Below are 56,006 nucleotides of genomic sequence, written 5' to 3'. Positions count from 1 at the left end.
CTGCGAACCACGATCTGGCGTCGGCGTGGGGGAACAGGGCCGGCAGCTTGTCGTGGAAGGCCATGTCCTGGGCCAGGATGGCGGTGACCGGGGCGGCCATGGTCTTTTCCAGGTTGCCGGGCGCCAAGGCCGGGCGCAGCTTTTCCTTGGCGGCCGCCGATCGGACGAACACCACCCTGAGCGGCTGGCAATTGGCCGAGGTCGGCCCCATCCGCGCCAGATCCCAGGCGCGCCGAAGCTGGTCGTCGGTGACCGCCTGGTCCCGCCAGCGATTGTGGGTTCGGCCGTTCAGGAACATCTGGTTCAGCAGGTCGGTGTCGGCCGGGGTAGTCATCGGCAAGCTCCTGTCGTACAAAGGGAAGTGTCGGTCGCCTTTCAATGTAGGGGCAGGGGCGGGTCGAGGGTAGAGGGTGATGCGGGTTCGGGCTTTGACATGGGCGCTGGCGGCGCTGCTAATGGTTGCGACAAGCGCGGCCGGGGCTGCGGATTCGGCGGTGGTCTTCACCTACCACCGCTTCGGCGACAGTCGATTCCCCAACGCCAACACCCGGCTGGATCAGCTGGAAGCGCATATCGCCGAGCTGAAGAACGGCGGCTACCGGGTGCTGCCGCTGCCCGACATCGTCGATGCCCTGACCAATGGCCGGCCGCTGCCCGACAAGGCGGTGGCGCTGACCATCGACGACGCCTGGTACACCGTCTGGGAACATGCCTGGCCCCGCCTGCAGGAGGCCGGTCTGCCGTTCACGGTGTTCGTCGTCACCGACGAAACCGATCGTGGCGGCACCGATTACATGGGGTGGGACCGCCTGCGCGAGATGGTGGCCTCGGGCCTGGTCACCATCGGCAGCCAAGGCGCCGGCCATCCCCATCTGCCGGCGCTGTCAGCCGCCAGCGTTGCCGAGGATTTGGCGCGATCCAAGGCTCGTTTCGTAACCGAACTGGGGAAGGCGCCGGATCTGTTCGCCTGGCCCTATGGCGAGATGAGCCTGGAGGCGGCGGCCGTCATCCGCCAGGCCGGCTTCAAGGCCGCTTTCGGCCAGCATTCCGGACCGCTGTGGGCCAAGGCCGACCGCTGGTTCCTGCCGCGCTTTCCGCTGAACGAGACCTATGGCGAGCCGGACCGCTTTCGCCTGGCCGCCCGCTCGCTGCCGCTTCCGGCCGTCGATGTCAGCCCGGCCGACCCCAAGCTGACGGTCAACCCGCCCCCGTTCGGCTTCACCCTCGAAGGCGACGTGCCCGGTCTCGACCATCTGGCCTGCTACACCTCGCATGATGGCCGCGCCGCGACCGAACGCCTGGGCGAGCGCATCGAGGTGCGCATGAGCAAGCCGATCCCGCAAGGCCGGGGCCGCCTGAACTGCACGGCGCCGTCTCTGGATGGCCGCTGGCGCTGGTTCGGCTGGCAATTCACGGTGCCATAGGGCGAAGCCTAAATCGGCATTAGAATACCGAATTACCCTTTACCGATCCCCTGGCGCGAGTTATGATGGCGCTATGATCGGAACCCTTTATATCAGCCACGCCACCATGGACCTCTCGCCCGAGGATTTGGCCAAGATTCTGCGGGTGTCGGTGGCCAACAATCCCAAACGCGGCATCACCGGCGTATTGATGTATCACGAAGGGATGTTCCTGCAATATTTGGAAGGGCCCGAGGCCCAGGTGGCCGAAACCCTGGCGGTGATCAAGGACGACCCCCGTCATCGCAACATGTTCGTGCTGATCAACGACCAGATCGCCGAGCGGCATTTCCCCGATTGGGCCATGGCCCTGGCCGATCCGACCCTGATGCCGCCCAAGGACCAGGATTTGTGTCGACGGCTGCATGACGCGGTGTCCGACCATGTCACCGGCGTCCTGAAACGCCAGTTGCAAAGCCTGGTCTCCAACTTTCACCGCATCGCCGACAACCGGCCGCGCTGAACCCGGCTTATTCGACCGGCGGCGGGACGTTCAGGCCGCCACAGCTGCACTTATAAAGCATCTCGGCTTCGATCTTCGAAAGATCCATGTTGTGGACCATCTGGCGACCGCAATGGGCGCAGAAATAGTCGTGGCCGCCGCGCCCGACGGTGGAAATCCCGGTGTCGAAGATATTGCGGCCGTTCACTTCATAGGGGGCCACCGGCAACATCATGATCTCAGCCATTGTCATTATCCTATCGATATGAATTACCAGCCGGCGGCGGCGCCGTCCGAACGGGGATCGGCGGCCCCTTCGATGGTGCCGCCGGCATGGCGCAACAAGGCCCCGGCCTGACCCAGCGCCGGGTCGAACGGGGCGACTTCGGTGATCTGGTGACCGGCGGCGGCAAGGGCCTCGACCACCTCGGGCGAAAAGCGGGCTTCCAGCTTCAAATCGCTGGCGATTCGTCCGTCCAGGCCGCGGCCCAGGGCGAAGCGCGGCGCCGAGACCGCTTCTTGCAGGTCCTGGCCCAGCAAGATGGCGCGGGTGAAGATCTGCGACACCACCTGCGGCTGGGCGTCGCCGCCCATGCATCCCCACACCAGGGACCGACCGTCCTTCAGGCGGGCCAGCGCCGGAGCCAGGGTGTGCAGCGGCTTGCGCCGGGGCTCCAGGGCGTTGCGGTGGGCCGGGTCCAGGGCGAAGGAACTGGCCCGGTTGTGCCACACGATGCCGGTGGACGGTGACACCACCCCCGAGCCGAAGGCGTGGAACAGGCTTTGGATATAGCTGACGGCGCGGCCCTGGCCGTCGATCACGCCGATCCAGGCGGTATCGGCGTCCTGGGCCGGGTGCGGCCAGTGGGCGGCGCGGGCCGGATCGATCTCGCCGGCCATGCGGTCCAGCAGGTGATCGGTCAGATAGGTGGTGGCATGCACCGACATGCGGTGCGGATCGGTCAGGTGGGCGTTGCGCACTCGATAGGCCAGCTTGGTCGCCTCGGCCAGGCCATGCACCCAGGCGAAACTGTCGGGCTGGCTGATGCCCAGACGCTGGAACACCCCCAGCAGGATCAGCGTCGCCAGCCCTTGCGTCGGCGGCGCGGTGGTGAAAACGGTGCCGGCCGGCAGGCCCAGCGACAGCGGCCGGCGGCGCATGCCGCGATGGCGGGCCAGGTCCTCGGCCTTCAAAGGCGATCCGGCGGCCTTCAGATCCTCGGCCAGGGCGCGGGCGATGTCGCCGCGATAGAAATCGTCCAGCCCCACCTCGGCCAGGCGCTCGAAGGTCTCGGCCAGGCGGGGCTGGGTGTGGATGGCGCCGACCGGCAAGGGTTTATTACGGTTCAGGAACGTCGCCGAAAACCCCGGGGATTTGCGCAAGACCGACAGGTTCCGCGCCAACGAATCAACCTGGTGGCGGGTGACGGCAAAGCCGTCGCGGGCCAGGTGGACGGCATCCTCGAACAGGCGGTCCAGGCCCATGCCGCCGCCCCAATGGGCCGACACGTCGAGCGCCAGCTGCCAGCCCGACACCGCGCCGGCCACCGTCGCCGCCGCCAGGGGTCCGCGCACCGGCACCGCCTTCAGGCGATGGCCGCGATAAAGATCGGCATCGACCTTGCCGCCGGCGGCACCCGACCCGTCGATCGAGACCGGCGGCTTGCCCGGTTCGGCGATCAGCCAAAAGCCGTCGCCGCCCAATCCGTTCATGTGCGGATAGACCACGGCCGAGGCGGCGGCGGCGGCGATGGCGGCTTCGATGGCGTTACCGCCCTCGCGCAGGATGGCAAGGCCGGCCTGGGCGGCCAAGTGGTGCGGTGCCACCACCATGCCGCGCCGGGACATGGGCGTATTGAGCATTCAGAAGGAATCCGCTCTGCGGGTGTTCGGCGGACCAATATTGCGTCAACCATTCTGTCCCGTCCAGAGCTTGCCATTACGGGGCCATTCGTGGCACACCGGGCCATGACCGCGACCACCCTGACCCTGACCTGGGACCAACTGCACCGCGACGCGGTGGCGCTGGCCGAAATGCTGCGCGCCAAGGGCCCGTTCGCCGGAATCTTCGCCGTCACCCGCGGCGGCATGATCCCGGCGGCGATCATCGCCACCGAGCTGGATCTGCGTCTGATCGAGACGGTGTGCGTGTCCAGCTATGACGACCGCGCCCAGGGCGAACTGGACGTGCTGAAGGCCGCCTCGGGCGACGGGACCGGCTGGCTGGTCATCGACGATCTGGTCGATAGCGGCGCCACCGCACGCGCCATCCGCGCCATGCTGCCCGGTGCGCATCTGGCGGCCATCTACGCCAAGCCGGCCGGGGCCGACACCCTGGATACCGCACTGACGGCGCTGCCCCAATCGACCTGGGTGGTGTTTCCATGGGAAGCCCGGCCGGCCCAGGCTTGATTGCCGAAGGCCCGCCGGCCATAATCGGCATCCGAGTACCAATTTAAGCCGAGGCCGGTCATGTCCCTGTACGTCCGCCAGCACCGCGTCGCCTGGGGCGATTGCGATCCCGCCGGCATCCTTTATACCCCCCGGGTCTTCGACTATTGCAACGAGACGCTGGAAGGGTGGTATCGCGATATCCTGGGCTCGGCATGGATGCAGATGATCGCCACGGGCACCGGCTCGCCGATGGTGCATGTCGAATGCGACTTCATCCGCCCGATGGCCCCCGACCTTGAACTGACGGTGTCGGTGCGCATCGAACGCCTGGGCAGCGCCTCGATCACCTTCCTGATCGACGGCCATGGACCAACCGGAGACCAGCATTTCGCCGCCAAATACGTGGTGTGCATCACCGATTTCAAGCAGGCCAAGGCCATCCCCATTCCCGATGCCCTGCGCGAGCGGGCCGAGGCCTATGAGCGGACGACGCGCCAACCCTAACGAGCGGGTGACGGGCTTATTATTTTCCTCTAATGTGCGGCCATGACCATCCGCCTTGCCATTCTGTCCGACCTGCATGTGGAAAAAGGCCCGTGGACCATGCCGCCGATCGAGGCCGATCTGGTGGTGCTGGCCGGGGATATCGGCTGGGGCGTCGAGGGTGCCTTGTGGATCGCCGACCATCTGCGGGCCCGCCCGGCGGTCTATGTCGCCGGCAACCGCGAATATTGGCACCATGTCGCCGGCGCCGACCCCATCGCCGAACTGCGCCGCGTCACCGGCCGGGTTCCGGGATTACGCTTCCTGCAAGATGAAGTGGCCGAATTTCCCATCGATGGCCGCACCTTGCGGGTGCTGGGCTGCACCCTGTGGACCGATTACGCCCTGACCGGCGACGCTGCCGGGACGATGGAAAAGGCGCAGGCCAGCATGCCGGACTACAAGAATGGCCGCGGTGCCCATGGCGCGACGCTAACCGCTGCGCAGGTGCTGGCGTGGAACCAAGCCTCGGCGGCCTTTCTGCGGGCCGAACTGGCCCGGCCCCATGCCGGCCCGACCCTGGTGGTCACCCACCATCTGCCGTCGGCCCGGGGCCTGAAGGCGCCGCGCCCCGATCACGTGCCGACCACCTGCTCGGTATCGGGGCTAGACGACATCATCGCCGCGCACGGCCCGGATCTGTGGGTGCACGGCCATTCCCATTGGGATTGCGATTATTTCGAAGGCCCCACCCGCATCGTCAGCCGCCAGCGCGGCGCCCCCGAGAACGAGAACTTCCGGCCGCTGATCCTCGAGCTGTGACGGATCAGTCGTTGGCCGCCTTCAGGACGGCGCGGGCTTCGTGCTCGTCGATCTGGTGCATGTCGCCCAGATGGATTTCCCAATTGGCGACGAATTCGGCCACCGCCAGGGTCAGGCACTCGTCCAGGCTCTTGTCGGTTTCCGCCGCGAGCTTTTCCAGGCGTTCCTTCAACTCGGTGGGAATGGTGACCGCCAGGGTTTCCATGATCGTCCTCGAAAATGCCGGCTTAAAGAATGCCAAGGGCCGCAAGTTTACCCCCTTCCGTCCCGGCGTGCCAGGGGGTAGAACCGCGTCATGGCCAACGACAAGCGCCCGCGCCCGCCGACCCTGACCCTTGATCCGTCCGACCGGCTGGTGTCCAGCGCCGACGGACCCGCCGCCGCGCCGCCGCCGCCGCGCCAGCCGGCCGCGCCCAGGCGCGCCCGCAAGTCGGGCGGCGGGGGTGGCCAAGGGCGCGGGCCGAAGCGATCCTGGCTCAAGCGGCTGGTGCTGTGGGGGGTGACGGCGGCGATCTGGGTCGGGGTCGGGGTCGCCGGCCTGGTGGCGTGGTACGCCATGGATCTGCCCGACATCGACGGCATGACCACCACCACCCGCCGTCCGGCGGTGGTGTTCCAATCGACCAACGGCGAGACCTTCGCCACGTTCGGCGACGTCTATGGCCGGCCGCTGGAACTGGCGGAAATGGCGCCCACCATCGCCCAGGCGGTGATCGCCACCGAGGATCGCCGCTTCTATCGCCATTTCGGCCTGGATGTCTGGGGTCTGGCGCGCGCCACCGTCACCAATATCCGGGCCGGCCGGGTGGTGCAGGGCGGATCGACCATCACCCAGCAATTGGCCAAGAACCTGTTCCTGACGCCCGACCGCACGCTGAAGCGCAAGGTCCAGGAATTGCTGATGGCCCTGTGGCTGGAGCGGCGCTTCACCAAGGAGCAGATCCTGACCATCTACCTGAACCGGGTCTATCTCGGTTCGGGGACCTTCGGGGTCGATGCCGCCGCCAAGCGGTATTTCGACGTCTCGGCCAGCCGGCTGGACCTTTACCAATCGGCGGTACTGGCCGGGCTGTTGAAGGCGCCCAGCCGCTATTCCCCGCTGAACGACCCCGAGGCCAGCCACAAACGAACCCTGGACGTGCTGTCCAACATGGTCGAGGCCGGCTTCATCGATCGGCGCGACGCCGATCTGGCCGCCCTGACCGGCGCGGCGCGTGCGGTCAAGCGGCCGGTGCCGGCCGGACGCTATTTCGCCGATTGGGTGATGAGCCACCTGTCCGAGATGGGCGACGTGCAAGGGCGTGACATCGTGGTCCACACCACCTTGGATCTGGGCCTGCAAAGGAAGGCCGAGGCCGATTTGAAGGCCATGCTGGATGGTCCCGGCGCCAAGGCCGCCGCCACCCAGGGTGCGGTGGTGGTGATGGCCCCCGACGGCGCGGTGCGCGCCCTGGTGGGCGGGCGCGACTATGACGACAGTCAGTTCAACCGCGCCACCCAGGCGCAGCGCCAGCCGGGCTCGTCGTTCAAGCCGTTCGTCTATCTGGCGGCGATGGAACAGGGCCTGACGCCGTCGGACACCTTCGACGATGCCCCCATCAAGCTGGGCAATTGGAAGCCCGGCAATTACAACGGCAAGTTCGAGGGGCCGGTGACCTTGCGCCGGGCCTTCGCGCAAAGCACCAACACCGTCGCCGTCCGCCTGATCGAAGAGGTCGGCCCCGGCCGGGTGGTCAATCTGGCGCACAAACTGGGCATCGTTTCGGAACTGGGACGAGAGGCGTCGCTGGCGCTGGGCACCAGCGAGACCAATCTGTTGGAACTGACCACCGCCTATTCCGCCTTTGCCAATGGCGGTTACGGCGTGCAGGCCTTCGGGGTCGAGGCGGTCACCGATCCCGACGGCAAGGTGCTGTGGAGCCGTCAGGGCGAGGGCTTCGGCAAGGTGATCTCGGATCAGGCGCTTTTGCACATGCAGGAGATGATGAGCGCGGTCCTGAGCGAGGGCACCGGCAAGGGGGCGCGTCTGGACCGGCCGGCCGCCGGCAAGACCGGCACCACCCAGGATTATCGCGATGCCTGGTTCATGGGCTTCACCGCCGATTATGTCGCAGGCGTGTGGCTGGGCAACGACGACCAGCGCCACGAGATGAAGAAGGTCACCGGCGGCGGCCTGCCCGCGACCTTGTGGAAAAGCGTCATGACAGCCGCCCATCGCGGCCTGCCGGCCCGCCCGCTGGCGGTGCCCGAACCAATCCCCTCGGCCGCGGCCAGTACCGAAGGCACCGCCGGAGAATGGCCGAATGCCACCTCGGGGTCTGGTCCGATCCGGGCCATCGGCAACGCCATCGATGATCTGTTGAACAGTATCTTCGGTCGCTAACCCGCTGATCCGCCCCCGATTCTGACCATCGACACCGCCTTGGGTTCGGGTCTAAACTGCCGGGCAAGGGATCGCACCCGATCATCAGGGGTGGAGGCTGGGCATGGCGGAAGATGGTGGATTGGAAATGTTGCTCGACCGGGTACCCCCCGACGTCGTGCGCAGCTTCACCGAGGAACAGCGGGCCGCCCTTTACCAGGCCATCAAGCCGGCCAGCTGGCGTCGGCACCCCATCAACATCCGCCTGACCTTCCCGCTGTTTTCCAACCGCTACTTCATCACCGTGGTCGGCGGCATGGAAAAGCGCTCGGGCGAGCGGGTCAGCCGCGAGATGCGCATGTTTCCCTTGCGCACGGCCGGCAATGTGCTGTTCCTTCTCGGCCTGGGCGGCGCCTTCTATGTGGCGGCCGTCCTGGGTATCTTCATGTTTTCCAACCTGATCGAGTTCTGATCCGCCAACTCCGGGAATTCACATGACCTCTGCATGCCCCTGCGGCTCGGGCCGCGGCTTCGACGATTGCTGCGCCCCCTTGCTGGCCGGCCAACCCGCCCCCAGCCCCGAAGCCCTGATGCGCTCGCGCTACAGCGCCTTCGTCAAGGGTGACGTCGCCTACCTTGGCACCACCCTGGCCCCCGAGGCGCTGGTCGATTACGATTCCAAGGAAACCGAGGCGCTGGTCGAGGCGGCCCGCTGGCAGGGTCTGGAAATCCGCTCGAGCGGCATCGACGAAACCGGCGAGAAGGGCCATGTCGAGTTCGTCGCCCGCTATACCGCCGGCGGCAAGCCCTATGTTCATCATGAGCTGGGCTCGTTTCGAATCGTCGAGGGCCGCTGGCTCTATGTCGATGGTGTGATGAACCCGCGCCCGCCCCAGCGGGTGGTCGCCAACAAGGTCGGCCGCAACGATCCTTGTCCGTGCGGTTCGGGTCAGAAATTCAAGAAGTGCTGCGGCGCCTAACTCCCAGCCTTCAATCCCGGTCGGGCATGGTCCGGTAAAGCTGGAAGCCGCGCCCCTCGAACACCGGCTGCAGGTGGTCGGGGTCGGGATTGGCGGCGCCCGGCCGGGTATAAAGGATGTAGACGAAGTCATAGCGGCCCGGCCAGGCGTCCCAGAAACGGGCGGCGCCCGGCACCGGCCCGTCGATCGAGGCCAACATCTGGCTGACGGTGGGCGGGTCGCCGTCGTCGCGATCGACCAGATCGGCGAATTCGGGACGGATCGCCAGCACCTGCTTGCCCGGCACCGCGAAGATGGTCGAGACCAGCGCGTCGCGATCGATCACCGCCCATGACGGCGCGTGACTCAGCGCCTGTTCCATCACCATGCCGCCGGCCGGTTCGTCGGCATGGGCGACCAGCACGGTGGCCCCACGCGGCATCCGACCGACGGCTGCGCGCATATCGGCGGTGATGTCGGCCAGATCCAGCCAGTTGGCCTGGACCTCGACGGTTCGGGCCAGGGTCAGCCCGGCGATAAAGGCATAGAAGGCGCCGCGCGACAGTCGGCCCCTGAGTTCGGGGGCGACGAACCCGATGGTCAGGAACACCAGAGCCACCGGCAGCCGCTGGTCGGCGATCCACGAACCGAACAATTGGCGCGGCATGGCCAGGAACACCACGCCGCCCAGGGCCAACAACACCCAGCCGGCACCATGCAGACGCAGCAGGTCGCGCTTGGCCAGCCACACCGTCGCCCCCACCAGGATGGCGGCGAACACCATGTCGACCGGATCGCGATACAGCTGCACCGTCAGGTAAAGCCCGTCCAGCTTGCCGTGGGATTCCCACAAATTCATCTTCGACAGCCCCAGGGTCGGGCTGGCCAGGATCAGCGGGATCACCGGGGCGAAGGGCAGGGCGAAGGCGGCCACATCGCGCCAGGTCCAGGCGCCGCGCCGCTGGGCCAGGCGCCAGAGCTCGAAGGCCAGCAGGGTCAGGCCGTACAGGCCGACGGCGAACAGGTGGCACAAAAACAGCACCAGCACGATGATCGCCGAGGCCAGGCCCCGCCGGGCGACCGAGCGATCGCGCAAGGCGATCCACAGCGCCACCCCCCACAGGGCGATGCCGACGCCCAGCAGGTAATTGACCAGGCCGTACAGGAAGATGCCGTTATAAACCAGCGGGAAGGCCAGCAACGGCCAGGGGCTGAACCGCCCCCACAGCGCGCGGTGGATGGCCATCGGCCCGGTGACCAGCAGCAGGACCATCATGGTCAGGAACAATTGGCCGGCGCCCGGCAGGCCCAGGTGATGGACCAGCGGCGGCACCATCACATCCATGATCAGATTGGGGATCACCGCCCATTCGATGGCATAGGTGCGCGCCAGCGCGGTATTGGTCCCGATGTCGGCCAGAATCCCCATGCGGGCCAGGTGATTGACGAAGTCGGTCAGCGGCGGCACCGGGACCGTCGCAACCGGAAGCGTCACCAGGAAGGTCAGGCAGGCCACGGCGATGGCGAAGGATCGTCCGCCGGTCAGGGTGGGAAGGGCAAGGACGGCCGAAAGGAAGAGACGCATGAAGAACCCTGGTGTGGTGATTTTGAAATTCGCGGCCTTCCGCGAATTTCAGGGATAAGCAGGACACTAGAACAGGACGGTGTCGCCGTCATAGGCGGTAAGATACCACGCCGCACCATCGGATTGCTCGGTACACGTCCGGTAATAGCACGGCCAGGTGGGAAGCGGCCGGGTCAGGCCGCCCAATCGCGCGATCGTCGCCTGAAGCGGCTGGGCCATCCCGCCCACTTCCAGCAAAGCCGCCCCTTCGGCGGCGGCCAGGCGCACGGCGGCACCGACCAGATCGGCGACCATGGCGGGATCGTCCTCGCGGACCAGCAGGTCGGCCATCCGCCAGCGGGTCAAGCCGATGGCCTCGGCATCATCGCGGATCAAGATCGCATAACCGTCCAGCTCGCCCGCCCGGTCGATGGCGAGGACCCGCAAGCCGTCGCGAGCGGCATGGGGCAAGACGTGCCAGGCCAGGGCAGGCGCGGTGCGGTCGGCGAACAGCTGGTCCGGGTGTTCCCGCCGCTTGGCGGCGAACAAGCGGTCGAAGCGGGAATCGAAGGGCGCGGTGCTTTCCACATTCACGGCGCGCCGGGGTGCTGCGGGCCAGGTCAGGCCGACCGGCAGGCGCAGATGGCGCGCTGCCCCGGCTCCCGGCCAGCCCTTCTTGCGCAGGCTTGCCGCCAGGAAACCGCCGGCATCGGTGACCCAGAAGCGGACGCGGTCCAGGCCCGGCTGCGGCACCGGCAGGCCGCCATAACGCTGGAACAGCCGCCCGGTCGCCTTGATGCCGGTGGTGACCAGGATCATATCGACGTTCGGCTGGGCGAAATAGGCGTCGGACAACAGGCCGGTGGCGTCGCGATGGGGCTTTTCGACCCCCCATTGGCTGGCGATGGCCACGGTCAGGCGCTGGTCGCCCCGCCAATAGGCCTGGGCGTAATTGGCGAAGAAGCCGACCATGCGGCCATCGGCCTCCAGCACCCAGCCGGGCAGGGGGTCAGAACCGTCGTGCGACAAAGCCGGATTATCCAGCCACAGGCGGCGCCAATGGGCGGCGACGGCCTGTTCGCCCGACGGCATGACCAGCCCCAGGCGGCGCAGCAATTCGGTCGCCTCGGCTCCGTCGGCCAGGGTGGCGGGGCGCAAGACGCGGTTCATCCCCGCTCCAGCAGGAAGGTGCGCAATTGGTAGTCCGGGTCGTTGGCCAGGGTATGGTCGCGGCGGATGAAGAACGGCGAATCACCGGCCCGGGTCGGCCCGCGCACGGTGGTCGCGAACGAGCCGTAGCCGCAATCCTCGGCGATCTTGGGGTCGCGCTCGGGCAGGAAGGTCGTGCCGGGCTGGCCCCACGGGCAGCAGAAATGGCGGCATTGACCGCCCAGTTCGGCCTCGATTCGGGCCTTCGAAACGGTCAATTCGGTCGCGACCGCCCGTGCGTCTAGCGCTGACAGGCGGGCATGGCCGTCGGTATGCGACCCCACCACCATGCCGGCAGCCTGCAAGGCCCGGCAATCCTCCCAGCTCATGAATTCCATCAACCGGGTCTCGCCGGGATAGAAACCCAGCAGCAGGTCGCGGTCGCGCTCGGGGTCGGTGCCGATGAAGCGGGTGGCGACGAAGAACGCCGCCGTCGCCCCGTGCTCGACCAGGATCGGCAGGGCATGGGTGGCGCAGCTTTTGAAGCCGTCGTCGAAGCTCAGGCAGAAATAGCGCCCGTCGATGGGATCGCCCGAGCGCATCAAGGCGATGGCATCGTCCCAGCCCAGGAATTCGCCGTGGCGCCGCATCCAGCGCAATTGCCGGGCGAAGCCGGCCCGCTCGTCGGCAAAGACGTGGTGGTAATAGGGGAAACGCAAGGCGGCCCGTCGCCCGCGGCCGGGCAGCAGCGACAATCCGGCCAAGGCGGCGCGGCGCAGACCAGCACGCAGGCGCGCCGCCGGCCCGAGCCGTCCTTCGAATTCGGCGATGGTGCTGACCGGAATCATGATTCCTCCGTCCGGATCAGACGATAGCCGCCCGGCTCGGTCAGCAGCAAGGCGGCGCCATCGGGATCGGCCTCGATTTTGCGGCGCAGGCGGTAGATATGGGTTTCCAGGGTGTGGGTGGTCACCGATCGGCCATAGCCCCACACCTCGGCCAGCAGGGTCTGGCGATCGACGGCGCCGTCGGCCTTGGCCAGCAAGCTCAAGATCGCCGCCTCCTTGTCGGTCAGGCGGACCCTGTGCCCGTCCTGGTGAACCAACATGCGGCCAGGGGCATCCAGGCACCACCCGCCGAAGCGGACCCGGCAGGCCTCGCGCCGGGCCAGGGCGGCCGTCACCGCCGCCAGCAGCGGGGCCACGCGCACCGGCTTGGTCAGCGCGACCCAGGCCAGCGAACCGTCGGTCGGCGCGGTCGCGGCAACCACCAGATCGGCCGCGGGCAGTGCGCCGGTGCCGTCGGTGCTGGCAACCGCATGGCCGGCGTTTCGCAGCACCTCGGCCAGGGTGTCGCGCACCACGGAATCGTCGTCGATCAGCAAGATCAGGGGCGTTGACTTCATCCGCCCAGATATAAACCGAAAGACGGCCGGCGGGAATGGCGGCGGACCTTTTTCCGGCGGACGAAAACCGCTATGGTGCCAGGCCCAAACCCCCGTGAAGGTCCCATGACGAAGCCGCTTGACGTCTCTCCCGGTCCCAACCAGCCGCCGCCGCCGCCACTGATCGCCGTCGATCGCGCCGTGGCCGAGTTGCGGCGCGGTGCGGTGGTGGCGGTTCGCGGCACCGACAGCCGGGTGGCCTATGCCCTGGCCGCCGAGGCGGCGACGGCCGACAGTCTGGCCCACCTGACCACCCTGGCCGGCACCCGGCCCTGCCTGATTCTCAGCAACCGTCGCGCCGCCGTGCTGGGCCATGACGTTGCCGCGCCCGCCGCCCGGGTCGATCTTCCCGCCGGGATCGACCCGCTGACCGTCGCCTGGCTGGCCGATCCGGTCGCCCGCGACGTTCCCCAGCCGGATTTGTCGACGCTGACCATGCAGCCGGTTGCCGCCGGCTCGGTTCCGGCGGCGTCGGTGGCACTGGCCAAGCTGGCCCGGCTGCTGCCGGCGACCTTGGTGGCGGTACCGACGGCGGGCGCCTTGTTGCTGTCGGGCGTGGTGGTGGTCGACGTCGCCGCCATCGAGGAGTACCAGCAGACGGCGGCCCGCTCGCTGCGCAAGGTTTCCGAGGCCCGCGTGCCGCTGGTCGATGCCGAGAACGCCCGCATCGTCGCCTTCCGGCCCGCCGATGGCGGCATCGAGCACCTGGCCATCATCATCGGCGAGCCCGATACCGCCCAGCCGGTGCTGGCCCGCCTGCATTCCGAATGCTTCACCGGCGACCTGCTGGGGTCGCTGCGCTGCGATTGCGGCGACCAGTTGCGCGGCGCCATCGCCGAAATCGCTCAGGCCGGCGCGGGCATCTTGCTGTACCTGTCGCAGGAAGGTCGCGGCATCGGCCTGGTCAACAAGCTGCGGGCCTATCAGCTGCAAGATGACGGGCTTGATACGCTGGATGCCAACCTGCAGCTGGGATTCGACGATGACGAGCGGATCTATCTGCCGGCGGCGCAGATGCTGCGGCTGCTGGGTGTCGAGCGGGTCCGCCTGCTGACCAACAATCCGCTGAAGGTCGAGGCCCTGGCCGCCCACGGCGTGGTGGTGGCCGAACGGGTGCCGCATGTCTTTCCGGCCAACGACCATAATCAGGGATATCTGCGCACCAAGGCCACCAAGGGCGGTCATCTTTTCTAGGCTGCCCGGCATTTTCTGCCGAAATAGTGCCGCGCCTCCAAGGCATATCACGTAAAATCAACGGGTTAGAGTTTGGCATCGGGTTTGCACAGTAGAAGCTGTCATTCATCGAGGCCTGCCATGAGCATCAGCGCGTCCGCCCAAGCTCCGACCTATTCCGATCCCGATCGGCTGGTGCCGTTCCTGGCGTCGGAACGCGCCGACACCGCACGCGCCGCCGCCGTCGAACGCGACGCCAAGGCCGCCGGCAAGGACCTGTCGATGTTCGCCGAGGAGGAACCCAGCTTCTGGGATGTCCTCGACGTCATCAATCCGCTGCAGCACATTCCGGTCATCAACACGCTTTACCAGGAACTGACCGGCGACAAGATCGGCGTCGGCGCCCGTCTGGCCGGTGGCGCCCTGTTCGGCGGCCCGATCGGTCTGATCGCCTCGGCCGCGGGCTGCGTCATCGAGCAGGAAACCGGCAATACCGTGGGCGGTCACGTCCTGGCGATGTTCAAGGACGATGCCCCCACCACCGCCATCGCCCAGGCCAAGCCGGAAGAAGCAGGCGCCCCGATGCAGGTGGCCGCCGCGCCGGTGGTCACCTTGCCCGAGCCGATGCCGGGCCAGACCCAGACGCCGCAGGTGATGTTCACCGCCGATGGCATGGTCGCCTCGCCGGCAGCGGCGCCGGCGCCCCAGGCGGCGGTCCAGAAGGTGGCGTTGGCCCAGCCGGCGGCACCCCTGGCCGATGCCAAGCCCTTCACCCCTATCGGCCAGCAGCCGAGCCGCTTCATGCCGATTCCCAACCGGATGAGCGCGGTCAACCCGCAGCCGCTGCAGCCGATCAGCGTGCCGGTGTCCAATTCCGGCAGCCGGTCCAACGTGCCGATCACCGGCCGTGATCCGGTGTCGGCCAACAATGCGTCCAACGCCATGGCGGTGCAGAAGATCATGGCCGACCAGGGACTGGGCGGCCAGGCGCATCCGATGCTGCCCGGCTCGGGCAAGATGGCGGTGCCCCCGACCGGCATGCCGGCGCCGCCGGCCGATTGGGTCCAGTCGATGAACAAGGCGCTGGACAAGTATGAAAAGGCCGGCAGCCTGGCGACCCGGCCGCAGCCCACCACCACTCTTGACCTGCAATGATGCGCATCGATGTCGGCGCCGATGGCTGGCTGAGCTGGAACGGGCGGCGGATCGCGTGCCGGCTGGGACGGTCGGGAATCATCGTCGATAAGCGGGAAGGCGACGGCGCCACCCCGGTCGGGGCTTGGCCGCTGCGCCGGGCGCTGTACCGGCCGGATCGGCTGGCCCGGCCGGTCACCGGGCTGGAGGTCGCGGAAATCGGCCCGGCCGACGGTTGGTGCGACGATTCCGCTCACCCCGATTACAATCGCTCGGTCGAACTTCCACATCCGGCCCGCTGCGAAAAGATGTGGCGCGACGATCATCTGTACGACGTGGTGGTGGTGCTGGGCCACAACGACGATCCGCCGGTCGCCGGACGGGGCAGCGCCATCTTCCTGCATGTCGCCGATCCCGAGGGCAAGCCGACCGAGGGCTGCGTCGCCATCGACCTCGCTGACCTGCTGGACTTGCTGGCCGATTGCCGGCCCGGCGATCTTTTGGTGGTGTCTGCGCTATAGTGTCGCCATGAAGCTTGCCGCCGCCATCCGCCGATTGACGCCGGTCACGGGCATTCCCCGGGCGATCTTGGTGACCGACCCGGTTCGGCTGCCCGATCCCCGGCCGGTCCTGCCGTTTCTGCCGCCCGGTGCTGTGGTGCTGCTGCGACTCTATGACGGCGATGATCGCCGGGATCTGGCCGAAAAGGTGGCGGTCGCCTGCCGGCGCCACCGGCTGCGGCTGGTGGTCGCGGCCGACTGGCGCCTGGCCGCGGCCATTCGGGCCGATGGGGTGCATCTGCCCGAATGGATGGCGCGCCGGGGGGTGCTGGCGGCGGTGCGCGGTTGGGTTCGTCGCCGGGGCGGCCTGCTGATTGCGGCCTGCCATTCGCCGATGGCGTTGGCGCGGGCCCGATGTCGGGGTGTGGACGCGGCGATCCTGTCGCCGGTCTTTCCCACCCATTCCCATCCGGCGGCGGCGGGGATCGGGGCGGTGCGCTGGCGCGGCTGGGCAAGGCGTGCCGGCCTGCCGGTGATCGCCCTGGGCGGCATCACCGGTTCTTCGGCCTTGCGGCTTGGCCCGGTGGGGGTCGCCGGCTACGGCGCCATTTCCGGCTGGATCACCGACGGGGCTTGTGCGCCACCATCACCAGATTCTTGCCGATCGGCGGGGGGAAGCGGGTTTCCAGCCAGCGGGTCGGCGGAATGACCAGGCTGTCGAACACGCGCACGGCCGGCAGGTTGAAATCGACCTTGCCGCCGATGGTGTTGAGCAGCCACCACGGCACGATGCCGGGCATGTCGAAGAAATGCAAAAGCTCGATCTCGGCGCCGACCATGTCCATCAGCCGCACCAGATCCTGGCGGCGATAGCGGCGGAAATGGCCGTGGGCGCGGTCGAGATCGCTCATCAGCCACGGCAGGGCCGGCACGAACAGCGCCAGCTTGCCGCCGGGTGCCAGCGCCTCGAACATCCATTTCACCGCCTGGGCATCGTCTTCGATGTGTTCCAGCACGTTGACCAGGACGAAGGCGTCGATGCTGCCGGCCGGCAGAAAGGGGGCGTGGCGTTCCAGGGTGTTGTTCAGCACCTCGACCGCCGCATCGTCCTTGAAGCTATGGGTCAGCCGCTCGGCCAGATGGGTCGCCGGCTCGATCAGGGTCAGGCGCTCGACATGGGGCCTGAGCCGTTGGGACATGGTGCCGATGCCGGCGCCATACTCGACGGTATGGCCGCTGACGAAGGGCTCCATGATATCGACGATCCACCGGTAATAGTTCTTCGACGCCGAGAGAACGTTAAGGTCCTCACCGGGATAATCGACGGTTTCCGCACCTATCGGGGTCACAGCCTTGTCGGACAGCATCCGCTTCTCGTGGTCAAACTCTGGGGGCCGGGCAGAGTGATAGCATGGCGACGGACCGTCACCACCCAAAAAAACCTCGCCCCCTGTACGCTGTCGGCCCCGGCATGTTAGAAGCCGTTTCATGAGCAAGACCCAAAAAGAGCAGGTAGCGCGACTGATCGGCCAGGCCGGCCAGGCCATCCAGGCCGGACGAACCAAGGATGCCGACGCCTTGCTGCGCCAGGCGGTCAAGCTTGCCCCCAAGGATGCGGCCATCTGGTGCAATCTGGGCATGGTCAGCGCCATGACCCGCCGCCACGCCGACGCCATCGGCCAGTTCGGCAAGGCCTTGGCCCTGAACCCCAACCTGGGGGCTGCTCATGTCAATCTGGCCCGCGTGTTGTTCGAGATCGAGCGCTATGTCGAGGCGGAAAAGCATGCGCGCCGGGCCCTGGCGCTGGCCCCCAACGGTCCGGTCGAGTTGAAGATGCTGGCCGACGTCGCGGTGCGCCGCGGCCGCACCAGCGAGGGCGCCCATCTGCTGAACCGCGCCCTGGCCATCCGTCCCGATTGGGTCGATGCGCTGAACAGCCTGGCCTCGGTGCATCGGCTCGAGGGCCGCCCGCACCGGGCGGTCGAGCTGTACGGCCGCTGCCTGGCCGCCAAGCCGCTGGAAAGTGCGGCGCGCAATCTGGTGCTGACCCACTATTACGACACCGCCAGCACGCCCCAGTCGCTCGCGGCGGCGGTGGCCGGTTGGGTCAAGCTGCATGCCCACCTGGCCCCGCTTCCGGCCCCGGCCAACGATCGCGATCCCGATCGGCGCCTGAAGATCGGCTATGTCTCGGCCGACCTGCGCAACCACCCGGTCGCCGGCAATATCGAGGATGTGCTGGCGGCGCATGACCGCCAGACTTTCGAGGTCTTCATCTATTCCCTGACCGCCGCCCCCGACCAGGTGACCCGGCGCATCGCCGGCAAGGTCGAGCATTGGCGCCACGCCGCCGGGGCTTCCGACGACGTCCTGGCCCAGCAAATCCGCGCCGACGGGATCGACATCCTGGTCATCCTGGCCGGCTGGACCGGCGACAACAGACTGCGGCTGGCGGCATTGAAGCCGGCGCCGCTGCAGGTCAGCTGGCACGATTTCGGCACCAGCGGACTGGCCGGCATGGATGGCTGGATCACCGATCCGGTCCTTCATCCGCCGGGCCAGACCAGCGAGGAATTCGGCGAGGAGCTGCTGCGGCTGCCCTGCTTCTATTACGAACCAAGGCCCGAGAGCGCGCCCGAGGTGGCCGCCCCGCCCTGTCTTTCCGGCCAGCCGGTGACGTTCGGGTCGTTCAACCACCCGGTCAAGATGACCGATGCCAGCCTGGCCCTGTGGGCCGAGGTGATGAAGGCGGTACCGGGCTCGCGGCTGGTGCTGAAATATCGCGACCAGTTCGGCGAGACCGGGTTGAAGGATCGCTATGTCGAGCGTTTCGGCGCCCTGGGGATCGGGCCGGAACGGCTGCTGTTCATGGGCGACACCCAAAGCGAGGCGGACCACCTGGCCGCCTATGCCCATGTCGATATCGGCCTCGACCCCTTTCCGTTCAACGGCAGCACCACCACCTGGCAGGCCCTGTACATGGGGGTGCCGGTCGTGACCCTGGCCGGATCGCGCTTCGTCGGTCGGGTCGGCCTGTCCTTGCTGACCGCCCTGGGCCTGCCGGAACTGGCCGCCGCCAATCCGGCCGATTTCGTCAGGATCGCCGTGGATTTGGCGGCCGATCCCGGCCGTCTGCGCGACCTGCGCGCCGGGATGCGGGCCCGGATCGCTTCCTCGCCTCTTGTCGATGCCGCCGGATATACCCGCGCGCTGGAAGCGGTCTTGCGCGATTTCTGGCGCCGGCGGTGGTGTCAGGCGTAATCCCTGGCCCCGAAAATCGCCGAACCGACCCGGACATGGGTGGCTCCCGCCGCGATGGCGGTCTCGAAATCTCCGCTCATCCCCATGCTGACGACCGCAAGCCCATTGCGCCCGGCGATATCGGCCAACAGGCGAAAATGCGGCGCCGGGTCCTGGTCGGCCGGCGGGATGCACATCACGCCGGTCACCCGCAGGCCGTATTGGTCGCGGGCCAGGGCGATCAAGGCGTCGGCCTGGTCGGGGTCAATGCCGGCCTTTTGCGCCTCGCGGCCGGTATTGACCTGGACCAGACACTCGACGCTGCGGCCCGACCGACGGATTTCCTCAGCCAGGGCGCGAGCCAGCTTGGGGCGGTCCAGGGTTTCGATGACGTCGAACAGCGCCACCGCGTCACGCACCTTGTTGGTCTGCAGCGGGCCGATCAGGTGCAAGACCACATCGTCAAAGCCTTTTTTCAGCGCCGGCCATTTGGCCATGGCCTCCTGCACGCGGTTCTCGCCAAACACGCGGTGACCGGCCGCCAGTGCCTGGGCGACGGTCTCGGCATCGTGAGTCTTGGAGACGGCGACCAAGGTAACGTCGCGGCCGGCGGCGGCGTGGCGGATCGAGCCGAGGACGGCGGAAAGGGCGGAAGCGACTGACATTGCCGGGATTTGGTCCTTCTTTTCCAGGCCGGGCCGGGCCGGCGTTCTGTTGCACATTCGCCACAGTGCGAGGCATTCGACACAGAGGCTTTCCCCCTTGCTTGACTTGCCGCCGTCAAAATGGCTGGATCACCGTCGTTCGTTCATTTGGATTTGGGTGCGCTGTCGCACTCCGTACCAAAAGAGAGGAGTTAACATGAAGAAGGTTCTTATCGCCAGCACCGCGCTGGTCGCCGCCGGTCTGATGACCACCGGCACCGCCTCGGCCGCTGAAAAGATCAAGCTGAATCTGGGCGGTTTCTCGAAGTGGTGGGTTGTCGGCGCTTGGCAGGACAGCTCGTTCGAAGACGGCACCGGCGTGGGCTATGCCAACGTTGACGTCAAGGGCGACAACGAAGTGTTCTTCGGCGGTTCGACCAAGCTGGACAACGGCCTGGAAATCGGCGTTGACATTCAGCTGGAAGCCGGTGGCCACACCGAGACCGCTGCTTCGAACCCCGACGTGATCGACGAGTCCTACATCTGGATCGCCGGCGGCTTCGGTAAGTTCATCATCGGTTCCGAGAACAACGGCGTGTACCTGCTGCACGTCAACGCTCCGGACGCCGCTGGCAACTGGGGTGAAGGCGGCGTTCTGGCCGGTGGCAACTCGTCGGGCGGCGCGACCGCCATCGTTTCGCCGACCAACGTTCGTGGCTTCGTCGGCGGCAACGGCACCGCTCCGCGCATCGACAACGATGCCGACAAGATCACCTACGTCGCTCCGACCTTCTACGGTCTGACCCTCGGCGCCTCGTACATCCCGAACGCTTCGGGCACCACCAGCGCCCAGAAGGGCGAAGACAACAGCCTGCAGGCGACCTCGATGGAAGCCATGGGCGTCGGCGCTCTGTACGCCAACACCTTCGGTGGCGTCGGCGTCAAGCTGTCGACCGGCTTCATCTGGGGCGATGCCAACGCCGCTGGCGTGTCGTCGGACTTCACCCAGTTCGTCGCTGGTGGTCAGCTGTCCTATGCCGGTTTCACCGTCGGTGGTTCGTGGCGTAAGGACAAGGCCGACGAAAAGGGCGGTCAGTATGGTAATGGCGGCGGTAGCGCCGTTGCCACCAACGGCAACCTGGTCAACACCACTGGTTGGGACGCTGGTATCCAGTACGCTTCCGGTCCGTGGGCCGTGTCGTTCGCTTACTTCCAGTCGGAGAGCGATGGCAACGCCGGCAACAACCTGGAAGACGAAATCACCATCTGGCAGGTTTCGGGCAAGTACAACCTGAGCCCGGGCGTGGACGTCCTGGCCACTGCCGGTTGGGCCGAGTTCGACGACGAAGGCTCGAAGGCCGCCACTGGCGACGCCAACCACAACGAAGGTTGGGCCGTCATGACCGGTCTGTCGCTGTCGTTCTAATCGAACGCTTCGACACCAAGTTGGGAAAGGGCGGCTTCGGCCGCCCTTTCTTTTTGCCTGGACGCCGGATGACGGTTCTGTTGCCGATTCGCCACAGGGTGACAAAGATTGATGTCGCAGTGCACCGGCGCGGTTGACCAATTTTCGCGCAGTGCCTAGGATGCCGAGAAATTAGGCGATCACACCAACGCCTGTGTTTGAGTCATACCGAGCAAAAGGGGTTTTCCATGAAGAAGGTTCTTATCGCCAGCACTGCGCTGGTCGCCGCTGGTCTGATGACCACCGGTTCGGCCTCGGCCGCCGAGAAGATCAAGCTCAACCTGGGCGGTTTCTCCAAGTGGTGGGTCGTCGGCGCTTGGCAGGACAGCGCGTTCGAGGCCGGCACCGGCCGCGGCTATGCCAATGTCGACGTCAAGGGCGACAACGAAATCTTCTTCGGTGGCGACACCACGCTGGACAACGGCATGAAGATCGGCGTCAACATCGAGCTGGAAGCCGGTGGTGGTTCCGAGACCGCTCAGTCGAACCCCGACGTCATCGACAAGAGCTACGTGTTCATCGAAAGCGGCATTGGTAAGGTCATCGTCGGTTCGGAAGCCAATGGCGCCGTGCTGCTGCATGTCATGGCCCCCGACGCCGCCGGCAACTGGGGTTCGGAAGGCCTGCTGATCAGCGGCTCGTCGATCGTCCAGCCGGGTGCCGTTTCGGTGATGAAGACCACCGAGATCGACACCGACGACAACGCCGACAAGATCACCTATGTCGCGCCGACCTTCTACGGCCTGACCCTGGGCGCCACCTACATCCCGAATGCCTCGGGCACCACCAGCCCCAGCAAGGGTGAAGACAACTCGAACCAGGCGCTGTCGCAGTCGGTTTATGGTGTCGGTGCCGGCTATGCCAACACCTTCGGTCCGATCGGCGTCAAGCTGTCGACCGGCTTCGTGTGGGGCGATGCCAACGCTGCCGGCATCGCCGGCGACCTGCAGGAATTCTCGGCCGGTACCCAGCTGGCTTGGGGTCCGGTGACCGTCGGCGGTTCGTACCGTCAGCGTATCCTGGACGAGAAGCCCGGCGCGTATACCACTACGCGTCCTGCCAACGCCGCGAATATCGATGGCCATATCTGGGACGCCGGCATCATGTATGACGGTGGCGCTTGGCAGCTCAGCTTCGGCTACCTGAATTCGAAGGCCGAGGACTCCACCGCCACCGGCCAGGACTCGCTGACCGTCTATCAGGTGTCGGGCAAGTATAGCCTGAGCCCGGGCATCGATCTGCAGGCTTCGGGTGGCTTTGTCGAGTGGAATGACGAGTCGGCCAAGGCCAGCGGCAACACCGGTGATGCCAACCACAACGAAGGTTGGGTGATCGCCACCGGTATCGCCCTGACCTTCTAAGGTCGGATCGGTATCACGGATACAGGCCCGCGGGGTTTCCCGCGGGCCTTTGTCTTTGGAAAAGGGCCGATTTCAACGCAGGACTTGCCCACCGGGGCGGCAAGGGTGCATTCTCTGCCCAAATGATCCGACGGCATTGCCGTCCGGAAGCGCGTCTGTCGTGCCGATACGGCCGATCTGCAAGGGTGATGGCAATGAGCAGTCTGTGGGCAAGGGTTCTTGCCGTATTGGTTCTGGTGTTTTCGGTGGTGGTTCTGTCCGCCTGCGAAGGTGGCAAGGCGGTCTATCCCACCAGGGACCGTGGGGCCTCGGCCCCGCGCATGGGCGACGAGAAGCGCGAGACGGTGTTCGGCTCTGAAGGTCTGTTCGGCGACAAGAAGAAGGGCACCGGCGGCGGCGAGGGCATCGGCGTCAATTCGTTCCTGTGGCGCGCGTCGCTGGACACGCTGGGCTTCATGCCGATTGCCACCGCCGATCCGTTCGGCGGCACCATCATCACCGATTGGTACCAGCTGCCCGAGGCGCCGAACGAGCGTTTCAAGGTCAACGTCTTCATCCTTGACCGGGCGCTCAGGGCGGACGGCGTCAAGGTATCGGTGTTCAAGCAGGCGCGCGACGCCATGGGCCAGTGGGTCGATGTCAAGATCGAGGCCAAGATGGCTGGCGATCTGGAAAATTCGATCCTGACCCGGGCGCGGCAGCTGCGCATCGTCTCGACCGAGTAAAGCGGCCGGCTTCAGCGAATTCCTTACTTCACTCCAGAATCTTAGGGCCGGACGCACATGTCGCGCACCGACGAACGCTATAACGTCAAGGAAACCGAAACCAAGTGGCAGCGCGTGTGGGACGAGCGCAAGACCTTCGCCGCCACCGAGGCTGCCAGCCGGCCGAAATATTTCGTCCTCGAAATGTTTCCCTATCCATCGGGCCGCATCCATATGGGCCATGTGCGCAATTACACCCTGGGTGACGTGGTGGCGCGCACCAAGCGGGCCAAGGGTTTCAACGTCCTGCATCCGATGGGTTGGGATGCCTTCGGCCTGCCGGCCGAGAACGCCGCCATCGAGCGGGGCGTCCACCCGGCCAAATGGACGCGGGAAAATGTTGCCGCCATGCGCGAGCAGCTGAAGTCGATGGGTCTGTCCTATGACTGGTCGCGCGAGCTGGCCACCTGCGAGCCCGAATATTACCGCCACGAACAAAAGATGTTCCTGGATTTCCTGAAGGCCGGTCTGGTCTATCGCAAGGAATCCTGGGTCAACTGGGATCCGGTGGAAAACACCGTGCTGGCCAATGAACAGGTTATCGACGGCCGCGGCTGGCGTTCGGGCGCTTTGGTGGAAAAGCGGCTGCTGTCGCAATGGTTCCTGAAGATCACCGCCTTCGCCGACGATCTGCTGGACTCGTTGAAGGGCCTCGAGCGCTGGCCCGACCGGGTGCGCCTGATGCAGGAAAACTGGATCGGCCGGTCCGAGGGCGCGCGGCTGGTGTGGGACATCGAGGGTCGCAGCGACCGGCTGGAAATCTTCACCACCCGCCCCGACACCTTGTTCGGCGCCGCCTTCCTGGCCATTTCCCCCAACCATCCGCTGGCGGCCGAGCTGGCGGCGAACAATGCCGGCCTGGCCGATTTCGTCGCCGAATGCAACCGCATGGGGACCTCGGAAGCGGTGCTGGAAACCGCCGAGAAGAAGGGCTTCGACACCGGCCTGAAGGCCCGTCATCCCTTCGTTCCCGGCTGGCACCTGCCGATCTATGTCGCCAATTTCGTGCTGATGGAATACGGTTCGGGCGCCATTTTCGGCTGCCCCGCCCATGATCAGCGCGATCTGGATTTCGCCCGCAAGTACGATCTGCCGGTCAAGCCCGTGGTCCTGCCGCCGGGCGAGGATGCCGGTTCCTATCAGGTCGGCGCCGAGGCCTATAGCGGCGATGGCACCTTGATCAATTCAGAGTTCCTGAACGGAATGGGGGTGGACGACGCCAAGGCCGCCGCCATCGCCCGCATCGAGAGCGAGGGTCTGGGGGCCAAGACCGTCAACTGGCGCCTGCGCGATTGGGGCGTGTCGCGCCAGCGCTATTGGGGCTGCCCGATCCCGATCATCCATTGCGAGACCTGCGGCGCCGTGCCGGTGCCGGCCGAGCAATTGCCGGTGCGGCTGCCGGAAGATGTCGGTTTCGACAAGCCTGGCAACCCGTTGGACCATCACCCGACCTGGAAGCACGTCGCCTGCCCTTGCTGCGGCAAGCCGGCCCGGCGCGAAACCGACACCTTCGACACCTTTTTCGAATCGTCGTGGTATTTCGCCCGCTTCGCCTCGCCGACCCGCGACGACGTCGCCTTCGACCGTGCGGCGGCCGATTACTGGCTGCCGGTGGATCAATATATCGGCGGTATCGAGCATGCGGTGCTGCACTTGCTTTATTCGCGGTTCTTCACCCGCGCCATGAAGGAATGCGGCTATCTGGGGGTCAAGGAGCCGTTCGATGGCCTGCTGACCCAGGGCATGGTCTGTCACGAGACCTACAAGGACCAGGCCGGGGCCTGGCTTTACCCCGACGAGGTGGTCAAGGAAGGCGGCGCGCTGAAGCACGTCCAGACCGGCCAGCCGGTGGCGCTGGGCCGCTCCGAGAAGATGAGCAAGTCGAAGCGCAACGTGGTCGACCCGGCCCATATCATCGAGACCTACGGCGCCGATACCGCGCGGCTGTTCATGCTGTCCGACAGCCCGCCCGAGCGCGATCTGGAATGGACCGACGCCGGGATCGACGGCGCCTGGCGCTACGTCAACCGCCTGTGGCGGCTGGTCATCGGCGCGCTCGACACCTTGCCGCCGCCGGGCGCTGCCATGCCCGCCCTGGATGAGGGTGCCGTCAAGATCCGCCGCCAGATCCACAAGACCATCGCCCTGGTGTCGGAAGATCTTGACCGTTTCCACTTCAACAAGGCGGTGGCCCGCATCCGCGAGCTGACCAACGCCCTGTCCGATGGCGCCTCGGGCTGGACCATGCGCGAGGGATTGGAAGCGGTGGTGCTGCTGATGGCGCCGATGATGCCGCATCTGGCCGAGGAATTGTGGGCCGAACTGGGCCATGCCACCCTGGTTTCCGACACGAAGTGGCCGGTGGCCGATGCCGGTCTTCTGGTCGAAGACAGTGTCACCGTCGCCGTTCAGGTCAACGGTAAGCTGCGCGCCACCATCGAACTGCCCAAGGATGCCGATGCCAAGCTGGCCGAGGAAACCGCGCTTGCGCAAGAGGCGGTGATCGCGGCAATGTCGGGCAAGGCGCCGCGCAAGGTGGTGGTCGTGCCGAATCGGATCGTCAATGTGGTGGTCTAGAACGCTTCTGGTGGTGATGATCGCGGTGCTGGGCCCGGTGGGGTGCGGCTTCCGGCCGATGTATGGCGACCGCGCCGAGCAGAAAAGCCCGACCGAGTCGGAATTGGCCCAGGTCAGGGTCGCCGCCATCGACGACCGGATCGGGCAGCAATTGCGCAATGCCCTGGTTCAGCAGCTCACCCCCAGCGGCGAGATTGCCCGGCCACGCTACTATCTTGACGTTCGGGTGGTGGAAACCACCGGCGCGGTGACCACCGACGAAAATGGCGGTGCCGCTTTGGGCAACATGACGATGACTGCCCAATTCTCGCTGATGGACGTCAGCTCGGACTCGGCGAAGAAAACCGCATTTTCTGGCTCGGCCCGCTCGATCACCAGCTATCGCTATTACGGGCCGCGCTACGGCACCATCGCGACCGAGCGGGACGCCGAGGATCGCGCCCTGTCCGAGCTGGCCGGCAACATCCGCAACCAGCTGGCGGCCTATTTCTCCAATCGCGCCGCCGGCTTCAAGCCCGAGTTCTCCCGGTGAAGCTGTCGGGCGGGAAGATCGAGGCCTTCCTCAAGGCGCCCGATCCCAAGGCCCGGATCATCTTGGTGTTTGGGCCCGACAGCGGCCTGGTCCGCGAAAGAATCGAGCGGTTGGGCAAGGGGGTGGTCGCCGACCTCAAGGACCCCTTCCGCGTCGCCGATCTGACCGCCGCCAGCCTGAAGGACGATCCCGCCCGCCTGGCCGACGAAGCCGCCGCCATCGCCATGACCGGCGGGCGCCGGGTGGTGATCGTGCGCGACGCCGCCGATGCCCTGTCGTCGCTGGTCCAGGGGTTTCTCGGTGATCCCAAGGGCGACGCTCTGATCTTGCTGGAAGCCGGCGATCTGGGGCCGCGCTCGTCGCTGCGCAAGCTGTTCGAGGGCGCCGACAACGCGGCGGCCTTGCCCTGTTACGGCGACGAAGGCGGCAGCCTGCATCAGGTCATCGTCGAGGAGCTGAAAACCCACGGCCTGACGCCGGAAGCCGACGCCTTGGCCTATCTGATGGACCATCTGGGCGGCGATCGTCGCTTGACCCGGGCCGAGCTGCAAAAGTTGGCGCTCTATATGGGGGGGCCCGGCCGGGTCACTCTGGCCGATGCTTCGGCCTGTGTCGGCGACACTGCCGCCTTGTCGATGGACGATCTGGCCATGGCCGCCGCCGAGGGTGACCATGCCACCGCCCAGCGGGTGCTCGACCGTCTGACCCGGGAGGGGACCAATGCGGTGACGGTGCTGCGGGCGCTGTCACGTCATTTCCAACGGCTGCACTTCGCCGCCGGCCTGGTGGCGCAAGGCCGCTCGCCCGATCAGGCCATGGCCGCCCTGAAACCACCGGTGATCTTCAAGATGGCCGATCGGGTCCGCCGCCAGATCGGCCGTTGGCCGGTCGATCGTGTCGGCCGCGCGCTGGAGCTGCTGATCGAGGCCGAGACCGATTGCAAGACCACCGGCATGCCGGCGGAAGAACTGTGCTCGCGCGCGGTGATGCAGTTGGCGCGGGCGGCCGGCCGGGCGAAATAAGCTCTTTCATTCTTCAACCCGTTGAAATTGCCCCCCAAGCGTCCCCTAATGAGTCGGGGGAACCATCGCGCGCGCCGACCCGCGCCGCAGGGGAGGGCTTCATGACCCATTTCAGCGATCTCCACCGATCGAGCCTGGCCGACTCTCTGGATGGCCTGGCCCGGCAGAGGCTCGACCCCGCCCGCGGGGAAACCGCCAGTCGGCTGGCCATGATCTTTCTGGCTGGCCTGCCGGCCGCCGACCTCGAAGAGGCCGAGGCCAGTCGCCTGTTCGCGGTGATCGTCGGCCTGCTGGGTCATCTGAAAGAGCGCGCCCCCGGTCAGCCCCGCCTGCGGGTGTTCGACCCTGATCTGGAAAAGCACGGCTGGACCTCGCCCCATACCGCCATCGAGATCGTCAATGACGACATGCCGTTCCTGGTGGATTCGGTGGCGATGGAATTGGCCCGCCGCGGCATTGCCATCCATCTATTGGTTCACCCGGTGATTTCGGCAAGTCGAGACCCATCGGGCCGGCTGGTCGATCTGGCTCCCCTGGCGGAAGGTGTCGGCAGCGCCGAATCGGTGATGCACATCCTGGTCGATCGGCAGGAGGCGGGCCAGCACGCCGATCTGGCCGCCAGGCTGGGGCAGGTCCTGGCCGATGTGCGGGCGGCGGTGGTCGATTGGCAGCCGATGCGCGCCGCCATCCGCGCCGCCAGTGAAGACGTGGCCAAGCTGGCCAAGACCCGGGCGGATTCCGACGAGACGGTGGCCTTCCTTGATTGGCTGCACGACGACCATTTCAGTTTTCTGGGCTATCGGCGCTTCTTGTTTTCCGGCGACGGCGATTCCCCCAAGGTGACGGTCGATGCCGATGCCGGCCTGGGTATCCTGCGCGAGCCGGGGGTGACGGTGTTCGACGACACCGTCACCTTGGCGCAAATGCCCGCCGAGATCCGCTCGTTCCTGACCGCGCCGGGCCTGTTGATGGTCACCAAATCCACCCGCCATGCCACCGTCCACCGACCAGTCCACATGGATGTGATCGGGGTGAAGCAGGTCAACAAGGCCGGCAAGGTGGTGGGGTTGCACGCCTTTGTGGGCCTGTTCACCTCGGCGGCCTATACCCGCAACCCGTCCAGCATCCCGTTGCTGCGCAAGCGGGTGGCCGAGGTTCAGGCCCGTGCCGGCTTCGCGCCGTTCAGCCACGATTCCAAGGCCCTGGTCAATATCCTGGAAACCTATCCCCGCGACGAGCTGTTCCAGATCGGCGAGGACCGCCTGTACCGTATCGCGCTGGGTATTCTGCATCTGCAGGAACGTCCGCGCGTCGCCTTGTTCGTGCGGCCCGACGATTTCGGCCGTTTCGTCTCGTGTCTGGTGTTCTTGCCGCGCGACCGCTACGACACGCCGCTCAGGCTGGCGGTGACCCGGCTGCTGGAACAGGCCTATGGCGGCCAACTCGACGCCTATTACACCCAGGTCGCCGACGGACCGCTGGCGCGCCTGCATGTGGTGATCCGCACCCAACCCGGCGCCAAGCTTCCCGACATCGACGAGTCCGACCTGGAGCGCCGCCTGGCCGAAGCCGCGCGCTCGTGGGCCGACCAACTGCAAGATGCGCTGATCGCCGCCCAGGGCGAGGCCAAGGGCCTGAAGCTGGCACGGCGCTGGCGCGACGCCTTCGCCGCCTCCTACCGCGAACGCCACCCGGCCCTGGCGGCGGTGGCCGACATCGATCGGCTGGAAGCGGTGCTGGCCGGCGCCGATCTCGGTCTCAACCTCTATCGGCCGGTCGAGGCGGCCGAGCACGAGGCCCGGCTCAAGCTGCTGCGCAGCGGCCAGACGGTGGCTCTGTCTGATATCTTGCCGATCCTCGAGGCCATGGGCCTTCGGGTCATCGCCGAGGTCCCGCACGAGATCCATGCCGCCGACCAGGCCAGTCCGGTGTGGATTCATGACTTCCAGCTGGAATCGGCCGACGGCACGGCACTCGATCTTGCCGACCGGGGCGCCGCCTTCGAAGAGGCGCTGGCCCGCATCTGGCGCGGCGAGGCGGAAAGCGACGGCTTCAACCGGCTGGTGCTGACCGCCGGCCTGGCCTGGCGCCAGGTGGTGATCTTGCGGGCCTATGCCAAATATCTGCGCCAGGCCGGCTATAGTCTGTCGCAGGCCAATATCGAGCGGGCCCTGGCGGCCAACCCGGCCCAGACCGTCGGCCTGGTCACCTTGTTCGAGGCCCTGTTCGATCCGGATCATCGGGCCGGCGACCCCTGTTTCGTCGAAAGCCAGACCGCCGCCCTGCTGGATCAGGTCGATAGCGCCGACGACGACCGAATCTTGCGCCGCTTTCTCAACCTGATCCGCGCCACCCACCGCACCAATTTCTATCTCGACCGGCCATGGGTGTCGTTCAAGCTGGACAGCCGGGCCATCGACGATTTGCCGGCGCCGCGGCCATGGGTGGAAATCTGGGTCTATTCCCCGCGTGTCGAAGCGATTCACCTGCGCGGCGGCCGGGTGGCGCGCGGCGGTATCCGCTGGTCTGATCGGCGCGATGATTTCCGCACCGAGATCCTGGGACTGATGAAGGCGCAGATGGTCAAGAACGCGGTGATCGTGCCGGTCGGGGCCAAGGGCGGCTTCGTGGTCAAGCAGCCGCCGGCGGAAGGCGGGCGCGAGGCGCTGCTGGCCGAGGGCATCGCCTGCTATCAGGCGATGATGCGCGGTCTGCTGGACGTCACCGATACCTTGAAGGGCGGATCGGTGATGGCGCCGGATCGGGTGGTGCGCCGCGACGGCGACGATCCCTATCTGGTGGTGGCCGCCGACAAGGGCACCGCCACCTTCTCGGACATCGCCAACTCCATCAGCCTGGAAGTCGGCTTCTGGCTGGGCGACGCCTTCGCCAGCGGCGGCTCGAAGGGCTATGACCACAAGGCGATGGGCATCACCGCGCGCGGCGCCTGGGAAGCGGTGAAGCGCCATTTCCGCGAAATCGGCATCGATACCCAGGCCCAGGACTTCACCTGCATCGGCGTCGGCGACATGTCGGGCGACGTGTTCGGCAACGGCATGCTGTGCTCGCCCCATATCAAGCTGGTGGCGGCCTTCAACCACGCCCACATCTTCATCGACCCCGATCCCGACCCGTCGGCCGCCTTCGCCGAGCGCGAGCGGCTGTTCAAGGCGGTCAAATCCTGGCCCGATTATGACCAAAGTCGCATTTCCGCCGGTGGCGGCATCTTCTCGCGGGCGGCGAAGTCGATCCCGGTCAGTGCGGCCATGGCCGCTCGTTTCGGCATCGAAGCAAAAGTGGTGACGCCGGCTGAACTGATCCGCACCCTGCTGTGCGCCCAGGTCGATCTGCTGCTCTTCGGCGGCATCGGCACCTATATCAAGGCGCGCGAGGAAACCAACACCGACGTCGGCGATCGCGCCAACGACCAGCTTCGCGTCAACGCGGGCGACCTGCGCGCCAAGGTGCTGGGCGAGGGCGCCAATCTGGGCATGACGCAAAAAGCCCGCATCGAGGCGGCGCTGGCCGGCATCCGTCTCAACACCGACGCCATCGACAATTCGGCCGGCGTCGATACCTCGGACCACGAGGTCAACATCAAGATTCTGGTGGACGATCTGGTGGCGGCCGGCGACTTGACCGCGAAACAGCGCGACATCTTGCTGTCGTCCATGACCGACGAGGTGGCCGCGCTGGTCCTGCGGGACAATTACCTGCAGACCCAGGCCATCAGCGTGATGGAGGCCAACGGCCCCGACCTGCTGGATGGTCAGGGCCGCTTTATGCGGCTGTTGGAGAAAGCCGGCCGGCTGGACCGCGCCCTGGAATTCCTGCCCGGCGAGGACGTGCTGACCGAGCGGGCCGCCCGGCGCAAGGGGCTGGTGCGGCCCGAACTGGCGGTGCTGCTGGCCTATTCGAAGATCTGGCTGCACGACGCGGTGCTGGGCTCGAACCTGCCCGACGATCCATTCCTGGCCGCCGATCTGCGCCGCTACTTCCCGACCGCGCTGGGTGACCGTTTCGCCAACGAAATCACCCGCCATCGGCTGCGGCGCGAGATCGTCGCGACCACGGTGACCAATTCGATGATCAACCGGGTCGGTGCCGGCTTCGTGCTGGACATGATGGAGCGCACCGGCTTCGGTGCCGCCGAGGTGGCCCGGGCCTATATCGTCGCCCGCGACGCCTATGGCCTGCGCGAGGTGTGGCGCGCCATCGAGGCTTTGGACGGTCAGGTGCCCGCCTCGGTTCAGGTCGCCATGCTGACCGAGGCCAATCGTCTGCTGGAACGGGCCACCGCCTGGGTGCTGCGCCATGTGCCGGCCCCCTTCGAGATCGGCGCGGCGATCGCCGAATTCGCCCCCGGTGTTGCCGCCATCGATGCCCACCGTGGCCAGGCCTTGCCGCCGGAAACCGCCGAAATGGTGGCGGCCCGGACCAAGGATTATGTCGATCAGGGGGTGCCCGAAGCGGTGGCCGCCCGCGTCGCCGGCCTGATCGTGCTGGCCTCGGCGCTGGACGTGGTGCGAATCGCCGGCCGGCGCAGCCTGAGTGTGGAAGAAACGGCGCAGGTCTATTTCGCCGCCGGATCGCGCTTCGGCCTGGGCTGGCTGCGCCTGTCGGCCCAGCGCCTGGGCGGGCGCGGCCACTGGGACAAGCTGGCCGCCGTCGCGGCCATCGAAGAGCTTTACAGCCACCAGCAAGGCATCGCCAACGCCGTGCTGGCGGAAGGCCAGGGGCTGGAGGCCTGGGCCACCCGTCACCAGGCCGAGGTCGAGCGGGTCGACAGCCTGCTGGCCGAGTTGCGGGCGGCGCCGCAGGTCGATCTGTCGATGCTGTCGGTGATCAACCGTCAACTGCGCGCCCTGGCCGAGGTCGGCGGCTGAACAGAAGGTCATAAGCGTTGCTTTGCCCTTGCGTTGATGGTAACGACTGCCACACGAGACAGGCAGGGTGACCCATGGCCAAGGGCGGAACGCACGAGAGTTTAACGGCAGTGACCGAGGTCAAGATCGGCTCTGAGCGGTCGTTCGGGCTGGTCTTCGCGGTGCTGTTCGCCATCATCGCGCTGTGGCCGTTGAAGGATGGCGGCGACATTCGCCTGTGGGCGCTGGGTGCGGCCGCGGCCTTCCTGGTCGCGGCCCTGGCGGCGCCCCAGCTGCTCAAGCCCTTGAACTTTCTGTGGTTCAAGTTCGGCATGCTGCTGCATCATATCGTCACGCCCCTGGTGATGGGCCTGCTGTTCTTCCTGACCGTCACCCCGGTCGGCCTGCTGATGCGGGCCACCGGCAAGGATCCGATGCGCCTGAAGCGCGATCCGGCCGCCGCCAGCTACTGGATCGAGCGCGCCCCCCCGGGTCCGGCCCCCGAAACCATGAAGAACCAATTCTAAGAGGATCCGACGCCAATGGGCTTTCTTCTCGAACTCTGGGCCTTCCTGCGCGCCCGCAAGAAGTACTGGCTGCTGCCGATCCTGGTGATGATGGTGATCTTCGGCGGTCTGATCGTGCTGAGCCAGGGCTCGGCGGTCGCCCCGTTCATCTACACCCTGTTCTAAAGAAGCGAGGCCAACGGTGCGGATTCTGGGCATTTCGGCGCTGTATCACGACAGCGCGGCGGCGCTGATCGAGGATGGCCGCATCGTCGCCGCCGCCCAGGAAGAGCGGTTCACCCGCAAGAAGCACGACGCGCGCTTCCCCGAGAACGCCGTGCGCTATTGCCTGGCCGAGGCCGGCTGCGCCCTGGGCGACATCGATTACGTCGTCTTCTACGACAAGCCGTTCCTGAAGTTCGAGCGTCTGCTGGAAACCTATATGTCCTTCGCGCCGAAGGGCTTTACCTCGTTCAAGACCGCCATTCCGGTGTGGCTGAAGGAAAAGCTGTTCCAGAAGGACATGCTGCGGAAGGACTTCAAGAAGTTCGATCCCGATTTCGACTGGATGAACAAGTTCCTGTTCGCCGAGCATCACTTAAGCCACGCGGCATCGGCCTTCTTCCCCAGCCCGTTCGAGGACGCCGCCGTGCTGACCATGGACGGCGTCGGCGAGTGGACCACCACCTCGCTGGCCATGGGCTCGGGCAACAGCCTTGAAATCCACAAGGAACTGCACTTCCCGCACTCGCTGGGCCTGCTTTATTCGGCCTTCACCTATTACACCGGCTTCAAGGTCAATTCCGGCGAATACAAGGTGATGGGCCTGGCCCCTTACGGCGAGCCGAAATACACCCAGCTGATCCTCGACAAGGTCATCGATGTCAAGGATGACGGCAGCTTCTGGCTGGACCAGTCCTATTTCGACTATTGCACCGGCCTGACCATGACCAACGACAAGTTCGCTGGCCTGTTCGGGCAGAAGGTGCGCCAGGCCGACAAGGACCCGCTGACCCAGTTCCACATGGATATCGCGGCTTCCGTGCAGGCGGTGACCGAGCATGTGGTGCTGAAGCTGGCGCGCGCCATCCGCAAGGATACCGGCGCCAAGAATCTGTGCCTGGCCGGCGGTGTCGCGCTCAATTGCGTGGCCAACGGCAAGGTGCTGCGCGAAGGCATCTTCGACAATATCTGGATTCAGCCGGCGGCCGGCGATGCCGGCGGCGCCCTGGGCGCGGCTTTGGCCGGCTACCATATCCACAAGGGCCAGCCGCGCGCGGTAACAGGCGGCGGCAAGGATGCCATGAAGGGCTCGTATCTCGGCCCGGTGTTCGAGCAGGCCGACATCGAGGCCCGCCTGACCGCCGCCGGCGCCAAGTTCACCGTGCTCTCCGACGATCAATTGATCGAACAGACGGCGCAGGCCCTGGCCGACGAAAAGGCGGTGGGCTGGATGCAGGGCCGCATGGAATTCGGGCCGCGCGCCCTGGGCGGCCGCTCGATCCTGGGCGATCCCCGTTCGCCGACCATGCAGAAGGTGCTGAATCTGAAGGTGAAGTACCGCGAAAGCTTCCGCCCGTTCGCGCCCAGCGTGCTGCGCGAAGACGTCGCCGATTGGTTCGAGCTGGACGGCGATTCGCCCTATATGCTGCTGGTCGCCCCGGTGGCGGAAAAGCATCGCCGCGCCATGACCCAGGATGAACAGGCCCTGTTCGGCATCGACAAGCTGAACGTGCCGCGCTCCAGCCTGCCGGCCATCACCCATGTTGATTATTCCGCTCGCGTACAGACCGTGCATGCCGACACCAATCCGCGCTATCACGCGCTGATTTCGGCCTTCAAGGGCAAGACCGGCTGTCCGGTGGTGGTCAATACCAGCTTCAACGTGCGCGGCGAGCCGATCGTGTGTTCGCCGGAAGACGCCTTCCGCTGCTTCATGGGCAGCGAGATCGAGGTCCTGACGGTGGGCAATTGCTTCCTCAGGAAGGAAGACCAGGACCCGTCCCTGAAGCTCGATTACAAGAACGCCTTCGAGCTGGATTGATCAGCCCAGATATTTGAACCAGGTTTCGGTTGCCTTCGAGATCGAGGCCGGGTCCCAGAGCGGGGCCTCGCGCCAGTAATCGATGGCGGCCACCACCTTGGCCACGCCCTCCTCGAAGCTGATCTCGGGCCGCCAGCCCAGGTCGTGGGTGATCTTGCCGATATCGGCCCAGGTGCAATCGGGCTCGCCGGGGCGCTTGGGGATATGAATGGCCTCGCCGCCCAGCAGTTCCACCAGGCGGTTGACCGATTGCGGCTTGCCGGCCCCGACATTCCACACTTCCCCGGTCAGGGCGGTGTCGGCCGCCGCCCAGAACGCCCGGGCGACATCGGTGACATACAGGAAATCACGGGTCTGGGTGCCGTCTCCAACCACGGTGAACGGCTTGCCGGCCAGCTTCTGCTTCAGGAAAACCCCGAACACCGCGCCATAGGCCCCCGACGTCCGCGAGCGCGTGCCGTAGGCGTTGAAGATGCGGATGGAATTGACCGGCGTGCGGTAGCACGAATGCCAATGCAGGCAGGCCTGCTCGCCCATGTTCTTCGACAGGGCATAGGGATATTGCGGCCGGATCGGGTGATCCTCGGACGTCGGGGTCGCCGCCAGGCCGTAACAGGACGATGACGCGGCGTAGACCAGTTTTTCCACCGCGGCGGCGCGGGCGCATTCCAGCACTTTGACCGTGCCCATGACGTTGGCGGTCATGTAATCGACCGGCATTTCCATGCTAGGGACGATGTCGCCGATGCCGGCGAAATGAAAGACCAAGCGGGCGCCGGCAAAGACCGGCGAGCCGGGCTCGAGGTTGCGGATGTCGGTGGTGTCCAGCACCACGTCGGACCCATGATGGGCCAGATTGGCCTCGCGCCCCCCGACCAGGGTGTCGATGACATGGACGCGAAAGCCCTTGTCGACCAGCAGATCGACCATGTGGCTGCCGATGAAACCGGCGCCGCCGGTAACGACGGCCAGGGGACGGGTGCTCATGTGGCGGCCAACGTCTTCATGGTGCGGATATTGTAGTACCAGTCGTCGGCCATGCTGTCGGGGATCTTGCCGTCGCGGAAGGCCTGGCACAACTCGCGAACCGCATCCTCGATGGTGAAACGCGGCGTGAAACCCAATTCGCGGCGAACCTTGTCGGAATTGATGTGGTACGAGCGGATGTCGTCGGACGGCGTGGTGACGATGTCGATGGGAGCCTTCTCGGGGAATTCGGCTTCGACCACGCTCTTGACCAATCGAGCGATCTCCATGATCGACATGTTCTGGAAGCCGATATTGAAGACGTTCTTGTGCACCTTGTCGCGGGGCGCGTTCAGCAGCAGTTCGACGGCGTCGCAATAATCCTGGATATGCAGATTGGGGCGCAGCTGGCTGCCGCCGAACACGGTGATCTTGTTGTTGGTCACGGCGTGGTTGGTCAGGATATTGACCGACAGGTCCAGGCGCAGGCGCGGTCCATAGCCGCAGACCGTCGCCGGACGGAAGGTGACCACGGTGAAATCGTCGTCGCCATAGGAATTGAGGATCGGCTCGCACAGGCCCTTGTACTTGTTATAGAGGGTCAGCGGCAGCAGGGGATGGTCCTCGGTGACGTCGGGCGCGTCGGATACGCCATAGACCGAACTGGACGAGGCATAGACGAAGCGCTTGACCCCGGCCGCCTTGGCCGCCTTGACCATCGGCTCGAAGGCATCGAGGTTGATGGTGGTGGACAGCTGTTGATCCAGCTCGAAACTGGCATCGTTGGAAATGCAGGCCAGGCTGACCACGGCGTCATGTCCGGCGACGGCGGCGGCGAAGGCCTTCGTATCGCGGATATCGCCCCGGATCACGGTCAGATGGGGATGATCCTTGGGCAGGACGGCATCCCCGAAATAAAGGATGTCGTAGACGGTGACCTTCAGGCCGCGCGCCAGCAATTGCGGAACCAGGCGGGAACCGCAATATCCGGCCCCGCCGGTGATGAAAATCCGTTCCACGCGCCCCTCCGTCTTTCATTTGTGGTCACTTCACCTTGCGCGGCCACGGCCGTCAAGACGGGAAGCGCATTTTGGCCAGGGCTCCGGCGACGGCGCGGGCATCGGCCAGGGCGTCGTGGCCGCGTCCGCAGGGGGCGAGATCGAACAATTTCGGCAGATCGGCGCTGAACAGATGGGTCCGGCCGGTGGCGGCCAGCAGGCGCGGATAGACGTCGTGGGTCCGGCCAAGGAAGCGGTCGGCGATGCCGGCCAACCGGCAATTCTCGGCGATGACCAGGGCGTCGCCGCCATTGGCCACCAGCGGCAGGTCGGGCTCGGCGAAGCGCAGCAGGCTTTCCAGGGCGTCCACCACATCGATGCCCCGGGCGTCCAGGGCGTCCTGGCTGATGCCGGTCAGGTCGACGAAATAGGAACTGAGCGTCGGATTGATGCGCGGGCGGACCAGCAGGCACAGACTTGCCAGCTCACGGAAGGCGGCATCGACCCGCACCGCGCCGATCTGGACGATCTCGCGGTGTTCGCCGGGCCCGGTCCAGCCCCGCTCCCACGCGCCCGGCCACGACGTGTATTCGAGGTCGTAGACGATGTAACCGGCCGGTTGGCTCATGGCATCAGACACCTTGCTTGACAAAGTCCCGGAGGGCAGGGAAGTTTGCTGGCTTCTTGCCGATCATAGCGGTGAGTTCAACGTTCAGCCAAGGTGTCGCGGTGACCGAAGCCAACCTGTCCCCCGCCGATGTCTCCCGCCTGTACCGGTCGCTCAAGCGCATCCGCAGGTTCGAGGAAGTCACGGCCGAGATCTATCCGTCCGACAAGATCAAGAGCCCGGTCCATCTGGCCATCGGCCAGGAACAGGTCTCGGTCGCGGTGTGCGACGTGCTGGGCGCCGGCGACTGGGTCGGCGGCTCGTACCGCAGCCACGCCATGTATCTGGCCAAGGGCGGCTCGATGCCGGCGATGATGGCCGAGATGTACGGCAAGGATACCGGCTGTTGCCGCGGCAAGGGCGGCTCGATGCATGTCATCGACGTCCAGGCCGGGGTGATGGGCTCGTCGGCGGTGGTGTCGACGCAGATCCCGGTGGCCGCCGGCTATGCCCTGGCCGCCAAGCGCGCCCATGCCGGCCATGTGGTGGCGGTGTTCTTCGGCGACGGCGCCTCGGAAGAAGGTTGCTTCTACGAGACCCTGAATTTCGCCGCCCTGCATGCCCTGCCACTTCTGTTCATCTGCGAGAATAACGGCTACGCCATCCACGAGCCGATCGCCAAGCGTCGCGCCAAGCCGGACGAGATCTGCTCGGTGGCGGAATCGCTGGGCGTGCCGGCGCATCGCATCGACGACGGCGACGTTTTCGCCATTCGCCGCACCGCCGAAGAGGTGGTGCGTCGCATGCGCAAGGGCGGCGGCCCGGCCCTGATCGAGGCCAAGGTCTATCGCTGGCGCGAGCATGTCGGCCCCAACGAAGATTACGACCAGGGTTATCGCTTCGAGGACGAGGTGGTGCCGTGGAAGCGCACCGATCAGGTCGAGCGTCTGGCCGCCATGGTCGATGATTCCGCCCGCGCCCGCATCGATGCCGAAATCGAGACGGAAATCGCCGACGCCGTGCGCTTCGCCGAGGAAAGCCCCATCCCCGCCGCCAAGGAAGTGTTTTCCGATGTCTACGCCTGACGCCCCCCGCCCGCTGAAGTACGTCGACGCGCTGCGCGAGGCGGTCGAGCAGGAAATGGACCGCGACGAGCGGGTCTTCGTGTTCGGTCTTGACGTCGACGACCACAAGTCGATCCAGGGCTCGACCCGCGGCCTCTTGCAGAAATTCGGTTCCGACCGGGTGTTCACCACGCCCTTGTCGGAAGATTCCATGACCGGCATCGCCATCGGCGCCGCCATGGCCGGCATGCGGCCGATCCATGTGCATATCCGCATGGATTTCATGCTGCTGTGCATGAACCAGCTGGTCAACATCGCCGCCAAGGCCAGCTATATGTGGGGCGGGCAGGTCAAGGTGCCGCTGGTGGTGCGCTCGATGATCGGCAAGTCGTGGGGCCAGGGCGCCCAGCACAGCCAGGGCCTGCACTCGATGTTCATGCATGTCCCCGGCCTGAAGGTCTGCGCACCCAGCAACGCCCATGACGTCAAGGGTTGCATGATCGCCGCCATCCGCGACGACAATCCGGTGGTGTTCATGGAACATCGCCTGCTGTACGGCACCGAGACCGATGTGCCGGCCGCCCCCTTCACCGTCGAGCCCGGCAAGGCCCGCATCTGCACCCATGGCGACGACGTCACCATCGTCGGCATTTCCAACATGGCGCAGGAAGCGATTCGCGCCGCCGAGCTGCTGGCCGAGGCCGGGGTCCACGCGGAAGTGATCGACCCGATCTGGCTGAAGCCGCTGGACATCGCCACCATCGCCGAATCGGCCAAGCGCACCAAGCGTCTGCTGGTGGTCGACAATGGCTGGGAGATGTGCGGCGCCTCGGCCGAGATCGTGGCGGCCGTGCTGGAAAGTGTCGGCCCCGAGGCCGGCATCCGGGTGCAGCGCATGGGCTTCGCCCCGACCACCTGCCCAACCAGCCCGTGGCTGGAGGCCGAGTTCTATCCGAACCCCGGCACCATCGCCGCCGCCGCCTGGAAGTTGGCCCGTCCCGGCCAGCCCGACTGGGCGCCCAGCCCCGACCGGACCAAGCTGGCCTATCAGGTGCAGTTCAAGGGCCCGTTCTAGTCGATGCGCGGCGGCCTTTCCGTCGCCGGATTGGGGCGGGCGGCAGCCCTTCTGGCCCTGTTCGCCGCCGCCGTCGCCCTGACGGTGAATAACGGCCTGTCGGGTTTCACCTTCGACAGCGACCCGGTCTATTACGGCGGCTACATGGTCGCCAAAGGCCTGTGGCCTTACATCGACTGGAGCTCATCCTATGCGGTGTTGCCGGCGGTAATCGAGGGCGGCTTCATGCGCCTGTTCGGTACCGGGTGGCATGTCTCCGCGCTTCATGCCGGATTGACCAACGGTCTTTTCGCCGTGCTGGCCTATCGCCTGTTTCGGCATTTCGGCCTTGGCCCGGTGGCGGCCTATGTCTATGCGGCGGCGGCGGCGGTCACCTATTACGCGCCGATCGGCTACGGCACTCCGGACAAGCCCAGCTTCCTGTTTCTGATGGTGGCCCTGGTCCTGCAGGCCGCCGCCTTGAAGAGCGACCGGCCGGGCCGGGTCGGCGCGCTCTATGTCGGCGTGACGCTCGCCGTCGTCGCCACCTTGCTGTCGAAGCTCAACCCGACGGTGCTGTACGCGATCCCGCTGTTGGCGATGTTCTTCGGCCTGACCGGTCCTGGGCGATTGGCCGCGTTGCTGGCCGGCCTCGGCACGGTGTTGGTGCTGGCGGCCGTCTTTGGGCTCATCGAACTGGCCCATACCGGCTTTCTGGCCAATCTGGGCTATTACGCGGTCAAGCTGCCCTTGCTGGCGGGGTCGCAGCGTGTCGGCGGCGAGGGCAGTTTCGCCTATTCCAAGCTGGCGACCTACACCCATCTGGGAACCTTCAACCTGTTGTACGGCCTGATGGCGGCGGGGGTGGCCCTGCTGTGGTTGCGGCGCGACCAATTGTTCGACGGCGGCAACGGCTATGCTCGGTTGATCCTGCCGGTGTTGCTGGGGGTGTCATTCTGGGCGGTGACGGTGTTCCATCTCAGCACCATCGCCCAGCCGTGGCCGGCCCATGTGACCCTGGTGGTCCCAGCGGTCGCCCTTCTGCATGCCGCAATTGCCGCGGCCGTCCGCGCCACCTCGCCGCTTCACGGCGAATCGGCCGCCACCGCCTTGCGTCTGCTGGCGGTGGCCTTGACGGCCACGGTGGCGATGGATGCCAAGGAATACCAGCGGGTGGTCGGCAAGCCGCGCCTGATCTTCGATCTTCGGCTGGAACTGGGCGAAACCCAGCCGCGCGGTTCGGTCGGCATCGATGCGTTCCGCTATCTCCGCTGGATTCCAACGCTCGACGAGCCCCATCTGGCCGAAGAAATTCGCGATGTCGTCACCGCCATGCGGTCGGTGCCCGGCAACGTCTTTGTCCTGGGCATGCCCAATCACTATTATGTGTTCGCCGACAAGGCGCCGCTGCTGCCGGCGATGGTGGTTCTGGCCGGCCACACCACGCCGCCCGTCGGCAGCGATCAAGAGGCCCGGTTGATCGCGCGGTTCAAGGAAAACGTCGAACGCGCCGAGGTCCGCCATCTGGTGACCAGCCGGACCCTGGCGGATGGGCTGGCCAAGGAGTTCCTGGCCTCGCGCCATGTTTGCCACGTCACCGATGTCGGCCGCAGGGCGGTATTGGCGGAACTGTGCGGTGACCCGCTTCCGGATTACGCCCGCGTGTCACGAATCCTCTACGGGTTCGTGCCCCGACAGGACGGCGTGCCCAGCCTGGATTAAGAACCGTCCGCCGATCAGTCTTTCGGCGGCGATCCGTCTTCGAGCCCCAGGGTCGAGCGGACGATATAGCGCGGGCGTCCACGCACATCCTTGTAGATGCGCACGATGTAAAGGCCGACCAGGCCGATCGCCGCCATCAGCGAGGCCCACGCCAGCAGGGCCAAGGCCCCCGCGGCCAAGCCGCCCGAGCCGCCGAACACCACGCCCATCAGCCCGGCCAGCAGCAGCGGCACCCCGATGGCCAGCCCGGCCAGCCCGGCGGCGAGAATGGCGTAAAGCGGCGTGAACGAGAACGAGATGAAGCCGTTGATGGCGGTCTTCCACGGGTTGCGCGAAAAGAGCGGGAAATGGGTCTCGCCGGCATGACGGGCTTGCCGTTCGTAGGTCACGAAGGCCTGGGAAAAGCCGATCCAGCTGACCAGACCGCGCAGATAAGGATCCGATTCCGGCAAGGCCAGCAACTGATCGACGGCGCGGCGCGACAACAGTTTGAAGTCGCCGGCATTGACCGGCAGGTTGATGGTCGAGGTCCACTGGATCAGCCGATAGGCCTGGCGGGTCAGCCACATCTTGGCCGGATGCTCGCCCAGGCGGTGGCTGCGCACGGTGTGGACAACGTCGGCGCCGTCCCGCCAGCGGGCGATCATCTCGGAGATCAGCTCGGGCGGGTCCTGGAGATCGGTATCCAGATAGACCACGGCGTCGCCGCGGGCGACGGCCATCCCGGCCAGAACACACTCGGAAACCCCGAAGCGCCGCGACATGGTGACCACCTTGATCCGCGGGTCGGCGGCATGGAAACCGGCCAGAACGGTGGCCGAGGAATCGGATGAATCGTCATCGACGAAGATCAGCTCGTAATCGCAGCCGGCGGCTTGGATTGCGTCGCGCGTGCGGGTCACCGCCACCGGGATGTTGCTCTCCTCGTTGCGAAACGAGAAGACCACAGAAATCAAGGTATCCAAGACGATTATCCTTCGACCGTGCCCGCCATGGTTCGCTTGCGGCGGAGTATAACGGTTGGCGAGGCATGTGCAACGAGACGGTTCAGGCGGCAGAGCGGACTTTGCCGGTCTGGCCCTATATGCTATAGGGCAGCCTGAATCCCGAACTGTCGCGCGACGGGGAGTATTATCACGATGTTCTACGAGCTTGCCGCCCCGACTTGGGGGCCTGAGGAAATCGAGGCCGCCAAGGCGGTGATCGATTCGACCTTCACCACCATGGGCGCTCAGGTCAAGGCTTTCGAGGCGGAATTCGCCGCCTATCACGGCCAGAAGCACGGCATCATGGTCAATTCCGGCTCGTCGGCCAATCTGATCGCGGTGGCGGCATTCTGCTTCAAGCAGGACCGGCCCCTGGCCCGCGGCGACGAAGTGATCGTGCCGGTGATCTCGTGGGCCACCACCTATCATCCGCTGCAGCAATACGGCCTGAAGCTGCGCTTCGTCGATGTCGATCTGCAGACCCTGAACATCGACGTCGCCCAGCTGGAAAAGGCTCTGACGCCCAAGACCCGCGCCATCGTGGCGGTGTCGATCCTGGGCAACCCGGCGGCGCTGGACACCATCCGCGCCTTCGCCGACGCTCACGGCCTGATGATGCTGGAAGACAATTGCGAAAGCATGGATGCCGAGCTGAACGGCAAGAAGTGCGGCACTTTCGGGCATCTCAACACCTTCAGCTTCTTCTTCTCGCACCACATCTCGACCATGGAAGGCGGCATCGTCCTGACCGATGATGACGAGTTGGCGCATCTGTGCCGGTCGTTGCGCGCCCATGGCTGGACCCGCGACCTGCCGGCCGATTCCACGCTTTATCAGAAGAAGTCCAACGACCATTACGAGGCGTATCGCTTCATCCTGCCCGGCTACAACGTGCGCCCGCTGGAGATCGAGGCCGCCATCGGCCGCGAGCAGTTGAAGAAGCTGCCGGGCTTCACCGCCCAGCGCCGCAAGAATCTCAAGCTGTTCCAGGACTTGTTCGCCAACGACGACCGCTTCATCATCCAGCGCGAGAACGGCAAAAGCTCGGCGTTTTCGTTCACCATCATCCTCAACCCGGCGATGAAGCCCAACCGGGGCAAGGTGTTCGAGGCGCTGGCCGCCGCCGATATCGGCTATCGCATCATCACCGGCGGCAATTTCCTGCGCCACGACGTGCTGCGCTTCTACGATTACGATGTGGTCGGCGGCGCGGTTCCCAACGCCGATCTTGCCCATGATTACGGGTTCTTCGTCGGCAACCACGCCTTCGACCTGACCCCCCAGATCACCCGCCTGCGCGAGGTTCTGGACCCGGTGTGCCGCTAACTGTTTCCGCCGGCGCGGAAAACATGTCAGAAACCTGAATTACCCTGGGCTCGGCCGCTGCGGCGCCGCCCGGATATCGGCGCCACGGCGCCCAGACCACAAGAAAGAGGACCCAAGGGATGAGCTACAACGTTCTGGTCACCGGTGGTGCGGGTTATCTCGGTTCGATCATGGTGCCCGAGCTGCTGAAGGCCGGTCACAAGGTCACCGTGCTGGACAATTTCATGTTCAAGCAGAATTCGCTGGCCCATTGCGTCGCCGACCCCAATTTCGACGTCGTCAAGGGCGACGCCCGCGAGGAATCGGTCTTGAAGCCGCTGTTGGCCAAGGCCGATGTGGTGGTGCCGCTGGCCGCCCTGGTCGGCGCGCCCTTGTGCAAGCAGGACCCGATCGGTGCGACGACCACCAACCTCGACGGCCAGCTGATGCTGATCAAGGCGCTGTCCAAGCAGCAGCGCGTGCTGATGCCGATCACCAATTCCGGCTATGGCGTCGGCGAGTCGGGCAAGTTCTGCACCGAGGAAACCCCGCTGCGTCCGATCTCGCTGTACGGCGTCCACAAGGTCGAGGTGGAGAAGGCGGTGCTGGACCACGGCAACGCCGTCAGCTTCCGCTTGGCCACCGTGTTCGGCATGGCGCCCCGCATGCGCCTCGACCTGTTGGTCAACGACTTCACCTACCGCGCCGTCTATGACCGCTTCGTGGTGCTGTTCGAAAGCCACTTCAAGCGCAATTACATCCATGTGCGCGACGTGTCGCGGGCCTTCCTGCACGCGCTGGACAATTTCGAGGCGATGAAGGGCCAGCCCTACAATGTCGGCCTGTCCGACGCCAACCTGTCGAAATTCGAGCTGTGCCAGCGCATTCAGCAGCAGATCAAGGATTTCGTCTTCCTGGAAGCGCCGGTGGGTGAAGACCCCGACAAGCGCGACTATATCGTCTCGAACGAGAAGATCGAGAAGACCGGCTGGAAGCCCGCCCACTCGCTCGACATGGGTATCGCCGAGTTGATCAAGGGCTACCGGATGATCAAGAACACCATCTACACCAACGTCTAGGACCAAGCCCTTGACCTTCGAGCTTGCCGGAAAGCGGGTGTGGGTGGCCGGCCATAAGGGAATGGTCGGCCAAGCCCTGGTGCGGCGTCTGGCTGCCGTCGATTGCCAAATCCTGACGGTGGACAAGGCCAGCCTGGATCTGCGCCGGCAAGCCGAGGTCGAGGCGTGGATGGAAGCCAACCGGCCGGACGCGGTGTTCATCGCCGCCGCCCGGGTCGGCGGCATCCAGGCCAACGCGGCCCGGCCCGGCGAGTTCTTCTTCGACAACAGTGCCATCGCCACCAACATCATCCATGGCGCCCATTTGACCGGGGTGGCCAAGCTGATGTTTCTGGGCTCGGCCTGCGTTTTCCCCCGCATTTGCGAGCAGCCGATCCCGGAAACCGCGATGATGACCGGCCCACTGGAGCCCACCAACGAGGGCTATGCCATGGCCAAACTGGGCGCCATCGCCATGGCCAAGGGCTATCGGCGCCAGTACGGCCGCGATTTCATCTCGGTGGTGCCGACCAACCTGTACGGTCCCGGCGATAATCTGGACCCGGCGGCCAGCCATGTGGTGCCGGCGACCCTGCGCAAGGTCCTCGAGGCCCAGGCGGCCCGCGCCCCGGTGGTCGTGTGGGGCACCGGCAGTCCGCGCCGCGAATTCCTGCATGTCGATGATGCCGCCGACGCCATGGTGTTCCTGATGGAGCGCTATTCCGACGACGACATCATCAATATCGGTGCCGGCGAGGATGTGTCGATCCGCGAGCTGACCGAAAAGGTGTGCGCCATCGCCGGCTACGACAGCGAACTGCAATTCGACTTGACCAAGCCCGACGGCATGCCCAGGAAGCAGCTCGATGCCGGCCGTCTGCTGGCCATGGGCTGGCGCCCGCGCATCGCTTTGTCCGATGGCTTGCGGGAAACATTGGAATGGGTCCGCGGGGTGCTGCCATGACCATTGATGTCGTGTTGATCAATCCGGGCGGGCGCGAGCGCGTCTATCAGCAGCTGGGCAACGAGCTGACCGCCATCGAGCCGCCCTTGTGGTGCCGCCTGATCGCCGGTTACGTCCGCGATCGCGGTCTGAGTGTGGCGATCATCGATTCGGAAGCCGAGGGCTGGGGGCCGCAGCATGTGGCCGAACGGGTCGCCGAGCTTGCCCCGACCCTGGTCGGCATGGTGGTGTTCGGCCATCAGCCGTCGGCTTCGACCCAGATGATGGTCGGCGCCGCCGAGGGCTGCCGGGCCATCAAGGAGGTGCTGCCCGACATTCCGATCCTGATCGTCGGCGGCCATGTCTCGGCCCTGCCCGAGCGGACCCTGCGCGAGGAGCCGGTGGATTTCGCCTGCAAGGGCGAGGGGCCGGTGACCGTGCTTCAACTGGTCGCCCAATTACAGGCCGACGAACCCGACCTGGCGGCGGTCGAGGGCCTGGTGTGGTGGGACGAGGACGAGGTCCGCATCAATCCCAGCGCCACCTTGATCAGCGACCTGGATGCCGACCTGCACGGCAATGTCTGGGACATGCTGCCGATGGGGCGTTACCGCGCCCATAATTGGCAATGTTTCGGCGATCTGGGGGCGCGCCAGCCCTATGCCTCGATCTACACCTCGCTGGGTTGCCCCTATAAGTGCAGCTTCTGCTGCATCAACGCGCCCTTCGACGCCAACCGCTATCGCATGCGCAAGCCGGAAGCGGTGGTGGCCGAGATCGATCATCTGTACCGCACCTACGGGATCAAGACCTTCAAGATCATCGACGAGATGTTCGTGCTGAACGAACGCCACGTCTTCGCCATCTGCGACGGCCTGATCGCGCTGGGCTATTCCGACCAGCTGAATTTCTGGGCCTATTCGCGCGTCGATACCGTCAAGCCGCACATGCTGGAGAAATTGCGCAAGGCCGGCATCCGCTGGCTGGCGCTGGGGATTGAATCGGGGTCGAAACATGTTCGCGACGGCTCGGACAAGCGGCTGAAATACGAAGACATCGTCGCCGTGGTCCGCGATATCCAGAAGGCCGGCATCAACGTCATCGGCAATTACATCTTCGGCCTGCCCGACGACAGTGTGGAAACCATGCGCGAGACCCTGGAGCTGGCCAAGGAAGTCAATTGCGAGTTCGCCAATTTCTATTCGGCCATGGCCTATCCCGGTTCGCAGCTCTATGCCATGGCGGTGGCGCAAGGCTGGGAGCTGCCGTCGGCCTGGTCGGGCTTCTCGCAGCATTCCTTTGATTGCCAGCCCTTGCCGACCGAGCATGCCTCGGCCGCCCAGGTCCTGAAGTTCCGCGACGACGGCTTTCACGAATATTTTGCCAATCCGCGCTATCTGGACATGGTGACCCAGCGCTTCGGCTGGGACACCCGCCGTCACATCGAGGAGATGGCGGTCCATCGCCTGCGGCGCAAGCTGTTGGAAGAGGAAGGCGCATGATCATCAGCCGCACCCCCTTTCGTATTTCCCTGTTCGGCGGCGGTTCCGACTATCCGCAATGGTACTTGAACCATGGCGGCTCGGTCCTGGGCTTTGCCATCGACAAATATTGCTATATCTCGCTTCGGGCCTTGCCGCAATTCTTCGAACATCGCCATCGGGTGGTTTATTCCAAGGTCGAAACGGTCAAGGAGATCAGCGAGATTCAGCATCCGGCGGTGCGCGCCGTGCTGGCCGAGACCGGGGTCGATTACGGCGTCGAGATCCATCATGACGGCGATCTGCCGGCCCGATCCGGCCTGGGCTCGTCGTCGTCCTTCACCGTCGGGCTGCTGAAGGCGCTTTATGCGCAGAAGGGCCGGATGGTGTCGCAGAATTTCCTGGCCCGCGAGGCGATCCGCATCGAGCAGCAGGTGATCGGCGAGAATGTCGGCTCGCAGGATCAGATCTGGGCAGCCTATGGCGGCATGAACCGTGTCGACTTCTTCACCGACGGCAATTTTTCGGTGGTGCCGCTGGTGATGGCGCCGGAGCGCCGTCGCGATCTGCTGGGCCATTTCATGTTGTTCTTCACCGGCCTGTCGCGCTTCGCGACGGAAGTGGCCGGCAAGAAGATTGCCAACCTGGAAAAGCGCGCCGCCGACATCACCCAGATGGTGGCGATGGTCGATCAGGCCCAGACCATCCTGGGCGATCCCGACCGCGACCTGTCCGACATCGGCCGCCTGCTGCATGAAAGCTGGTGTCTGAAGCGCGGCCTGGCCGATTCGGTCAGTTCCGACGACATCGATCGCATTTATAAGGCCGGCCGCGATGCCGGCGCCATCGGCGGCAAGCTGTTGGGCGCCGGCGGCGGCGGCTTCGTCTTGTTCTATGTCGAGCCTGACCGCCAACAGGCGGTGCGCGAGGCGTTGCACCCGCTGATCGAGGTTCGTTTCGATATCGATTATGCCGGCAGCAAGATCGTGGTCTACGAACCGAACGGACTGGAACACCGCTGATGGAGCGGCCGGTCCGGCTGCTGGGCCGCAGGCCTGCCTGCGAGAACCGGGTGTGGCGGGTCGATTTCGACCATATCGCCGCCGAAGCTGTCGAGGTTCCCAATTACCTGACCATGGTTCCCAAGGGTCTGCGGCCCGACGGGATCGGCGGCGTGTCGGTGCTGCCGGTGACCGCCGACGGGTTCGTGCTGCTGCGCAATTACCGCCATGCGGTCGATGCCTGGCTGTGGGAATTGCCGCGCGGCTTCGTCGATGCCGGCGAGAGCGCCGAAGTGGCGGCCCTGCGCGAGCTGGAAGAAGAAGCGGGCCTGACCTGCGACCCGGCCGATCTGGTGGCGCTGGGTTTCTTTTATCCCGAAGCCAGCACCATCCGTGCCAAGGGGGCGCTGTTCGCCGCCCTCGGATGTCGGCCGGCGATGGTCGCGCGCGACGAGGAACCGGGACTGGGACAGCCGGTCACCGTCAAGCGTGACGATCTATTGCGCATGTTGGCCAGCGGCGAGATCGAGGATGCCTCGACCGCCATCGCCTGCCACCGCTATTTCTCGGTCCGGCCGTAGGCGTCTTCCAGGCGGACGATATCGTCCTCGCCGACATATTCCCCCGACTGGACCTCGATCATCCGAAGCGGCAGCCGGCCGGGATTCTCCAGCCGGTGCGGGGTGCCGGCCGGAATGAAGGTCGATTCGTTCTCGCGCAGGGTGAAGGTCTGCTCGCCGCAGGTCACCAGGGCGGTGCCGGTCACCACCACCCAATGCTCGGACCGGTGCCAATGCTTCTGCAGGGACAGCTTCGCCCCGGGATTGACCTGGATGTGCTTGACCCGAAAGCGATGGCCGTCATCGAGATTCTGGAACCAGCCCCAGGGGCGCCAGGCGCGGCTGCCATGGGTGGCCTCGGACCGGTTCTTGGCCTTCAGGGCCTCGACGATCTTCTTGACGTCCTGGTCATGGGTCTTGTCGGCGACCAGAACGGCGTCGTCGGTGGCGACCACCACCAGATCCTTGACGCCGATGGTGGTCAGCAGGCGGTCGTCGCTGCGCAGATAGCAGCCTTCGGTGCCGGTGGTGATGACGTCGCCGATGGTGACGTTGCCGTTGTCGTCGGGCTGGCTTTCCTGCCACAGCGACGACCACGAGCCGATGTCCGACCAGCCCATCTCGACCGGAACCATGGCGGCACGGGCGGTCTGTTCCATCACCGCGTAATCGATGCTTTCGCCGGAAAGGGTGGCGAACGGGCCTTCGGCCAGGCGGAAGAAGAACAGGTCGGTCGCACCTTGCTCCAGCGCGTCGCGGCAGCCTTGGATCATGCCGGGGCGCAGGCGGGCCAGTTCTTCCAGGTACAAGCGGGCGGGGAACAGGAAGATGCCGCTGTTCCAGGCATAGGTGCCCTCGGCCAGATAGGTCTCGGCGGTGGCGCGGTCGGGCTTTTCGACGAAGCGGCGGACGGCGAAGCCGTCCATCACCGCCTCGCCCCGCTGGATATAGCCGTAACCGGTATTGGGCTCGGTCGGCGCGATTCCGAAGGTTACCAGATGGCCGGCCTTCGCCAGCGGCATGGCCTTGGCGATGGCCGCCTGAAAGGCGGCGACATCGCGCACCAGATGGTCCGACGGCATCACCAGCAGAAGCGCGTCCGGCTGGTCGGCGGCCAGCAGGGCGGCGACGGCGACGGCCGGCGCGGTATTGCGGCCGCACGGCTCGATGACGATGGCCTTGGGCTCGATGCCGATCTCGCGCAATTGCTCGGCGACGATGAAGCGGTGTTCCTGATTGCACACCACGATGGGGGCGGCGTCGGCCCTGAGCGCGGTTTCCTGCAGCAGCGTGCGCTCGGACAGCAGCTTCAGCATCTGCTTGGGCATCATCTCGCGTGACAGCGGCCACAGGCGGGTGCCGGCACCACCGGACAGGATCACGGGAACCAGGGTCATCGGGCGTTTCTCCAAGCCGACGTCATGCGGGCCAAGCCGTCCTTCAGGGACAAGGGCGGGGTCCATCCCAACGCCCTGAGGGGCGAATCATCGACCACCAGCGATCCGGTCAGGCGCCTGATGGTGCCAGATCGGCCGAGCAGCCGAAAGAGGAAGGCGGGCAGCGGCATCAAGCGGGCCGGTCGGCCCAAGCCGTCGCCCAGCAGGCGCAGTAATTGCGATGTCGAAACGTCTTCGCCGTCGCGGATCAGGAAGGTGCCGCCGGCCCGGCGTTCCAGCAGGAAAGCCAACGCATCGGCCAGATTGTCGATGCCGACCAGCGAGCGGCGGTTGGTCAGCCCGCCCAGCGGCAAGGGCAGGCCGGTGTTCAACACCTTCAGCAACGTGGCCAGATTGCCCTTGGCGCCGGGGCCGTGGATCAGCGGCGGACGCAAGATGGTCAGGGCCATCGGCCCGTCCATGGCGCGCAAGCCTTGCTCGGCCTCGGCCTTGGCGATGCCGTAAGCGTCGAGCGGGGCAGGGGCATCGTCGGCGCGATAGGGGCGATCGGGCGGGGTTGCCTCGCCATTGACCTTGATGGAGCTGACGAACAGGAGGTGCTGCACCCCGGCGGCAGCGGCCTGTCGGGCCAGGGCCAGGGTGGCGTCGCGATTGATCCGGCGAAACAGCGCCAGCGGATCGGTCTCGGTTTCCTGCATGACATGGGCGCGGGCGGCCAGGTGGACCACCGCCTCGACACCATCAAGCGCCGGACGCCAGTCGGTGTCGGGGCCAAGCTCGCCGATAGGGACCACCTCCAGCCCCGGCAGGTCGCGGCGGCTGGCGGCGACCACCCGATGGCCGCGCGCCATCAAGGCGCGGCAGACCGGACCGCCGACGAAGCCGCTCGCGCCGGTGACCAGGATTTTCATGCCGGGGCTCCCTTCGACCAACGATGCAGCAAGGCCAGCAGGGCGGCGACCACCCCGATGGCGATGGCGATGCCGGCCCAGGTCAGACCGATGGCGGCCAAGGTGGCGGCGGCGATCAGCACGATATTGGCGGCACCGATGACAGCGGCCACCTGATCGTGGCGTTTGCCGCCCTGGACGGCGCGCTGATAGAAGTGCAGGCGGTGGGCCTGCCACACCTTCTCGCCCCTGAGGGCCCGGCGGGTCAGGGTGATGGTGGCGTCGGCGACATAATAGGCCGGCAGGATCAGGGCGGCGGCCAGCTGGCCATCAACAGCCAGGGCGGCCAACAGCCCGCCCAGCACGAAGCCGAACGGCACGCTGCCGGAATCGCCCAGGAACATCCGGGCCGGGTGCCAGTTGAAATGCAGGAAGGTTCCGCCGATCACCGCGACGGTCAAGGCGGCGGTCCCCACCACCGGGTCGGCGCCGGCCAGACCGGCGACGATGGCGATGCCGCCGCCCAGCGACATCGTTTCGATTCCGGTGATCCCGTCGATCCCGTCCATGAAATTGTACAGATTGACGAACCACAGCCAGCCCAGCCCGGCCAGCAGCGCATCGGCCCAGACGGGCAGGGCGGGGCTGATCACCCCGCTATCCAGCGTGGTCAGGCCCAGCCCGACCATGGCCGCCTGGACCAGGAAACGCGGGCCGGGCGGCAGGCCGCGCCGATCGTCGATCCACGACACCGCCAGCAGGATCACGGTGCCCGCGCCCAAGGCCAGGGCCAAGGAATGCTGTGCCTGCCATCCCATCAGCAGCAGCAGCGCCGCCATCACCGGGCTGGTGGCCAGGCCGCCGCCGCGCGGGGTCGGCAGGGTGTGGCTGGACCGTTCGTTGGGCAAATCAAGGATCTGACGCCGCTTCAGCCAGGACAGCACGGCCCGGCCGGCGACCAGGGTCGCGGCGCCGGCCACCACCAGCCAGGGCCAGGCCTGCGCCATCACCGAGCCTTACTCCGCCAGCGAGACGCGCTGACCCCGGGCCAGCGACTCAAGCACGGCGATGGTGGCCAGGCTGGTCTCGATCAGCTCGGCCTCGTCGACCGGGGCCGGGCCCCCGGCCGCGACCGCCGCGGCGAAGGCTTCCAGCTCGGCACGGTGGCCCTTGTCCTGGCCCAGTCCGGCCTTTTCGGTGCGGGTCTTGCCGTTCTCGGTCACCGTCAGGGTCAGGAAATTGTCGATCACCAGAACAGTTCCGCCAGCGAAACACTCGAAGCGTTCCTTGGAATAGGACGAATCGCCCTGGGCGGTATAGATGATGGTGGCCAGCGAGCCGTCCTTGAAGGCCAAGGTGACGGTCAGGTCGTCGCAGCCGCCATGGGTGACCCGGGCGGCATCGGCCTGGACGGTGGCGATCGGGCTGCCGACCAGGGCGCGGGCCAGATCGATGAAATGGCAGACCTCGCCCAGAATGCGCCCGCCGCCTTCCTCGGCGGCATTGACCCAGCTTTCCGCCGGCAGCGCCCCGGCATTGACCCGAAGCACCAGCATCTTCGGCCCGTGGTGGCGGGCCAGCAGGGCGCGGGCCTTGACGGTCAGCGGCGCGAAGCGGCGGTTGAAGCCGACCAGGAAGAAGCCGGCCGAGTCCTGGCGGGCGGTGATCACCTGATTCAATTGGGCGCGATCCAAGGCCAGCGGCTTTTCGACGATCACCGACTTGCCGGCGGCCAGACAGCGCGCCGTCAGCTCGGCATGGTTGGAATGGCGGGTGGCCACCAGCACGCCGTTGATGGCGGGGTCGGCCAGCAGCGCATTCAGGTCGGTGGTGGCCTTGGCGAAGCCGAAGGCGGTGCGGGCATGCTCGGCGGTCTGGCCGCGGGTGGTGCAGATGGTGTGGAAGCTGACGCCGGGCAGGCGCTTGAATTCCGGCAGCAGCACGGTGCGGGCGAAATTGCCGGCGCCGACCACGCCCAGGGTGCAGCCGCCGGCCGCCGCGCGGGGCGCCGGGAAGGACGGCGCGGCGGCTTTTGTTTGCTCTTCGTAATGAAGGATGACGCCCAGGTGGGGCTCGGCCCCGCCGGTGACCAATTGATAGGCGTCTTCGGCGCGCTCGAAGGGGAAGCGGTGGGTGATCAGGGCGCCGACATCCAAACGGCGGGTCAGGGCCGGGCTCATCAGCCGCACGCATTCCTTCAGGTTCTCGGCCTCGGTCCAGCGGACCCAGCCGGCCGGATATTTCAGGCCGCGGCCTTCGAAATCCTCGTCATAGCGCCCCGGTCCATAGGACCGCGACACCATCAGCTGCAATTCCTTCTTCATGAAGGCGGCGTAGGGGAACTCGGTGCCGGTCTTGCCGACCATCACCACTTTCGCCCGGTCGCGAGCCAGCTCGGCGGCCAGTTCCAGCGGTTCCGACGACTCGGTGGCGGCGCAGACCAGGATACCATCGCAGCCCAGGCCGCCGGTCAGGGCGGCGACCGCCTCGGCCAGGCCGGGCTCGCCCAGTTTCCAGGCCAGCTCGGCCCCGGTGCGGCGCGCCAGCTCCAGCCGGGCGGCATTGACGTCGATGGCGATGACGCGCACCCCGGCCAGGGTCGCCAATTGCTGGGCGATCTGGCCGACCAGGCCGACGCCCAGCACGGCGACGACGTCGCCCAGCTGCGGCGCCAGATTGCGCAATCCGGCCATGGCGATGGCGGCGACGGTGCCGAAGCAGGCTTCCTCGTCCGAGATGCCGTCGGGGATGGGGGCGACCAGATTGCGCGGCACCACGTTCAGCTCGGCATGGTTGGCCAGCCCGGCCCCGGCCATGGCGACGCGCTGGCCGACCTGGAACAGGCCTTCGCAGCCGGCGCCGACGGCCACCACCTCGCCGGCGGCGGAATAGCCCAGCGGCAGCGGTTCGTCCAGGCGGGCCATCACCGCCTTGAAGGTGGCCAGCACGCCATCGCGCTTGGCCTTGTCGACGACCTTGCGCACCAGGTCGGGGCGTTCCTTGGCCTTGCCGGCCAGGCTTTTCTTGGCGAAGTCGATGACCATCCGCTCGGTGCCGGCGGAAATCAGCGACGCTCGCGTGCGCACCAGCACCGCGCCCGACCGCACCCGCGGCTCGGGAACCTCGGTCAGGGCCAGTTTGCCGGACCGCGCACTTTGGATGACCTGCTTCATAGGATTGCCCCTGGCCTGAACCCAGGGCTATATACGGCGATCCTTGGCCTTTGGGAAAGACCGAATCCATGTGTGGCCTAGCCGCAATTCTCGCCGGAACCGGCGCTTCCCATCCCGTGGATGCCGCCGAGCTGGTACGGATTCGTGACGCCATGACGGCGCGCGGTCCTGACGGCCAGGGCCTGTGGCTGTCGGCGGACGGTCGGGTCGGGTTGGCGCATCGTCGTCTGGCCATCATCGACTTGTCGCCGGCGGGCGCTCAGCCGATGGTCAGCACCTGCGGCGGCATTCGCATCGTTTTCAACGGCGAGATCTACAATTACCGGGCCTTGCGGGCCGAGTTGGAGGCCGAGGGTGTCGGATTCCGCTCGCACACCGATACCGAGGTGATCCTGGCGCTGTATCGCCGCGACGGCATCGCCATGCTGAAGCGTCTGCGCGGCATGTTCGCCATCGCTTTGTGGGACGAAGCCCGGCAGGGGATGCTGTTGGCCCGCGATCCCTTTGGGATCAAGCCGCTTTACGTCGCCGACGACGGACATACCCTGCGGGCGGCGTCCCAGGTCAAGGCGCTGCTGGCCGGAGGGGCGGTCGATACCCGCCCTGATCCGGCCGGCCATGTCGGCTTCTTCCTGTGGGGCCACGTTCCGGAACCCCACACCCTGTATGACCGCATCAAGCCCTTGGCCGCGGGATCATGGATGTGGGCCGGGTCCGACGGCACACGCCGGCACGGGCAGTTCTTCGATTTGCGCGAGGAATTGCGGTGCCCGGCCGCAATGGCCGGGGCCAATCTGCGCGAAGCCTTACTGGACAGCGTTCGTCACCACCTGGAAGCCGACGTGCCGGTCGGAGTCTTTCTGTCGTCGGGCCTGGATTCGGCGACCCTGGCCGCCTGTACCCGTGAGTTGACGGACACGTTGCCACATACCGTGACATTGGGTTTTCAGGAATTTGCCGGTGGACCCCGTGACGAGACACCGCTGGCCGAACGCATCGCCGCCCATTACGGCACCCGCCATCGCACCATCCATATCACCGCCGCCGATTTTGCCGCCAATCGCGAGCGCATCATCGCCGACATGGATCAGCCATCGGTCGATGGGGTGAACACGTGGTTCGTGGCGAGGGCGGCACGGGAATGCGGTCTGAAGGTTGCGTTGTCGGGACTGGGCGGCGACGAGCTGTTCGGGGGGTATGATTCCTTTCGCCAGCTTCCCCGGCTGGTCGCAACGATGGCGCCATTGCGCCATGTTTCTGGACTGGGCCGGCTGGTGCGACGGATGACCGCACCGTGGATCGGGCGGTTTGCCTCGCCCAAAGCCGCCGGTCTACTGGAATATGGGACCAGTTTCGGCGACGCCTATTTATTGCGGCGCGGTTTGCACATGCCGTGGGAACTGGCCGGGGTGATGGATCCGGAAATGGCCAGGATCGGCTGGCGGGACCTGCAGGCCCGTGCCGCCCTGGCGGCGGCGGCGGACATCGCGGGAGATCGCCGGAAGGTGTCCGCCCTGGAAATGGGTTTTTACATGCGCAACCAGCTTCTGCGCGATGCCGACTGGGCAGGCATGGCCCACTCGCTGGAAATTCGCGTGCCCTTGGTGGATGTCGAGCTGTTCCGGACGGTTGTCGCCCTGGCGGGAAACACCCACCGCCCTGACAAGCAGGACATGGCGGCCTGCTCGGTCCCGGCGCTGCCCCAGGCGGTTCTGACCCGTCCCAAGAGCGGTTTCTTCGTGCCGATCGCGCAATGGCTGGGCGAGCGGACGCTGAAGGGATGGGCGGCCAGGGTCTATGGTGCGTTTACCGCCTGATGGTGCCTGGTCCGGCCACGGTTTTTGCTTGCCAGCACCCCCTCCATCGTAGCACTTGTGTCTCAGGCAGCGGTC

General features: G+C 66.2%; 51 protein-coding genes (1 of these 51 only partly in view). 33 read left to right on the top strand and 18 right to left on the bottom strand.

Annotated elements, in window-relative coordinates; translation table 11 throughout:
* Positions 1-334 carry the 5' portion of a malonic semialdehyde reductase gene (locus MTBLM5_RS14475; protein ID WP_173976788.1) on the bottom strand. 257 nt of this gene lie to the left of the window's left edge, so the window shows 334 of its 591 coding nt (coding positions 1-334); it begins with the start codon at positions 332-334; its stop codon lies off the left edge, out of view.
* A 121-nt stretch (positions 335-455) separates the two neighbouring features.
* Between MTBLM5_RS14475 and MTBLM5_RS14470 the strand changes: the two genes are divergently transcribed.
* Together MTBLM5_RS14470 and MTBLM5_RS14465 are read left to right on the top strand one after the other, a co-directional pair.
* The gene (locus MTBLM5_RS14470; protein ID WP_254431061.1) at positions 456-1,424 is read left to right on the top strand and encodes a polysaccharide deacetylase family protein; all 969 of its coding nucleotides are present in this window, start codon (positions 456-458) and stop codon (positions 1,422-1,424) included.
* Between the two features lie 73 nt (positions 1,425-1,497).
* Positions 1,498-1,926 carry a BLUF domain-containing protein gene (locus tag MTBLM5_RS14465; RefSeq protein WP_173976786.1) on the top strand — a complete coding sequence of 143 codons (429 nt, stop codon included), beginning with the start codon at positions 1,498-1,500 and terminating at the stop codon, positions 1,924-1,926.
* 7 nt (positions 1,927-1,933) lie between these two features.
* Here MTBLM5_RS14465 and MTBLM5_RS14460 read toward each other — a convergent pair whose 3' ends face one another.
* Together MTBLM5_RS14460 and MTBLM5_RS14455 are read right to left on the bottom strand one after the other, a co-directional pair.
* On the bottom strand, positions 1,934-2,152 hold the full coding sequence (locus MTBLM5_RS14460; RefSeq protein ID WP_173976785.1) for a hypothetical protein: 219 nt from the start codon (positions 2,150-2,152) through the stop codon (positions 1,934-1,936).
* A gap of 23 nt (positions 2,153-2,175) precedes the next feature.
* Positions 2,176-3,768 (bottom strand): gamma-glutamyltransferase family protein, encoded by a 1,593-nt coding sequence (locus MTBLM5_RS14455; protein WP_173976784.1) that lies wholly within the window; start codon positions 3,766-3,768, stop codon positions 2,176-2,178.
* Between the two features lie 105 nt (positions 3,769-3,873).
* Here MTBLM5_RS14455 and gpt point away from each other — a divergent pair, with 105 nt between their 5' ends.
* Genes gpt through MTBLM5_RS14440 form a run of 3 tightly spaced genes read left to right on the top strand, consistent with a single transcriptional unit; the run spans position 3,874 to position 5,604 of the window.
* Positions 3,874-4,317 (top strand): xanthine phosphoribosyltransferase, encoded by a 444-nt coding sequence (gene gpt / locus MTBLM5_RS14450; RefSeq protein WP_173976783.1) that lies wholly within the window; start codon positions 3,874-3,876, stop codon positions 4,315-4,317.
* Between the two features lie 60 nt (positions 4,318-4,377).
* Entirely contained in the window at positions 4,378-4,803 is a 426-nt protein-coding gene (locus tag MTBLM5_RS14445) for a thioesterase family protein (protein ID WP_173976782.1), read from the top strand.
* Positions 4,804-4,845: 42 nt separating this feature from the next.
* The gene (locus MTBLM5_RS14440; protein WP_173976781.1) at positions 4,846-5,604 is read left to right on the top strand and encodes a metallophosphoesterase; all 759 of its coding nucleotides are present in this window, start codon (positions 4,846-4,848) and stop codon (positions 5,602-5,604) included.
* 4 nt (positions 5,605-5,608) lie between these two features.
* Here MTBLM5_RS14440 and MTBLM5_RS14435 read toward each other — a convergent pair whose 3' ends face one another.
* Positions 5,609-5,809 carry a hypothetical protein gene (locus MTBLM5_RS14435; RefSeq protein WP_173976780.1) on the bottom strand — a complete coding sequence of 67 codons (201 nt, stop codon included), beginning with the start codon at positions 5,807-5,809 and terminating at the stop codon, positions 5,609-5,611.
* Positions 5,810-5,899: 90 nt separating this feature from the next.
* Here MTBLM5_RS14435 and MTBLM5_RS14430 point away from each other — a divergent pair, with 90 nt between their 5' ends.
* From MTBLM5_RS14430 to MTBLM5_RS14420, 3 genes are all read left to right on the top strand, one after another.
* A complete protein-coding gene (locus MTBLM5_RS14430; RefSeq protein ID WP_173976779.1) occupies positions 5,900-7,987 on the top strand; it encodes a transglycosylase domain-containing protein in 2,088 nt (695 codons plus the stop codon).
* A 103-nt stretch (positions 7,988-8,090) separates the two neighbouring features.
* Positions 8,091-8,438: a hypothetical protein gene (locus MTBLM5_RS14425; RefSeq protein WP_068498958.1), complete on the top strand. Its 348-nt coding sequence runs from the start codon at positions 8,091-8,093 to the stop codon at positions 8,436-8,438.
* 22 nt (positions 8,439-8,460) lie between these two features.
* Entirely contained in the window at positions 8,461-8,946 is a 486-nt protein-coding gene (locus MTBLM5_RS14420) for a YchJ family protein (protein ID WP_173976778.1), read from the top strand.
* Between the two features lie 10 nt (positions 8,947-8,956).
* On the opposite strand, the gene MTBLM5_RS14415 is transcribed toward MTBLM5_RS14420, so the two are convergent.
* The 4 genes from MTBLM5_RS14415 to MTBLM5_RS14400 all read right to left on the bottom strand — a co-directional run bounded on the left by MTBLM5_RS14415 (position 8,957) and on the right by MTBLM5_RS14400 (position 13,043).
* Complete coding sequence (locus MTBLM5_RS14415; protein ID WP_173976777.1) at positions 8,957-10,510, bottom strand: hypothetical protein; 1,554 nt, start codon at positions 10,508-10,510, stop codon at positions 8,957-8,959.
* Positions 10,511-10,576: 66 nt separating this feature from the next.
* Positions 10,577-11,659: a hypothetical protein gene (locus MTBLM5_RS14410; protein ID WP_173976776.1), complete on the bottom strand. Its 1,083-nt coding sequence runs from the start codon at positions 11,657-11,659 to the stop codon at positions 10,577-10,579.
* Positions 11,656-12,486, bottom strand: a complete 831-nt coding sequence (locus MTBLM5_RS14405) for a polysaccharide deacetylase family protein (RefSeq protein ID WP_173976775.1) — start codon at positions 12,484-12,486, stop codon at positions 11,656-11,658. Before MTBLM5_RS14405 ends, MTBLM5_RS14410 begins: the two co-directional genes overlap by 4 nt.
* A complete protein-coding gene (locus tag MTBLM5_RS14400) occupies positions 12,483-13,043 on the bottom strand; it encodes a winged helix-turn-helix domain-containing protein (protein WP_173976774.1) in 561 nt (186 codons plus the stop codon). The genes MTBLM5_RS14405 and MTBLM5_RS14400 overlap by 4 nt, the downstream gene beginning before the upstream one ends.
* A gap of 105 nt (positions 13,044-13,148) precedes the next feature.
* Here MTBLM5_RS14400 and ribA point away from each other — a divergent pair, with 105 nt between their 5' ends.
* The 4 genes from ribA to MTBLM5_RS14380 all read left to right on the top strand — a co-directional run bounded on the left by ribA (position 13,149) and on the right by MTBLM5_RS14380 (position 16,598).
* Positions 13,149-14,276, top strand: coding sequence for a GTP cyclohydrolase II (ribA, locus tag MTBLM5_RS14395; protein ID WP_173976773.1), 1,128 nt, complete (start codon positions 13,149-13,151; stop codon positions 14,274-14,276).
* Positions 14,277-14,396: 120 nt separating this feature from the next.
* Positions 14,397-15,410, top strand: coding sequence for a hypothetical protein (locus MTBLM5_RS14390; protein ID WP_173976772.1), 1,014 nt, complete (start codon positions 14,397-14,399; stop codon positions 15,408-15,410).
* Entirely contained in the window at positions 15,407-15,910 is a 504-nt protein-coding gene (locus MTBLM5_RS14385; RefSeq protein WP_173976771.1) for a L,D-transpeptidase, read from the top strand. The genes MTBLM5_RS14390 and MTBLM5_RS14385 overlap by 4 nt, the downstream gene beginning before the upstream one ends.
* 7 nt (positions 15,911-15,917) lie before the next feature.
* A complete protein-coding gene (locus tag MTBLM5_RS14380) occupies positions 15,918-16,598 on the top strand; it encodes a thiamine phosphate synthase (protein ID WP_173976770.1) in 681 nt (226 codons plus the stop codon).
* Here MTBLM5_RS14380 and MTBLM5_RS14375 read toward each other — a convergent pair.
* Positions 16,510-17,256 (bottom strand): bifunctional 2-polyprenyl-6-hydroxyphenol methylase/3-demethylubiquinol 3-O-methyltransferase UbiG, encoded by a 747-nt coding sequence (locus MTBLM5_RS14375; protein ID WP_173976769.1) that lies wholly within the window; start codon positions 17,254-17,256, stop codon positions 16,510-16,512. The two genes, MTBLM5_RS14380 and MTBLM5_RS14375, sit on opposite strands and share 89 nt — an antisense overlap.
* A 121-nt stretch (positions 17,257-17,377) precedes the next feature.
* Between MTBLM5_RS14375 and MTBLM5_RS14370 the strand changes: the two genes are divergently transcribed.
* Positions 17,378-19,150 (top strand): glycosyltransferase family 41 protein, encoded by a 1,773-nt coding sequence (locus MTBLM5_RS14370; RefSeq protein ID WP_173976768.1) that lies wholly within the window; start codon positions 17,378-17,380, stop codon positions 19,148-19,150.
* Here MTBLM5_RS14370 and MTBLM5_RS14365 read toward each other — a convergent pair.
* Positions 19,141-19,794, bottom strand: a complete 654-nt coding sequence (locus MTBLM5_RS14365) for a YggS family pyridoxal phosphate-dependent enzyme (RefSeq protein ID WP_173976767.1) — start codon at positions 19,792-19,794, stop codon at positions 19,141-19,143. The two genes, MTBLM5_RS14370 and MTBLM5_RS14365, sit on opposite strands and share 10 nt — an antisense overlap.
* A 196-nt stretch (positions 19,795-19,990) precedes the next feature.
* On the opposite strand from MTBLM5_RS14365, the gene MTBLM5_RS14360 reads away from it, so the two are divergent.
* The 10 genes from MTBLM5_RS14360 to MTBLM5_RS14315 all read left to right on the top strand — a co-directional run bounded on the left by MTBLM5_RS14360 (position 19,991) and on the right by MTBLM5_RS14315 (position 34,909).
* Positions 19,991-21,199, top strand: a complete 1,209-nt coding sequence (locus tag MTBLM5_RS14360) for a porin (protein ID WP_173976766.1) — start codon at positions 19,991-19,993, stop codon at positions 21,197-21,199.
* 227 nt (positions 21,200-21,426) lie between these two features.
* A complete protein-coding gene (locus MTBLM5_RS14355) occupies positions 21,427-22,599 on the top strand; it encodes a porin (protein ID WP_173976765.1) in 1,173 nt (390 codons plus the stop codon).
* Positions 22,600-22,793: 194 nt separating this feature from the next.
* Positions 22,794-23,324, top strand: a complete 531-nt coding sequence (locus MTBLM5_RS14350; RefSeq protein ID WP_217425037.1) for a DUF3576 domain-containing protein — start codon at positions 22,794-22,796, stop codon at positions 23,322-23,324.
* Positions 23,325-23,381: 57 nt separating this feature from the next.
* Positions 23,382-25,940 (top strand): leucine--tRNA ligase, encoded by a 2,559-nt coding sequence (gene leuS / locus MTBLM5_RS14345; protein ID WP_173976763.1) that lies wholly within the window; start codon positions 23,382-23,384, stop codon positions 25,938-25,940.
* Positions 25,927-26,472: an LPS assembly lipoprotein LptE gene (lptE, locus tag MTBLM5_RS14340; protein ID WP_173976762.1), complete on the top strand. Its 546-nt coding sequence runs from the start codon at positions 25,927-25,929 to the stop codon at positions 26,470-26,472. The genes leuS and lptE overlap by 14 nt, the downstream gene beginning before the upstream one ends.
* Positions 26,469-27,494, top strand: a complete 1,026-nt coding sequence (holA, locus tag MTBLM5_RS14335; protein ID WP_173976761.1) for a DNA polymerase III subunit delta — start codon at positions 26,469-26,471, stop codon at positions 27,492-27,494. The genes lptE and holA overlap by 4 nt, the downstream gene beginning before the upstream one ends.
* A gap of 101 nt (positions 27,495-27,595) precedes the next feature.
* On the top strand, positions 27,596-32,380 hold the full coding sequence (locus MTBLM5_RS14330; protein WP_173976760.1) for an NAD-glutamate dehydrogenase: 4,785 nt from the start codon (positions 27,596-27,598) through the stop codon (positions 32,378-32,380).
* A gap of 110 nt (positions 32,381-32,490) precedes the next feature.
* Entirely contained in the window at positions 32,491-32,886 is a 396-nt protein-coding gene (locus tag MTBLM5_RS14325; protein ID WP_254431060.1) for an SxtJ family membrane protein, read from the top strand.
* Positions 32,887-32,901: 15 nt separating this feature from the next.
* Positions 32,902-33,051 carry a DUF5989 family protein gene (locus MTBLM5_RS14320; RefSeq protein ID WP_172822216.1) on the top strand — a complete coding sequence of 50 codons (150 nt, stop codon included), beginning with the start codon at positions 32,902-32,904 and terminating at the stop codon, positions 33,049-33,051.
* 16 nt (positions 33,052-33,067) lie between these two features.
* The gene (locus tag MTBLM5_RS14315) at positions 33,068-34,909 is read left to right on the top strand and encodes a carbamoyltransferase (RefSeq protein ID WP_173976758.1); all 1,842 of its coding nucleotides are present in this window, start codon (positions 33,068-33,070) and stop codon (positions 34,907-34,909) included.
* Here MTBLM5_RS14315 and MTBLM5_RS14310 read toward each other — a convergent pair whose 3' ends face one another.
* From MTBLM5_RS14310 to MTBLM5_RS14300, 3 genes are read right to left on the bottom strand one after another with little or no spacing between them, the layout of a single operon-like run.
* Positions 34,910-35,896 carry an NAD-dependent epimerase/dehydratase family protein gene (locus MTBLM5_RS14310; RefSeq protein ID WP_173976757.1) on the bottom strand — a complete coding sequence of 329 codons (987 nt, stop codon included), beginning with the start codon at positions 35,894-35,896 and terminating at the stop codon, positions 34,910-34,912.
* Positions 35,893-36,894, bottom strand: a complete 1,002-nt coding sequence (locus MTBLM5_RS14305; protein WP_173976756.1) for an NAD(P)-dependent oxidoreductase — start codon at positions 36,892-36,894, stop codon at positions 35,893-35,895. The genes MTBLM5_RS14310 and MTBLM5_RS14305 overlap by 4 nt, the downstream gene beginning before the upstream one ends.
* Before the next feature lie 52 nt (positions 36,895-36,946).
* Positions 36,947-37,501: a 3'-5' exonuclease gene (locus MTBLM5_RS14300; protein ID WP_173976755.1), complete on the bottom strand. Its 555-nt coding sequence runs from the start codon at positions 37,499-37,501 to the stop codon at positions 36,947-36,949.
* A gap of 101 nt (positions 37,502-37,602) precedes the next feature.
* Between MTBLM5_RS14300 and MTBLM5_RS14295 the strand changes: the two genes are divergently transcribed.
* Genes MTBLM5_RS14295 through MTBLM5_RS14285 form a run of 3 tightly spaced genes read left to right on the top strand, consistent with a single transcriptional unit; the run spans position 37,603 to position 41,320 of the window.
* A complete protein-coding gene (locus tag MTBLM5_RS14295) occupies positions 37,603-38,565 on the top strand; it encodes a thiamine pyrophosphate-dependent dehydrogenase E1 component subunit alpha (RefSeq protein WP_254431059.1) in 963 nt (320 codons plus the stop codon).
* Positions 38,552-39,619, top strand: a complete 1,068-nt coding sequence (locus tag MTBLM5_RS14290; RefSeq protein ID WP_173976754.1) for an alpha-ketoacid dehydrogenase subunit beta — start codon at positions 38,552-38,554, stop codon at positions 39,617-39,619. The genes MTBLM5_RS14295 and MTBLM5_RS14290 overlap by 14 nt, the downstream gene beginning before the upstream one ends.
* A gap of 3 nt (positions 39,620-39,622) precedes the next feature.
* A complete protein-coding gene (locus MTBLM5_RS14285; protein WP_173976753.1) occupies positions 39,623-41,320 on the top strand; it encodes a hypothetical protein in 1,698 nt (565 codons plus the stop codon).
* 14 nt (positions 41,321-41,334) lie between these two features.
* Here MTBLM5_RS14285 and MTBLM5_RS14280 read toward each other — a convergent pair whose 3' ends face one another.
* Positions 41,335-42,285: a glycosyltransferase family 2 protein gene (locus MTBLM5_RS14280; protein WP_173976752.1), complete on the bottom strand. Its 951-nt coding sequence runs from the start codon at positions 42,283-42,285 to the stop codon at positions 41,335-41,337.
* Between the two features lie 174 nt (positions 42,286-42,459).
* Here MTBLM5_RS14280 and MTBLM5_RS14275 point away from each other — a divergent pair, with 174 nt between their 5' ends.
* From MTBLM5_RS14275 to MTBLM5_RS14250, 6 genes are all read left to right on the top strand, one after another.
* Positions 42,460-43,632 (top strand): DegT/DnrJ/EryC1/StrS aminotransferase family protein, encoded by a 1,173-nt coding sequence (locus MTBLM5_RS14275; RefSeq protein WP_173976751.1) that lies wholly within the window; start codon positions 42,460-42,462, stop codon positions 43,630-43,632.
* A gap of 119 nt (positions 43,633-43,751) precedes the next feature.
* Positions 43,752-44,690 carry an NAD(P)-dependent oxidoreductase gene (locus MTBLM5_RS14270; RefSeq protein ID WP_173976750.1) on the top strand — a complete coding sequence of 313 codons (939 nt, stop codon included), beginning with the start codon at positions 43,752-43,754 and terminating at the stop codon, positions 44,688-44,690.
* 10 nt (positions 44,691-44,700) lie between these two features.
* Entirely contained in the window at positions 44,701-45,633 is a 933-nt protein-coding gene (locus MTBLM5_RS14265) for a GDP-L-fucose synthase (protein ID WP_254431058.1), read from the top strand.
* Positions 45,630-47,114 (top strand): B12-binding domain-containing radical SAM protein, encoded by a 1,485-nt coding sequence (locus MTBLM5_RS14260; protein ID WP_173976749.1) that lies wholly within the window; start codon positions 45,630-45,632, stop codon positions 47,112-47,114. The genes MTBLM5_RS14265 and MTBLM5_RS14260 overlap by 4 nt, the downstream gene beginning before the upstream one ends.
* Positions 47,111-48,115 carry a kinase gene (locus tag MTBLM5_RS14255; RefSeq protein WP_173976748.1) on the top strand — a complete coding sequence of 335 codons (1,005 nt, stop codon included), beginning with the start codon at positions 47,111-47,113 and terminating at the stop codon, positions 48,113-48,115. The genes MTBLM5_RS14260 and MTBLM5_RS14255 overlap by 4 nt, the downstream gene beginning before the upstream one ends.
* Complete coding sequence (locus MTBLM5_RS14250; RefSeq protein ID WP_173976747.1) at positions 48,115-48,675, top strand: NUDIX hydrolase; 561 nt, start codon at positions 48,115-48,117, stop codon at positions 48,673-48,675. Before MTBLM5_RS14255 ends, MTBLM5_RS14250 begins: the two co-directional genes overlap by 1 nt.
* Here the strand turns inward: MTBLM5_RS14250 and MTBLM5_RS14245 are convergent.
* From MTBLM5_RS14245 to MTBLM5_RS14230, 4 genes are read right to left on the bottom strand one after another with little or no spacing between them, the layout of a single operon-like run.
* The gene (locus tag MTBLM5_RS14245; RefSeq protein ID WP_173976746.1) at positions 48,654-50,051 is read right to left on the bottom strand and encodes a mannose-1-phosphate guanylyltransferase/mannose-6-phosphate isomerase; all 1,398 of its coding nucleotides are present in this window, start codon (positions 50,049-50,051) and stop codon (positions 48,654-48,656) included. The genes MTBLM5_RS14250 and MTBLM5_RS14245 overlap by 22 nt on opposite strands.
* Positions 50,048-50,962 (bottom strand): NAD-dependent epimerase/dehydratase family protein, encoded by a 915-nt coding sequence (locus tag MTBLM5_RS14240; RefSeq protein WP_173976745.1) that lies wholly within the window; start codon positions 50,960-50,962, stop codon positions 50,048-50,050. The genes MTBLM5_RS14245 and MTBLM5_RS14240 overlap by 4 nt, the downstream gene beginning before the upstream one ends.
* Positions 50,959-51,948: a glycosyltransferase family 4 protein gene (locus MTBLM5_RS14235; RefSeq protein WP_173976744.1), complete on the bottom strand. Its 990-nt coding sequence runs from the start codon at positions 51,946-51,948 to the stop codon at positions 50,959-50,961. The genes MTBLM5_RS14240 and MTBLM5_RS14235 overlap by 4 nt, the downstream gene beginning before the upstream one ends.
* A 9-nt stretch (positions 51,949-51,957) precedes the next feature.
* Positions 51,958-54,114 carry a bi-domain-containing oxidoreductase gene (locus MTBLM5_RS14230; RefSeq protein WP_173976743.1) on the bottom strand — a complete coding sequence of 719 codons (2,157 nt, stop codon included), beginning with the start codon at positions 54,112-54,114 and terminating at the stop codon, positions 51,958-51,960.
* 68 nt (positions 54,115-54,182) lie between these two features.
* Here MTBLM5_RS14230 and asnB point away from each other — a divergent pair, with 68 nt between their 5' ends.
* Entirely contained in the window at positions 54,183-55,931 is a 1,749-nt protein-coding gene (gene asnB / locus MTBLM5_RS14225) for an asparagine synthase (glutamine-hydrolyzing) (RefSeq protein ID WP_173976742.1), read from the top strand.
* Positions 55,932-56,006: the final 75 nt, after the last annotated feature.

It is taken from the genome of Magnetospirillum sp. LM-5 (assembly GCF_902729445.1).
Lineage (GTDB): Bacteria > Pseudomonadota > Alphaproteobacteria > Rhodospirillales > Magnetospirillaceae > Magnetospirillum.
Note: the sequence above shows the minus strand (reverse complement) of the source record. Positions and strands in the feature narration are given on the sequence as shown.

Excerpts from the sequence above, each read along its gene's own strand:
- MTBLM5_RS14470 (WP_254431061.1), top strand. The coding sequence starts at position 456 with ATGGTTGCGACAAGCGCGGCCGGGGCTGCGGATTCGGCGGTGGTCTTC.
- MTBLM5_RS14465 (WP_173976786.1), top strand. The coding sequence starts at position 1,498 with ATGATCGGAACCCTTTATATCAGCCACGCCACCATGGACCTCTCGCCC.
- MTBLM5_RS14460 (WP_173976785.1), bottom strand. The coding sequence starts at position 2,152 with ATGGCTGAGATCATGATGTTGCCGGTGGCCCCCTATGAAGTGAACGGC.
- MTBLM5_RS14455 (WP_173976784.1), bottom strand. The coding sequence starts at position 3,768 with ATGCTCAATACGCCCATGTCCCGGCGCGGCATGGTGGTGGCACCGCAC.
- gpt (WP_173976783.1), top strand. The coding sequence starts at position 3,874 with ATGACCGCGACCACCCTGACCCTGACCTGGGACCAACTGCACCGCGAC.
- MTBLM5_RS14445 (WP_173976782.1), top strand. The coding sequence starts at position 4,378 with ATGTCCCTGTACGTCCGCCAGCACCGCGTCGCCTGGGGCGATTGCGAT.
- MTBLM5_RS14440 (WP_173976781.1), top strand. The coding sequence starts at position 4,846 with ATGACCATCCGCCTTGCCATTCTGTCCGACCTGCATGTGGAAAAAGGC.
- MTBLM5_RS14435 (WP_173976780.1), bottom strand. The coding sequence starts at position 5,809 with ATGGAAACCCTGGCGGTCACCATTCCCACCGAGTTGAAGGAACGCCTG.
- MTBLM5_RS14430 (WP_173976779.1), top strand. The coding sequence starts at position 5,900 with ATGGCCAACGACAAGCGCCCGCGCCCGCCGACCCTGACCCTTGATCCG.
- MTBLM5_RS14425 (WP_068498958.1), top strand. The coding sequence starts at position 8,091 with ATGGCGGAAGATGGTGGATTGGAAATGTTGCTCGACCGGGTACCCCCC.
- MTBLM5_RS14420 (WP_173976778.1), top strand. The coding sequence starts at position 8,461 with ATGACCTCTGCATGCCCCTGCGGCTCGGGCCGCGGCTTCGACGATTGC.
- MTBLM5_RS14415 (WP_173976777.1), bottom strand. The coding sequence starts at position 10,510 with ATGCGTCTCTTCCTTTCGGCCGTCCTTGCCCTTCCCACCCTGACCGGC.
- MTBLM5_RS14410 (WP_173976776.1), bottom strand. The coding sequence starts at position 11,659 with ATGAACCGCGTCTTGCGCCCCGCCACCCTGGCCGACGGAGCCGAGGCG.
- MTBLM5_RS14405 (WP_173976775.1), bottom strand. The coding sequence starts at position 12,486 with ATGATTCCGGTCAGCACCATCGCCGAATTCGAAGGACGGCTCGGGCCG.
- MTBLM5_RS14400 (WP_173976774.1), bottom strand. The coding sequence starts at position 13,043 with ATGAAGTCAACGCCCCTGATCTTGCTGATCGACGACGATTCCGTGGTG.
- ribA (WP_173976773.1), top strand. The coding sequence starts at position 13,149 with ATGACGAAGCCGCTTGACGTCTCTCCCGGTCCCAACCAGCCGCCGCCG.
- MTBLM5_RS14390 (WP_173976772.1), top strand. The coding sequence starts at position 14,397 with ATGAGCATCAGCGCGTCCGCCCAAGCTCCGACCTATTCCGATCCCGAT.
- MTBLM5_RS14385 (WP_173976771.1), top strand. The coding sequence starts at position 15,407 with ATGATGCGCATCGATGTCGGCGCCGATGGCTGGCTGAGCTGGAACGGG.
- MTBLM5_RS14380 (WP_173976770.1), top strand. The coding sequence starts at position 15,918 with ATGAAGCTTGCCGCCGCCATCCGCCGATTGACGCCGGTCACGGGCATT.
- MTBLM5_RS14375 (WP_173976769.1), bottom strand. The coding sequence starts at position 17,256 with ATGCTGTCCGACAAGGCTGTGACCCCGATAGGTGCGGAAACCGTCGAT.
- MTBLM5_RS14370 (WP_173976768.1), top strand. The coding sequence starts at position 17,378 with ATGAGCAAGACCCAAAAAGAGCAGGTAGCGCGACTGATCGGCCAGGCC.
- MTBLM5_RS14365 (WP_173976767.1), bottom strand. The coding sequence starts at position 19,794 with ATGTCAGTCGCTTCCGCCCTTTCCGCCGTCCTCGGCTCGATCCGCCAC.
- MTBLM5_RS14360 (WP_173976766.1), top strand. The coding sequence starts at position 19,991 with ATGAAGAAGGTTCTTATCGCCAGCACCGCGCTGGTCGCCGCCGGTCTG.
- MTBLM5_RS14355 (WP_173976765.1), top strand. The coding sequence starts at position 21,427 with ATGAAGAAGGTTCTTATCGCCAGCACTGCGCTGGTCGCCGCTGGTCTG.
- MTBLM5_RS14350 (WP_217425037.1), top strand. The coding sequence starts at position 22,794 with ATGAGCAGTCTGTGGGCAAGGGTTCTTGCCGTATTGGTTCTGGTGTTT.
- leuS (WP_173976763.1), top strand. The coding sequence starts at position 23,382 with ATGTCGCGCACCGACGAACGCTATAACGTCAAGGAAACCGAAACCAAG.
- lptE (WP_173976762.1), top strand. The coding sequence starts at position 25,927 with ATGTGGTGGTCTAGAACGCTTCTGGTGGTGATGATCGCGGTGCTGGGC.
- MTBLM5_RS14330 (WP_173976760.1), top strand. The coding sequence starts at position 27,596 with ATGACCCATTTCAGCGATCTCCACCGATCGAGCCTGGCCGACTCTCTG.
- MTBLM5_RS14320 (WP_172822216.1), top strand. The coding sequence starts at position 32,902 with ATGGGCTTTCTTCTCGAACTCTGGGCCTTCCTGCGCGCCCGCAAGAAG.
- MTBLM5_RS14310 (WP_173976757.1), bottom strand. The coding sequence starts at position 35,896 with ATGAGCACCCGTCCCCTGGCCGTCGTTACCGGCGGCGCCGGTTTCATC.
- MTBLM5_RS14300 (WP_173976755.1), bottom strand. The coding sequence starts at position 37,501 with ATGAGCCAACCGGCCGGTTACATCGTCTACGACCTCGAATACACGTCG.
- MTBLM5_RS14290 (WP_173976754.1), top strand. The coding sequence starts at position 38,552 with ATGTCTACGCCTGACGCCCCCCGCCCGCTGAAGTACGTCGACGCGCTG.
- MTBLM5_RS14285 (WP_173976753.1), top strand. The coding sequence starts at position 39,623 with ATGCGCGGCGGCCTTTCCGTCGCCGGATTGGGGCGGGCGGCAGCCCTT.
- MTBLM5_RS14275 (WP_173976751.1), top strand. The coding sequence starts at position 42,460 with ATGTTCTACGAGCTTGCCGCCCCGACTTGGGGGCCTGAGGAAATCGAG.
- MTBLM5_RS14270 (WP_173976750.1), top strand. The coding sequence starts at position 43,752 with ATGAGCTACAACGTTCTGGTCACCGGTGGTGCGGGTTATCTCGGTTCG.
- MTBLM5_RS14260 (WP_173976749.1), top strand. The coding sequence starts at position 45,630 with ATGACCATTGATGTCGTGTTGATCAATCCGGGCGGGCGCGAGCGCGTC.
- MTBLM5_RS14255 (WP_173976748.1), top strand. The coding sequence starts at position 47,111 with ATGATCATCAGCCGCACCCCCTTTCGTATTTCCCTGTTCGGCGGCGGT.
- MTBLM5_RS14250 (WP_173976747.1), top strand. The coding sequence starts at position 48,115 with ATGGAGCGGCCGGTCCGGCTGCTGGGCCGCAGGCCTGCCTGCGAGAAC.
- MTBLM5_RS14245 (WP_173976746.1), bottom strand. The coding sequence starts at position 50,051 with ATGACCCTGGTTCCCGTGATCCTGTCCGGTGGTGCCGGCACCCGCCTG.
- MTBLM5_RS14240 (WP_173976745.1), bottom strand. The coding sequence starts at position 50,962 with ATGAAAATCCTGGTCACCGGCGCGAGCGGCTTCGTCGGCGGTCCGGTC.
- MTBLM5_RS14235 (WP_173976744.1), bottom strand. The coding sequence starts at position 51,948 with ATGGCGCAGGCCTGGCCCTGGCTGGTGGTGGCCGGCGCCGCGACCCTG.
- MTBLM5_RS14230 (WP_173976743.1), bottom strand. The coding sequence starts at position 54,114 with ATGAAGCAGGTCATCCAAAGTGCGCGGTCCGGCAAACTGGCCCTGACC.
- asnB (WP_173976742.1), top strand. The coding sequence starts at position 54,183 with ATGTGTGGCCTAGCCGCAATTCTCGCCGGAACCGGCGCTTCCCATCCC.